This is a genomic window from Xylanimonas ulmi, assembly GCF_004216535.1.
GTDB classification, from domain to species: domain Bacteria; phylum Actinomycetota; class Actinomycetes; order Actinomycetales; family Cellulomonadaceae; genus Xylanimonas; species Xylanimonas ulmi.
The window spans coordinates 2,632,530-2,689,505 of the sequence record NZ_SGWX01000001.1; the positions used below are offsets into that span (position 1 = coordinate 2,632,530).

General features: G+C 74.4%; 54 protein-coding genes (2 of these 54 running past the window's edge). 19 read left to right on the top strand and 35 right to left on the bottom strand.

From position 1 onward, the window contains the following. From folP to dacB, 7 genes are all read right to left on the bottom strand, one after another. On the bottom strand, positions 1-434 hold the 5' portion of the coding sequence (gene folP, locus EV386_RS12185) for a dihydropteroate synthase (RefSeq protein WP_130416916.1). The gene continues 406 nt to the left of window position 1, outside the view; the window shows 434 of its 840 coding nt (coding positions 1-434); it begins with the start codon at positions 432-434; its stop codon lies off the left edge, out of view. Positions 435-541: 107 nt separating this feature from the next. Next, positions 542-1,156, bottom strand: coding sequence for a GTP cyclohydrolase I FolE (gene folE / locus EV386_RS12190; protein WP_130415342.1), 615 nt, complete (start codon positions 1,154-1,156; stop codon positions 542-544). Next, the gene (gene ftsH / locus EV386_RS12195) at positions 1,153-3,171 is read right to left on the bottom strand and encodes an ATP-dependent zinc metalloprotease FtsH (RefSeq protein WP_130416917.1); all 2,019 of its coding nucleotides are present in this window, start codon (positions 3,169-3,171) and stop codon (positions 1,153-1,155) included. The genes folE and ftsH overlap by 4 nt, the downstream gene beginning before the upstream one ends. Before the next feature lie 185 nt (positions 3,172-3,356). Beyond that, positions 3,357-3,908 (bottom strand): hypoxanthine phosphoribosyltransferase, encoded by a 552-nt coding sequence (gene hpt / locus EV386_RS12200; protein ID WP_130415344.1) that lies wholly within the window; start codon positions 3,906-3,908, stop codon positions 3,357-3,359. A 52-nt stretch (positions 3,909-3,960) separates the two neighbouring features. Next, entirely contained in the window at positions 3,961-5,070 is a 1,110-nt protein-coding gene (tilS, locus tag EV386_RS12205; RefSeq protein WP_130415346.1) for a tRNA lysidine(34) synthetase TilS, read from the bottom strand. Positions 5,071-5,149: 79 nt separating this feature from the next. After that, entirely contained in the window at positions 5,150-6,289 is a 1,140-nt protein-coding gene (locus EV386_RS12210) for a zinc-dependent metalloprotease (RefSeq protein ID WP_130415348.1), read from the bottom strand. A 100-nt stretch (positions 6,290-6,389) separates the two neighbouring features. Further along, entirely contained in the window at positions 6,390-7,796 is a 1,407-nt protein-coding gene (gene dacB, locus EV386_RS12215) for a D-alanyl-D-alanine carboxypeptidase/D-alanyl-D-alanine endopeptidase (RefSeq protein WP_130415350.1), read from the bottom strand. 176 nt (positions 7,797-7,972) lie between these two features. Here dacB and EV386_RS12220 point away from each other — a divergent pair, with 176 nt between their 5' ends. Both EV386_RS12220 and EV386_RS12225 read left to right on the top strand, forming a co-directional pair. After that, positions 7,973-8,470: an inorganic diphosphatase gene (locus tag EV386_RS12220; RefSeq protein WP_130415352.1), complete on the top strand. Its 498-nt coding sequence runs from the start codon at positions 7,973-7,975 to the stop codon at positions 8,468-8,470. Positions 8,471-8,526: 56 nt separating this feature from the next. Then, positions 8,527-9,588 carry a zinc-binding dehydrogenase gene (locus EV386_RS12225; RefSeq protein ID WP_130415354.1) on the top strand — a complete coding sequence of 354 codons (1,062 nt, stop codon included), beginning with the start codon at positions 8,527-8,529 and terminating at the stop codon, positions 9,586-9,588. A gap of 36 nt (positions 9,589-9,624) precedes the next feature. On the opposite strand, the gene EV386_RS12230 is transcribed toward EV386_RS12225, so the two are convergent. The 7 genes from EV386_RS12230 to EV386_RS12260 all read right to left on the bottom strand — a co-directional run bounded on the left by EV386_RS12230 (position 9,625) and on the right by EV386_RS12260 (position 15,860). Next, positions 9,625-10,476 carry an amidohydrolase family protein gene (locus EV386_RS12230; protein WP_130415356.1) on the bottom strand — a complete coding sequence of 284 codons (852 nt, stop codon included), beginning with the start codon at positions 10,474-10,476 and terminating at the stop codon, positions 9,625-9,627. Further along, complete coding sequence (locus EV386_RS12235) at positions 10,476-10,925, bottom strand: VOC family protein (protein WP_130415358.1); 450 nt, start codon at positions 10,923-10,925, stop codon at positions 10,476-10,478. Before EV386_RS12235 ends, EV386_RS12230 begins: the two co-directional genes overlap by 1 nt. Further along, positions 10,922-11,995 (bottom strand): Gfo/Idh/MocA family protein, encoded by a 1,074-nt coding sequence (locus tag EV386_RS12240; protein WP_130415360.1) that lies wholly within the window; start codon positions 11,993-11,995, stop codon positions 10,922-10,924. Before EV386_RS12240 ends, EV386_RS12235 begins: the two co-directional genes overlap by 4 nt. A gap of 26 nt (positions 11,996-12,021) precedes the next feature. After that, positions 12,022-12,765, bottom strand: a complete 744-nt coding sequence (locus EV386_RS12245) for an SDR family oxidoreductase (RefSeq protein WP_130415362.1) — start codon at positions 12,763-12,765, stop codon at positions 12,022-12,024. A gap of 29 nt (positions 12,766-12,794) precedes the next feature. Continuing rightward, the gene (locus tag EV386_RS12250) at positions 12,795-13,583 is read right to left on the bottom strand and encodes a carbohydrate ABC transporter permease (protein ID WP_130415364.1); all 789 of its coding nucleotides are present in this window, start codon (positions 13,581-13,583) and stop codon (positions 12,795-12,797) included. Between the two features lies 1 nt (position 13,584). Beyond that, entirely contained in the window at positions 13,585-14,412 is an 828-nt protein-coding gene (locus EV386_RS12255) for a carbohydrate ABC transporter permease (RefSeq protein ID WP_130415366.1), read from the bottom strand. A gap of 71 nt (positions 14,413-14,483) precedes the next feature. Beyond that, entirely contained in the window at positions 14,484-15,860 is a 1,377-nt protein-coding gene (locus EV386_RS12260) for an ABC transporter substrate-binding protein (RefSeq protein WP_130415368.1), read from the bottom strand. A 141-nt stretch (positions 15,861-16,001) separates the two neighbouring features. On the opposite strand from EV386_RS12260, the gene EV386_RS12265 reads away from it, so the two are divergent. The 6 genes from EV386_RS12265 (at position 16,002) to EV386_RS12290 (ending at position 24,872) form a co-directional block, all read left to right on the top strand. Next, a complete protein-coding gene (locus EV386_RS12265) occupies positions 16,002-17,039 on the top strand; it encodes a LacI family DNA-binding transcriptional regulator (protein ID WP_130415370.1) in 1,038 nt (345 codons plus the stop codon). 53 nt (positions 17,040-17,092) lie between these two features. Beyond that, positions 17,093-18,397, top strand: a complete 1,305-nt coding sequence (locus EV386_RS12270) for an endo-1,4-beta-xylanase (protein ID WP_130415372.1) — start codon at positions 17,093-17,095, stop codon at positions 18,395-18,397. After that, entirely contained in the window at positions 18,394-20,364 is a 1,971-nt protein-coding gene (locus tag EV386_RS12275) for a right-handed parallel beta-helix repeat-containing protein (RefSeq protein WP_130415374.1), read from the top strand. The genes EV386_RS12270 and EV386_RS12275 overlap by 4 nt, the downstream gene beginning before the upstream one ends. Positions 20,365-20,433: 69 nt before the next feature. Next, positions 20,434-21,312, top strand: coding sequence for a PRD domain-containing protein (locus EV386_RS12280; RefSeq protein ID WP_130415376.1), 879 nt, complete (start codon positions 20,434-20,436; stop codon positions 21,310-21,312). A 189-nt stretch (positions 21,313-21,501) separates the two neighbouring features. Further along, positions 21,502-23,451, top strand: coding sequence for a beta-glucoside-specific PTS transporter subunit IIABC (locus tag EV386_RS12285; RefSeq protein WP_130415378.1), 1,950 nt, complete (start codon positions 21,502-21,504; stop codon positions 23,449-23,451). Next, positions 23,448-24,872 carry a glycoside hydrolase family 1 protein gene (locus tag EV386_RS12290; protein ID WP_130415380.1) on the top strand — a complete coding sequence of 475 codons (1,425 nt, stop codon included), beginning with the start codon at positions 23,448-23,450 and terminating at the stop codon, positions 24,870-24,872. Before EV386_RS12285 ends, EV386_RS12290 begins: the two co-directional genes overlap by 4 nt. Before the next feature lie 67 nt (positions 24,873-24,939). On the opposite strand, the gene EV386_RS12295 is transcribed toward EV386_RS12290, so the two are convergent. After that, complete coding sequence (locus tag EV386_RS12295; protein ID WP_242607946.1) at positions 24,940-26,289, bottom strand: C40 family peptidase; 1,350 nt, start codon at positions 26,287-26,289, stop codon at positions 24,940-24,942. 438 nt (positions 26,290-26,727) lie between these two features. Between EV386_RS12295 and EV386_RS12300 the strand changes: the two genes are divergently transcribed. The 3 genes from EV386_RS12300 to EV386_RS12310 all read left to right on the top strand — a co-directional run bounded on the left by EV386_RS12300 (position 26,728) and on the right by EV386_RS12310 (position 29,959). Further along, entirely contained in the window at positions 26,728-28,113 is a 1,386-nt protein-coding gene (locus tag EV386_RS12300) for a bifunctional o-acetylhomoserine/o-acetylserine sulfhydrylase (protein ID WP_130415384.1), read from the top strand. A gap of 73 nt (positions 28,114-28,186) precedes the next feature. Then, positions 28,187-29,422 carry a homoserine O-acetyltransferase MetX gene (metX, locus tag EV386_RS12305; RefSeq protein ID WP_130415386.1) on the top strand — a complete coding sequence of 412 codons (1,236 nt, stop codon included), beginning with the start codon at positions 28,187-28,189 and terminating at the stop codon, positions 29,420-29,422. Positions 29,423-29,521: 99 nt separating this feature from the next. Continuing rightward, on the top strand, positions 29,522-29,959 hold the full coding sequence (locus EV386_RS12310) for a VOC family protein (RefSeq protein WP_130415388.1): 438 nt from the start codon (positions 29,522-29,524) through the stop codon (positions 29,957-29,959). On the opposite strand, the gene EV386_RS12315 is transcribed toward EV386_RS12310, so the two are convergent. Further along, positions 29,884-30,720, bottom strand: coding sequence for a pyridoxamine 5'-phosphate oxidase family protein (locus EV386_RS12315; protein ID WP_130415390.1), 837 nt, complete (start codon positions 30,718-30,720; stop codon positions 29,884-29,886). The two genes, EV386_RS12310 and EV386_RS12315, sit on opposite strands and share 76 nt — an antisense overlap. Positions 30,721-30,789: 69 nt before the next feature. On the opposite strand from EV386_RS12315, the gene pdxR reads away from it, so the two are divergent. Next, on the top strand, positions 30,790-32,118 hold the full coding sequence (pdxR, locus tag EV386_RS12320; RefSeq protein ID WP_130415392.1) for a MocR-like pyridoxine biosynthesis transcription factor PdxR: 1,329 nt from the start codon (positions 30,790-30,792) through the stop codon (positions 32,116-32,118). An 81-nt stretch (positions 32,119-32,199) separates the two neighbouring features. Next, a complete protein-coding gene (locus tag EV386_RS12325; protein WP_130415394.1) occupies positions 32,200-33,159 on the top strand; it encodes a zinc-binding dehydrogenase in 960 nt (319 codons plus the stop codon). Positions 33,160-33,200: 41 nt separating this feature from the next. Here EV386_RS12325 and EV386_RS12330 read toward each other — a convergent pair whose 3' ends face one another. Both EV386_RS12330 and EV386_RS12335 read right to left on the bottom strand, forming a co-directional pair. Beyond that, the gene (locus EV386_RS12330) at positions 33,201-34,793 is read right to left on the bottom strand and encodes a restriction system modified-DNA reader domain-containing protein (RefSeq protein WP_130415396.1); all 1,593 of its coding nucleotides are present in this window, start codon (positions 34,791-34,793) and stop codon (positions 33,201-33,203) included. A gap of 263 nt (positions 34,794-35,056) precedes the next feature. Beyond that, positions 35,057-35,377 (bottom strand): MTH1187 family thiamine-binding protein, encoded by a 321-nt coding sequence (locus tag EV386_RS12335; protein ID WP_130415398.1) that lies wholly within the window; start codon positions 35,375-35,377, stop codon positions 35,057-35,059. Positions 35,378-35,437: 60 nt separating this feature from the next. On the opposite strand from EV386_RS12335, the gene cofD reads away from it, so the two are divergent. Together cofD and cofC are read left to right on the top strand one after the other, a co-directional pair. Continuing rightward, positions 35,438-36,379, top strand: a complete 942-nt coding sequence (gene cofD, locus EV386_RS12340) for a 2-phospho-L-lactate transferase (RefSeq protein WP_130415400.1) — start codon at positions 35,438-35,440, stop codon at positions 36,377-36,379. Further along, on the top strand, positions 36,376-37,065 hold the full coding sequence (cofC, locus tag EV386_RS12345; protein WP_130415402.1) for a 2-phospho-L-lactate guanylyltransferase: 690 nt from the start codon (positions 36,376-36,378) through the stop codon (positions 37,063-37,065). The genes cofD and cofC overlap by 4 nt, the downstream gene beginning before the upstream one ends. Before the next feature lie 34 nt (positions 37,066-37,099). Here cofC and EV386_RS12350 read toward each other — a convergent pair whose 3' ends face one another. From EV386_RS12350 to EV386_RS12375, 6 genes are all read right to left on the bottom strand, one after another. Next, the gene (locus EV386_RS12350) at positions 37,100-37,771 is read right to left on the bottom strand and encodes a nitroreductase family protein (protein ID WP_130415404.1); all 672 of its coding nucleotides are present in this window, start codon (positions 37,769-37,771) and stop codon (positions 37,100-37,102) included. Positions 37,772-37,832: 61 nt separating this feature from the next. Further along, entirely contained in the window at positions 37,833-38,786 is a 954-nt protein-coding gene (locus tag EV386_RS12355; RefSeq protein ID WP_165399922.1) for a GNAT family N-acetyltransferase, read from the bottom strand. Positions 38,787-38,854: 68 nt separating this feature from the next. After that, complete coding sequence (locus EV386_RS12360) at positions 38,855-41,845, bottom strand: FAD-binding and (Fe-S)-binding domain-containing protein (RefSeq protein WP_165400026.1); 2,991 nt, start codon at positions 41,843-41,845, stop codon at positions 38,855-38,857. Between the two features lie 178 nt (positions 41,846-42,023). Continuing rightward, positions 42,024-42,467 (bottom strand): OsmC family peroxiredoxin, encoded by a 444-nt coding sequence (locus EV386_RS12365; RefSeq protein ID WP_130415408.1) that lies wholly within the window; start codon positions 42,465-42,467, stop codon positions 42,024-42,026. A 91-nt stretch (positions 42,468-42,558) separates the two neighbouring features. After that, the gene (locus EV386_RS12370; protein ID WP_130415410.1) at positions 42,559-44,055 is read right to left on the bottom strand and encodes a TrbL/VirB6 family protein; all 1,497 of its coding nucleotides are present in this window, start codon (positions 44,053-44,055) and stop codon (positions 42,559-42,561) included. 144 nt (positions 44,056-44,199) lie between these two features. After that, positions 44,200-44,781, bottom strand: a complete 582-nt coding sequence (locus EV386_RS12375; RefSeq protein WP_130415412.1) for an RNA polymerase sigma factor — start codon at positions 44,779-44,781, stop codon at positions 44,200-44,202. Positions 44,782-44,937: 156 nt separating this feature from the next. On the opposite strand from EV386_RS12375, the gene EV386_RS12380 reads away from it, so the two are divergent. Beyond that, positions 44,938-46,851 carry a DUF4012 domain-containing protein gene (locus EV386_RS12380; RefSeq protein WP_130415414.1) on the top strand — a complete coding sequence of 638 codons (1,914 nt, stop codon included), beginning with the start codon at positions 44,938-44,940 and terminating at the stop codon, positions 46,849-46,851. Positions 46,852-47,068: 217 nt separating this feature from the next. Next, a complete protein-coding gene (locus EV386_RS12385) occupies positions 47,069-47,734 on the top strand; it encodes an LPXTG cell wall anchor domain-containing protein (protein ID WP_242607947.1) in 666 nt (221 codons plus the stop codon). Positions 47,735-47,840: 106 nt separating this feature from the next. Here EV386_RS12385 and dtd read toward each other — a convergent pair whose 3' ends face one another. The 10 genes from dtd to EV386_RS12435 form a co-directional block, all read right to left on the bottom strand. Continuing rightward, positions 47,841-48,266 carry a D-aminoacyl-tRNA deacylase gene (gene dtd / locus EV386_RS12390; RefSeq protein ID WP_130415416.1) on the bottom strand — a complete coding sequence of 142 codons (426 nt, stop codon included), beginning with the start codon at positions 48,264-48,266 and terminating at the stop codon, positions 47,841-47,843. A 31-nt stretch (positions 48,267-48,297) separates the two neighbouring features. Next, positions 48,298-49,284 carry an asparaginase gene (locus EV386_RS12395; protein ID WP_242607948.1) on the bottom strand — a complete coding sequence of 329 codons (987 nt, stop codon included), beginning with the start codon at positions 49,282-49,284 and terminating at the stop codon, positions 48,298-48,300. 26 nt (positions 49,285-49,310) lie between these two features. Then, positions 49,311-49,637 carry a DUF2516 family protein gene (locus EV386_RS12400; protein ID WP_130415418.1) on the bottom strand — a complete coding sequence of 109 codons (327 nt, stop codon included), beginning with the start codon at positions 49,635-49,637 and terminating at the stop codon, positions 49,311-49,313. 9 nt (positions 49,638-49,646) lie between these two features. Next, complete coding sequence (locus tag EV386_RS12405) at positions 49,647-50,072, bottom strand: type II toxin-antitoxin system VapC family toxin (RefSeq protein ID WP_130415420.1); 426 nt, start codon at positions 50,070-50,072, stop codon at positions 49,647-49,649. Between the two features lie 15 nt (positions 50,073-50,087). Next, positions 50,088-50,384 (bottom strand): type II toxin-antitoxin system Phd/YefM family antitoxin, encoded by a 297-nt coding sequence (locus EV386_RS12410; RefSeq protein ID WP_130415422.1) that lies wholly within the window; start codon positions 50,382-50,384, stop codon positions 50,088-50,090. A 108-nt stretch (positions 50,385-50,492) separates the two neighbouring features. Further along, complete coding sequence (locus EV386_RS12415) at positions 50,493-51,620, bottom strand: FUSC family protein (protein ID WP_130415424.1); 1,128 nt, start codon at positions 51,618-51,620, stop codon at positions 50,493-50,495. A gap of 19 nt (positions 51,621-51,639) precedes the next feature. Continuing rightward, entirely contained in the window at positions 51,640-52,800 is a 1,161-nt protein-coding gene (ygfZ, locus tag EV386_RS12420) for a CAF17-like 4Fe-4S cluster assembly/insertion protein YgfZ (protein ID WP_130415426.1), read from the bottom strand. Further along, on the bottom strand, positions 52,793-53,347 hold the full coding sequence (locus tag EV386_RS12425; protein ID WP_130415428.1) for a heme-binding beta-barrel domain-containing protein: 555 nt from the start codon (positions 53,345-53,347) through the stop codon (positions 52,793-52,795). The genes ygfZ and EV386_RS12425 overlap by 8 nt, the downstream gene beginning before the upstream one ends. 154 nt (positions 53,348-53,501) lie before the next feature. After that, complete coding sequence (locus EV386_RS12430) at positions 53,502-53,990, bottom strand: DUF4395 domain-containing protein (protein ID WP_130415430.1); 489 nt, start codon at positions 53,988-53,990, stop codon at positions 53,502-53,504. Between the two features lie 123 nt (positions 53,991-54,113). Then, positions 54,114-54,542, bottom strand: a complete 429-nt coding sequence (locus EV386_RS12435; RefSeq protein WP_242607949.1) for a thioredoxin family protein — start codon at positions 54,540-54,542, stop codon at positions 54,114-54,116. A gap of 197 nt (positions 54,543-54,739) precedes the next feature. On the opposite strand from EV386_RS12435, the gene EV386_RS12440 reads away from it, so the two are divergent. After that, positions 54,740-55,414 (top strand): YceI family protein, encoded by a 675-nt coding sequence (locus tag EV386_RS12440; protein WP_130415432.1) that lies wholly within the window; start codon positions 54,740-54,742, stop codon positions 55,412-55,414. 30 nt (positions 55,415-55,444) lie between these two features. On the opposite strand, the gene EV386_RS12445 is transcribed toward EV386_RS12440, so the two are convergent. Continuing rightward, entirely contained in the window at positions 55,445-56,182 is a 738-nt protein-coding gene (locus EV386_RS12445; protein WP_242607950.1) for a hypothetical protein, read from the bottom strand. Between the two features lie 185 nt (positions 56,183-56,367). Here EV386_RS12445 and EV386_RS12450 point away from each other — a divergent pair, with 185 nt between their 5' ends. After that, positions 56,368-56,976, top strand: partial view of a response regulator transcription factor gene (locus tag EV386_RS12450; protein ID WP_242607951.1) — the 5' portion only. It continues 138 nt past the right edge of the window; only the first 609 of its 747 coding nucleotides appear in the window; it begins with the start codon at positions 56,368-56,370; the stop codon falls past the right edge of the window.

A 56,976-nucleotide genomic window follows, 5' to 3' on the forward strand; every position in this document is an offset into this window, starting at 1 on the left:
CGCACGTCGGCGACGACGTCGTCGTACACCTCGAGCGCGTCCATGACGTCGGCGTGCCCGCGCCAGTGCATGCACACGTAGGCGGCCCCCGTCTCGGCGACCGCGCGCCCCATCTCGGGGTCGGCCAGGCCACCCGAGACGTCGTTGACGATGCGCGCCCCCGCGGCCACGGCCCGCTCGGCGACCGCCGCGCGCGTGGTGTCGACCGAGACCACCGCGCCCGCCGCGGCCAGGCGCGTGATGACGGGGATGACGCGCGCCAACTCCTGGTCCTGCGGCACCCGCGCCGACCCGGGCCGGGTCGACTCACCGCCGATGTCGAGGATGTCGGCGCCCTCGCCCAGCAGCTCCATGCCGTGGCGCACGCCCGCGTCGGGCGAGAACCACTCGCCGCCGTCCGAGAACGAGTCGGGCGTGACGTTGACGACGCCCATGACCAGGCAGCGGCCGACGCCCGAGAGCTCGGGCAGGCCCGTGACGGCGGCGTCCCGCGCCGCCCAGGCGTCCGAGGCTGCGGGGGTGCGCGGTGACACGCCGGGGCCTACTTCCCCAGGACGAGGCTCATCGCCTCGGCCCGCGTCGCCGGGTCGCGCATCTGCCCGCGCACCGCGCTCGTGACGGTGCGTGAGCCGGGCTTGCGCACACCGCGCATCGCCATGCACAGGTGCTCGCACTCGACGACGACGAGGACGCCGCGCGGGCGCAGGATCCGCACCAGCGCGTCGGCGATCTGCGAGGTGAGGCGCTCTTGCACCTGGGGGCGGCGCGCATAGACCTCAACCAGGCGGGCCAGCTTCGACAACCCGGTGATGACGCCGTCGGCGCTCGGGATGTAGCCGACGTGGGCCACGCCGTGGAACGGCACGAGGTGGTGCTCGCAGGTCGAGTACACCTCGATGTCCTTGACCAGCACCATCTCCTCGTGGCCGAGGTCGAAGGTGGTGGTCAGGACGTCCTCGGGCTCCTGACGCAGCCCCGCGAAGATCTCCTGGTAGGAGCGTGCGACGCGCGCCGGGGTCTCGCGCAGCCCCTCGCGGTCGGGGTCCTCACCGACCGCGAGGAGCAGCTCACGCACGGCGGCCTCAGCGCGGGCGATGTCGACCGGCGGAACGTCGGCCGCGCGGCGGACCGCCGCCTCCCGGTCGGTCTGGGTCACTCGGAGACCTCACCCGAGGGCTGCTGCGGCACGTCGACGCTCGCGGCCGCCGCCTCGTCCTGCGGGACCATCGGCTGGTGGCCGTTCTGCTCGGCCGCCGTCAGCACGGGGCCGCGCGTGTGCACGGTGCGCTGCTCGCTCGACAGCCAGACGTCGCGGGCCTCGCGCTTGACGACGGGGGCGAAGACCTCGGCCAGCTCGTGCTGGTTGAGCGTCTCCTTCTCCAGCAGGCGCAGCACCAGGTCGTCGAGCACGTCGCGGTACTGGGTCAGCACCTCCCACGCCTCGTCGTGCGCGGACTCGATGAGCTTGCGCACCTCGTGGTCGACCGTGCCGGCCACGGCCTCGGAGTAGTCGCGCTGGTGGCCGTAGTCGCGGCCCAGGAACGGCTCGCCGCTGCCCGTGCCCAACTTGATGGCGCCGACCTTCTCGCTCATGCCGTACTCGACGACCATCTTCTTGGCGATGGCCGTCGCCTTCTCGATGTCGTTGCTGGCGCCCGTGGTCGGGTCGTGGAACACGATCTCCTCGGCCACGCGCCCGCCCATCGCGTAGGCGAGCTGGTCGAGCAGCTCGTTGCGCGTCGTGGAGTACTTGTCCTCGAGCGGCATGACCATGGTGTAGCCCAGCGCGCGCCCGCGCGGCAGGATCGTGACCTTGGTGACCGGGTCGGTGTAGCGCATCGCCGCCGCCACCAGGGCGTGGCCGCCCTCGTGGTAGGCGGTGATCTTCTGCTCCTTGACGTTCATGACGCGCGTGCGCTTCTGCGGGCCGGCCACGACGCGGTCGATGGCCTCGTCGAGCGCGCGGTCGTCGATGAGCTGGGCGCCCGAACGCGCCGTGAGCAGCGCGGCCTCGTTGAGCACGTTGGCCAGGTCGGCGCCCGTGAAGCCCGGGGTGCGGCGCGCCACGGCCGCCAGGTCGACCGACGGGACCATCGGCTTGCCCTTGGCGTGCACCTGCAAGATCGCCTCGCGGCCCTTGAGGTCGGGCGCCTCGACGGCGATCTGGCGGTCGAAGCGGCCCGGGCGCAGCAGCGCCGGGTCGAGGATGTCGGGGCGGTTGGTCGCGGCGATCAGGATGACGTTGGTCTTGACGTCGAACCCGTCCATCTCGACCAGGAGCTGGTTGAGCGTCTGCTCGCGCTCGTCGTGCCCGCCGCCCATGCCGGCGCCGCGGTGGCGGCCGACGGCGTCGATCTCGTCGACGAAGATGATGGCCGGCGCGTTCTGCTTGGCCTGCTCGAACAGGTCGCGCACGCGGCTGGCGCCGACGCCCACGAACATCTCGACGAAGTCGGAGCCCGAGATCGAGTAGAACGGCACGCCCGCCTCGCCCGCGACGGCGCGCGCGAGCAGCGTCTTGCCGGTGCCGGGCGGGCCGTACAGCAGCACGCCCTTGGGGATCTTGGCGCCCACGGCCTGGAACTTGGCCGGCTCGGCCAGGAAGTCCTTGATCTCGTGGAGCTCCTCGACCGCCTCGTCGGCGCCCGCGACGTCAGCGAACGTCACCTGCGGCATGTCCTTGCTGATGAGCTTCGCGCGCGACTTGCCGAAGCCCATGACCCGGTTGCCGCCGCCCTGCATGCGCGACATCAGGAACCAGAAGATGGCGATGATGATCAGCAGCGGCAGGAAGAAGCCGAGCAGCGACGACCAGATGCTCGGCTGTGGCACCTGGGAGTCGAAGCCGTCCGGCGGGTCGGACTCGGTGATCGCGTCGACGACGGCGGCGCCCTGCTGCTCGACGTAGAAGAACTCGACGCTGCGGCCGTTGTCCTTGCGGTCGTCGCCCTCCCCTGTGACGAAGTTCTCCGAGAGGGTGAGCTCGACGCGCTGGTCGCCGTCGACCATCAGGGCGTGCTCGACCGTCCCGCCACGAAGCAGCTCCAGGCCTTGGTAGGTCTGGATGCGGGAGGTGCGCGGGGTCGCCAGGGCGCCCCAGGCCAGGGCCAGGATGACCAGGCCGACCACGATCCACACGATCGGGCCACTGAGGATCTTCTTGATGTTCATCGGCGGCGGGGCGAACCCCCGCATCCCTTCGTTCGCGCAGGCTTTCCGACGAAACTACACGCTGGCTCTGCGAGCCCGCCGAGTGTTCGCCCAGGGCAGGAAGGCGGCGGCGCACGGCGCTCGCGCGCCTGGCACCGCCATCGGCCCTCCTGCGGACAACGCCGCGGTGGGCCGCCCGGTTCCCGTCAGGAGTAGACGTGCGGCGCCAGCGTCGCGACGAACGGGAGGTTGCGGTAACGCTCGGCGTAGTCCAGGCCGTATCCGACCACGAACTCGTTCGGGATCTCGAAGCCCACGTACTTGACCTCGACGTCGACCTTGGCGGCCTCGGGCTTACGCAGCGCCGCGGCGATCTCGACCGACGCCGGGCCGCGCGAGCGCAGGTTCGCCACGAGCCACGAGAGCGTCAGGCCCGAGTCGATGATGTCCTCGACGATGAGCACGTTGCGGCCCGTCAGGTCGGTGTCGAGGTCCTTGAGGATGCGGACCACACCGCTCGACTTGGTGCCCGACCCGTAGCTCGACACGGCCATCCAGTCCATCTCGGCCTTGGTGTGCAGGCGACGCGAGAGGTCGGCCATGACCATGACGGCGCCCTTGAGGACACCGACCAGCAGCAGGTCCTTGCCCTCGTAGTCCCTGTCGATCTGCGCGGCGAGCTCATCGAGCTTGGCGCCGATCTGCTCCTCAGTCAGCAGGATGTCGGCGATGTCGCCGGCGACGTCCGTCTGGTCCACAGGGCTACTCCTCCGGAGGGGTCACGGTGGGCGCGCGAGGCCGTGGTCAGGCTCAGGAGGTGTCGCGCCCAGGATGCAGGAACAGCCTGCCACACGCCCGCCGCGCGCTCGCACCAGAGGGCAGCGCGGTGGCGCGTTGGCCCCGCCACGCGACGACCAGGGCGTCGAGCGCCGCCACGTGCCGGGCGCCGGTCGCGCCTGCGGGCGCTCCGACGGCGATGGCCGCGGCCCGCAGCGCACGACGGCGGACGGCGTCGGGCGCCGCCGCAAGCACCGCGACGTCGAGCACGAGGGCCGCCGGCCCGTACTCCCCCTCGGGCGCCGGGTCCCGCGCGGCTGCGGGCGCCGGTGCGCCGCCCGCCTCGTCGTGCACGCGCGCGCGGTCCAGCAGGTCGGCCGCGAGCGCGTCGAGCGCGTCCGCGTCGGCGCGCAGCAGGTCGGCCGACCGCGCGAGCGACTGCGCCACGCCCGGCCCCAGCACGTCCTCCAACACCGGCAGCACCTCGTGCCGCACGCGCGTGCGCAGCGGCGTCGCGCCGTCGGCGCCGGAACCTGGCGCGTTGGTCGGGTCGTCCCACCACGCGAGCCCCAGCGCCTGGCACGCGGCCTGCGTCTGCGCGCGCCGCAGGCCCAGCAGCGGACGGCGCAGCACGCCGCGCACCGCACCGATCGCGCCCAGGGCGCGCGCCCCGCTGCCCCGCGCGAGGCTCAGCAGCACCTGTTCTGCCTGGTCGTCGAGCGTGTGCCCCAGCAGCACCGCGACGGCGCCGGCGTCCGCGGCGACCTCGTCGAGCGCGGCGTACCGCGCGGTGCGCGCCGCGGCCTCCAGCCCGCCCGCGCGGCCGACCGACACGCGCCGCACGACCACCGGGTCGAGCCCCAGCGCGCGGCACTGCGCCGCGGCCCGCGCGGCGACGTCGTCGGACCCCGGCTGTAGTCCGTGGTCAACGACGACGGCGCCCGCGCGCACCGTGAACCCGCGCGAGCGCACCGACCTGCCCACGCGCCCCGCCTCGTGCGCGAGGGCGGCGGCGAGCGCGAGCGAGTCCGCGCCGCCCGAGCACGCGACCAGCACCAGGTCGTCGGGGCGCGGGCCGAGCGCCGCCAGGTCGACGCGCACCGCGTGGCGCACGGCGGCGACGGCGGCGGCGACGCGAGCCACGGGCTGCTCCTTCCTGTGGGCGGGCGGCGTGGGGGCGGGCGGCGTCTTCGGGGGCGGCGCGACGGGCGCCGTCACGCGCTCAGCCGTGGACGCGGCGCACCCACGCGAGCGGGTCGGCGATCTCGCGCGCGGTCGGCAGCGCCTGGGCCGAGGTCCAGACCGCGTTGAGGCCGTCGCGTCCCACGCGCCGCTCGACGGCGCGCACGAACGCCGCGCCGTCGCGGTACTGCGCGAGTTTGGCGTCCATGCCGAGCAGGCGGCGCAGCACGACGTCCAGGCGCGGCGAACCCTCGCCGTCGCGCCGCCGCTCGAAGCGCGCACGGATCTGGCGCACCGAGGGCACCACGCGCGGCCCCACGGCGTCCATCATGACGTCGGCGTGCCCCTCGAGCAGGGCCATCACGGCCGTGACCTCGGCCATCTCGTCCTTCTGCTCGACGGTCAGCAGCCGCTCGAAGGGCGCGGGCCCGTCCGAGCGGAACGGGCCGGTCACGACGTCGGCCACACCGCGGCCCACCGCGGCGAACCGCTCCAGCAGCGGCGCCTTGGCCAGCCCGACGGCGGTGCGCGTGACGTCCTCCAGCAGGCCGCCGACGCGCCCGCGCAGGTGCTCGGCGAGCCACGGCGCCGCGGCGAACTGCGTCGCGTGGGTCTGCTCGTGCAGGCAGACCCACAGCCGGAAGTCGCGCGGGTCGACGCCCATCGAGCGTTCGGCCGCCAGCACGTTGGGCGCCACCAGCAGCAGCCGGCCCGGGATCGGCTCCTGCTCGTCGTGCCCCAGCCGCGCGTACGGGTCGAACTGCCCGAGCACCCGGGGCGAGAGCACGGCCAGCAGTCCACCGACCTCCAGGGCGCCGCCCAGCCGTGCGGCCTGCGAGGAGCTCGCCTCGTCACCGAGCGCGGCCGCGACCGGCGCCGTCATCGCCGCCATGACCTGGGTGTTCGCGAGCGCCCAGCGGGCGCGGTCGACCACGACGACGGGGCCGAGGTCGGCGGCGCCGTCACGCGCTCCGCCGCGCACCCGGCGCACCCCGCCGACGGGCGTGATGCGGGTGGTGGTCAGCACGTGCTCGACGGCGTCGCTCGCGGCCTCGCGCAGCCCACCGACCAGGTCGTGCAGCTGCCCGCGCGTCGCCCGCGGGCCCGGCGGCGCCAGCCGTCCGGCGAGCTCGGCCGCGGCCGACCAGTCGACGACGGGCTGCGGGCTGGTGCGAGTCACCGCCCCACCGTATCCACACGGCCACCCGCCGCCACCCTCGGCGCCGCGCCGAGCGTCAGGCGCGCAGGCGTCAGGCGCGCAGGCGTCAGGCGCGCAGGGGTCAGGCGCGCAGGGTCGCGAGCCGACCGACGAACGCGTCGAAGATCATGCGCGCCCCGACGGTGGCGCCCGACTCGATCTGGTCGGCCTGTAGTGCGAAGACCAGCAGCCGGTCGTCGGCCGTGACGACCATGCCGGCCAGCCCGACGACGCCCGGCAGGGACCCCGTCTTGGCGCGCACGAGCCCGCGGGCCGGGTTCTCGCCGCCGAACCGCGAGGCGAGCGTCCCGCTCAGGGCGCCGACCGCGAGGTCCACGGCGGCGTCGCGCAGGTGCGGGTGTGCGGGGTCGGTCGTCAGGCGCAGCGTGTCGGCGAGCTGGCGGGGGGTCAGCCGCGAACCGCGGCCCAGTCCCGAGCAGTCGACCAGCACCGCGCCCGCCAGGTCGACCCCCAGGCTCTCGACGACGGAGCGCACCGCCTGCGTGGCGCCCTCGTTCGAGCCGGGCCGCCCCGTCTCGATCGCGACCAGGCGGCCGAGCACCTCGGTGATGGTGTTGTCGGAGTACTGCATCGCCCAGCCCGAGATCTCCCCGATCGACGCCGAGCTCACCTGGCCGACCACGCGGCCGCGGGACGGCTCCGAGGCGCGCACGATCGAGCCGGTCACCGTGACGCCGCGCGTGGCGAGCTCTTGGGCGAAGGCCTGGGCGGCCGCCAGCGCGGGGTCGGGCGCGCGCGGACCCCAGGACCCCTCACCCAGCATCGCGACGTTGACCGCCAGCGACGCGACCGGCGCCACGAACCCCAAGGTCACCTCGTCCTCGGGGACGGCGGGCGCGACCGCGGGGCCGGTGAACAGCGTGTCCTCGACCGCCAGCCGCACCTGCGTCTTGCCGCTGACGGTGATGCGCGCGGCCGCCTGGGCCGCAAGGTCACCCAGGCCGGCGCGGCCGTTGACCGCGTCGGGGTCGCCGGCGCCCGCCGCCAGCAGCATGTCGCCGCCGCCGACCAGCACCAGACGATCGCCGTCGAGCACCGCCTTCGTGTCGAGGGTGCGGTCCGGGCCGAGCTCCTGGAGCGCGGCGACGGCGGTGAGCACCTTCTGCGTCGAGGCGGGCGTGAAGCCCGCGTTGGCGTCCGCGGCGCCGAGCGTGTCGCCCGTGGCCGCGTCGACCACGAGCGCGCCCACATGCGGGCCGAGCCGCGCGTCGCCCGCGAGGTCCGCGACGAGCGCGCCGACGTCGGACGCGGAGGGCACGGGGGCGTCGTCGGGCAGCGTGCGCAGGATCGGGGCGGGCTCGGGGCCCAGCATCGCCCCCGGCGGCGTCGGGAAGGGGGCGGGGGCCGGCGGCGCGGGGGCGAGGGTGAGCATGCCGGGGACGACGTCGTGGGCGTCGGCGACGAGGTACCCGCCCAGCAGCGCGACGACCGTCACGGCGGTGGCTCCCGCCCGCAGCCGCCACCCCATGCCGTGCCCCTCCTTCGTCGCCACGCCCTGCCGTCAGACCCAGGTTCGGGCATGCGGCGCGAGCCTGCCCGCATCATGGCACGTCGGGCGCCGTCAGGAGGCGTGTCAACGAGTGTCAGGGCGCGTGTCCCCGCATGGCAGACTTGTCCCGCGTCCGCACCGCGACAGGAGGAACAGTGGAGTTCGACGTCACCATCGAGATCCCCAAGGGCCAGCGGAACAAGTACGAGGTCGACCACGAGTCGGGTCGTATCCGTCTGGACCGCATGCTCTTCACGTCGACCCGCTACCCGGACGACTACGGCTTCATCGAGGGCACCCTCGGCGAGGACGGCGACCCGCTCGACGCCATGGTGCTCCTGGAGGAGCCGACGTTCCCGGGCTGCCTGATCAAGTGCCGCGCCCTGGGCATGTTCCGCATGCGCGACGAGGCGGGCGGCGACGACAAGGTGCTGTGCGTCCCCCTGGGCGACCAGCGCGCGGCCTGGCGTCAGGACATCGACGACGTCTCGGACTTCCACCGCCTGGAGATCCAGCACTTCTTCGAGGTCTACAAGGACCTGGAGCCCGGCAAGTCGGTCGAGGGCGCCCACTGGGTCGGCCGCGCCGAGGCCGAGGCCGAGATCGAGCGATCCTTCGAGCGCGCCCGCAACGCCGGCTACTACCACCACTGACCACACCCGTGCGCCGTGGCGCTCAGGCGGGGTCGGCGGAGGTCTAGCGTGGGGGCATGCTCGCTGCAGTCATCCACGGGGCGCGCGACGTGCGCGCGCAGGAGCGCCCCGACCCCCGTCTTCTGACCCCGCACGACGCCGTGGTGCGCGTCGTGGCCGCCTGCGTCTGCGGCTCCGACCTGTGGCCCTACCGCGGCGTCACCCCCACCGCGGCGCCGCACCCCATCGGGCATGAGCTGGTCGGCGTCGTCGAGGAGCTCGGCGACCAGGTCACCTCGGCCCGCGTCGGCGACTTCGTCATCGTGCCGTTCTCGCTGAGCTGCGGGCGCTGCCAGGCGTGCCGCGCCGGCTTCCCCGCGGTGTGCGACTTGGTCACGTTCTTCGGCTCCACGGACCGCGACGGCCACCCGGTCGACGGCGCCCAGGGTGAGCGCGTGCGCATCCCGCTCGCCCAGCACTCGCTGTTCCCCGTCGGGCTCAGCGAGGCCGAGGTCGAGCGCCGCGGCCTCGTCCCCCACCTGCTGACGCTCGCCGACGTCATGTCGACCGGCCTGCACGCCGCCACCGCCGCCCAGGTCGGCCCGGGCGACGTCGTGGCCGTCGTCGGCGACGGGGCGGTCGGCCTGTGCGGGGTGCTCGCGGCGAAGCTGCTCGGCGCCGACCGCGTCATCGCCATGAGCCGTCACGCCGACCGCGCCGCGATCGCCCGCCGCTTCGGCGCCGACGACGTGGTCCCGGAGCGCGGCGACGACGCCCCCGCCGCGATCCGCGCCCTGCTCGACGGCGGCCTCGTGGACGCCGCACTGGAGTGCGTCGGCACACAGCAGTCGATGGCGCAGGCGCTGGCGGTGGTGCGCGGCGGCGGCCGCGTCGGGTTCGTGGGCGTGCCGAACGGCGGCCCCGAGCTGCCGGTGCGCACGCTGTTCTCGCGCAACCTCACGGTGGGCGGCGGAATGGCCTCGGCCCGCCGCTACATGGAGGACCTGCTGCCTGACGTGCTGTCGGGCGAGATCACACCTGGTGACGTGTTCGACCTTGAGGCGCCTCTGAGCGACATCGCGCACGCCTACGCCGCGATGGACGCCCGCGAGGCGACCAAGGTGCTGGTCCGTCCGTAAGGCTCCGGTGGGCGGCGGGGCACCGCGGCGCGGGCGTCAGATCCGCAAGGCCCGCTCCGCGTTGCCGGCCAGCACGGCGTGTTGCTCCGGCGCGGTCAGGTCGCGCAGCGCCTCACGGTAGGCGCTCACGACGTCGCCGTAGCCGGAGTACAGCCGCTCGATCGGCCAGTTCGTCCCGAGGAACACCCGGTCAGCGCCGAAGGCCTCCACGCAGGCCAGGACCCACGGCCTGCGCGACCGCGGCGTCCACCCGGGTTCGGCCATGCCCAGGGACGAGACTTTGCACAGGGTGTTCGGCTCGGCGGCCAGCGTCCGCAGCATCCGGGACCACGCCGCGAAGGTCTCCGGGTCGCGGTCGGGCGGCATCCCCGCCTGGTCGAGCACGAAGGTCACCTCGGGGATCGCGCGCACCAAGTCGAGCGTGAGCCCGCAGTGCCGCCATCCGACGGTGTGGAAGAACAGCCCCGCGACCTGCCCGAGGGCCGCGTATCCGCGCCGGAAGGCCGGGTCGGCGAAGACCTCGGCCGGTCCCATCTCCCGCACCCCGCGGAAGACGGCGTGCGCCGCGTGCCGGCCGAGCTGCTCCTCGACGTCGTCGGCGGCCAGGTCGCAGGTGACGACCGCGGCGTTCGGCCAGCCTGTCTCGTCGGCGAGCCCCTGAAGCCAGGCCGTCTCGGCCACCGGGTCCGCCGCCCCGAACGCGGCGTTCATGTGCACGACCTTCGTCAGGCCGGCGAGCCGACCCTCAGCCCGCAGCTCGGGCACGGAGAACCGCGGCGCACGGACGGCGACGAGATCCCCGAAGGGGAACCCGTCGCCGTCCAGCCACCCGTACCCCAGGTCCCGCTCCCGCCGGTCCCACAGGTGGACGTGGGTGTCGACGAACATCAGGCGGGCTTGATGTTGAGGTTCACGCCCAGCACGTCCTCCAGGTCGACGACGGTCCACGATCCGCCCGGGTAGAACGCCTCGACCCGCAACGCGTGCCCGTGCTGCGCCAGATCTCGCACGACGGCGTCGCGCCCCTCGACGGCGAACCCGAGGTGGTGGACGCCCTCGCCGTGCTTGTCGAGGAACTCGCGGAAGGTTGACGGGTGGTGGTCGGGTTCGGTGAGCTCGATGACGACCTGCTGACCGGGCACCTCGATGACGGCGAGCCTCATGCCGTAGTGCGCGGGCTGCCCGCGGTACGTCTCGTCGTCGTTGGGCAGGCCCATCGCGCGCACCTGCGGGCGCTCGATGGCGAACAGCTCGCACCAGTGGTCGAGCGCCTTGTCGATGTCCTCGACCACGATGGCGACCTGGATCAGCCCGCGCAGCGCGACGGGGTGGCTCATGCCCACGGCTCCCCCTCGACGACGACGTCCCGATGCGTGCGCGCCGACTCCTCGATCGCGAGGCCCAGCGCGTGGTCCTGGCAGGCCTGCGCGAGCGAGTACGGGCCTGCCGCCTCGCCGCGCGCCCAGGCGCCGACGGCCATCAGGTGGTCGGCGACCGCGAGGTCGTCCTCCGAGAGGCGGGAGCCGACCCAGGCGTTGCGCCACAGCACCTTGCCCTCGAACGAGGTGTGGACGACGTCGTTGCCCTCCAGGTTCATGTCCACGCCGGTGCGGCGGTACTCGATGCGTGAGGTGATCGGGTCCACGCCGTCCCAGCGCACGACGGTGTCGTCGACCATCTCGCCCAAGGTGCCCCGCACGACGATCCGGCGCGACAGCAGGGGGTTCCACCACTGCATGTTCATGAAGCTGTACACGCCGACCCGGCCGTCGCCGAAGTCAAGCGTGGCGTAGGTGCTGGTCTGCGCCTCGGGCTCGGGGTCGGCGGCCCAGCCGTCGAAGCCCAGCGGCAGCGTCATGCGGGTCTCGAAACTGCGGCCGGACACCACGGCCCGCTCCATGTCGAGGCCGAGGTAGGCCCGCATGAGCGACGTCGCGTGGTAGAGGTGGGTGGAGGCGACCTCGACCGACTGTGGCGCGCCGAGAGCCCCGGAGCGGACCACCGCCAGGCGTGAGGCGTGGCCGGGCATGAGCACGTACTGCTCTCCCACCTGGACCAACGCCTCATCTTCGATGCTGGTCCACAGGTCGCGCAGTCCGGCCAGGTCGGGTGCCGGCGGGGTCTCACCCATGACCTTGACGCCGCGTGCCGTCAGCTCCTTGAGCAGTCCCGGCATGGCGGGCCACGACACCGCCGCGATGACGAACTCGGGCTTGAGGGCCAGCAGCTCGTCGAGCGAGGTGACGGTGGCGACACCGTAGCGGCGGCGGACGTTCTCGGCCTCGGCCTCGTTGAGCGCCATGACGGCGACGGCCTCGAGCCGCGACGGGTCCGCCGCGGCCACCCGCAGGTGGAACTGCGCGCGCCAACCGGCGCCGATGACGGCGAAGCGGGTGGGGTTGCTCATCTGAGCTGTCCTTTCGATGGAGGGGGTCAGACCTGGCTCATGCCGCCGTCGACGGTGAGCTCGACGCCGGCGACGAAGCTCGCCTCGTCGCTCGCGAGGAACGTCACGGCCGCGGCGACCTCCTCGGGGCGCCCGATCCGGCGCAGCGGGACCTGTGCCGCGACGGCGGCCTCCACGTCCGCGGATCCGCCGGTGAACTGGTCGAACCCGGCGGTGCGGGTGGGGCCGGGGCTCACCGCGTTGGCGCGGATCCCCCGGTGTCCGAGCTCGGCCGTCAACGTGCGGGCGAGCGACCGCACGGCCGCCTTGCTCGCGTTGTAGACGGCGTGGCCCGGTCCGCCGTTCGTGCCGGCGATCGATGAGGTCAGCACGATGGACGCGCCGTCCGCGAGATGCGGTGCGAGCCGTTGGACGGTGAACAGCGCGCCGCGGAACGTGAGCCCCGCGACCGCGTCGAACTTCTCCGGCGTCAGGTCGGCGACGTCGGTGGCCTCGACGTCGCGTCCGGCGTTGACGTGCAGCACGTCGATCCGGCGGCCCGTGTCGGCCACGGCCTGCGCGAGGTCGTCCAGGTCGCCCAGGTCGGCGGCGTCGCCGACGACGCCGATGGCGCGCGGCCCCAGCTCGGCGATCGCCGCGTCGACCTCGGCGGCGAACGGGGAGGTGATGATGACGCTCGCCCCCTCGGCGACGAATCGGGTCGCGACCGCCTTGCCGATGCCCGCGGTGCCCGCGGTGACGACGGCGAGCTTGCCTTCGAGTAGACCCATCTGTGTCTCCTTGTGGTCGGGTGGGCGCGTCACTTCAGCGCGCCCGCGGCCAGGCCGCGTTCGAAGTACTTCTGCAGCGCCAGGTAGGCGCTGACCATGGGCAGCGCCGCGATGACGGCGGCGGCCAGGACTCCGGTCTGGTCGTTGGTGTACTGACTGATGAAGAACGACGGCAGCAGGGTCAGCACCTGCCTGTTCGGGTCGTTGAGCATCAGCAGGGGCAGCAGGTAGGCGTTCCACGCCGCGATGAGCGTGAGCACCACGATGGCGGCGGCGATCGGCCGGGTCAGGGGCAGCACGACCCGGCGGAACGCCTGCCAGATGGTGGCGCCGTCGACGCGGGCGGCCTCCAACAGCTCATTGGGGATTCCGTCGTAGAAGTTGCGGGCCAGCAGGGTCGCGAACGGGATCTGGAGCGCGGCGATCGGCAGGATCACCGCGATGAGCTGGTTGTACATGTCGAAGGTCGACGCGGTCACGAACAGCGGCGTCAAGAGCACGGCCTCGGGCATCGTCAGGGCCAGCAGCAGCGCCCAGAACCACAGCTCCTTGCCCGCGATCCTCAACTTGGAGAACCCGAACGCGGCGAGCATGGTGCACACGTACACGATGAGGATTGCGAACACCGAGACGATCACGGAGTTGCGCAGGTAGGTGAACAGCACCCCCGTCTCGAACACCTTGACGTAGTTGCCGAACCCGCGCCCGGCGAGCGAACCACGCACCATGGCGAAAAGCGGGAACAGGAAGGGCAGCGCCATCAGCGTGACGACGGCCTGGATGACGGCTTTCTGGAGCCTGGTACGGGCCTCGAACATCTCAGCGCCTCCCCTCGCGGCGGCTGCGCGCCGACATCGCGACACCGCAGGCCAGAGCCAGGACGAGGAGTGCGACGGAGATCGTCGCGGCGTAACCGAAGTTCTTCTCCTGCATCATCGTCTGGTAGATGTACGTGCCCAGGAACTGGGTGGCGCCGCCCAGGCCCGAGGGTGAGATCAAGTAGGGCCAGTCGAACGTCTTGAGGGCGCCGATGAGACCGAGGGTCGCCAGGGCGAGGGTCGTCCCGCGGCAGGCGGGCCAGACGATCGAGAACAGGGTGCGGACATTGCCCGCGCCATCCATGCGCGCCGCCTCCATGATCTCGGGCTCGATCTGCGACATGGCCGCGTAGAAGAGGATGAACGTCAGTCCCGTCCACTGCCAGATCGTCGCGAGCATGACGACGCCGAGCGCCGTGCGGGGGTCTGACAGCCACGTGTGCGTCAGTCCGTCCAGCCCCACCGCGGACAGGATGGAGTTGATGTCCCCGTTGTTCGCGAACATCGCACGGAAGACGGGCGCCATCGTCGCCGGGGCCAGCACGGTCGGCACGAAGATGACCACCTTGTACAGCCCGCGGAGCCGGACGGTGGAGTGCATCAGCGCGGCGAACACGAAGCCGATCAGCGTCTGCGTCGTGAACGTCACGACGTAGAACACGGCCGTGTTGCCGAGCGCGCGCCAGAACATCGAGTCCCCGAGGAGGGTCTGGAAGTTGCTGGCCCCGACCCATTCCGACGGGGTGAGGATGAAGCCGTTCCACCGCTGGGTGGACACGAACCCGGTGTAGCCGATCGAGAAGTAGATCAGGCCGACGACCACGACCATGGCCGGGACGATCCACGGGTAGCCGCTTGCGACATGTCTGAGCCCGTGGCGGCGTCGGGCGGGCGCCCAGGTCACTGTGCGTCGACGATCGACTGCCAGTGCGCCTGAGCGTCCGCGCCGCTCATGCGCCCCTCGGCGACCTCACCCAGCGTGTCGCGGAAGCCCGAGTTGAGCTCGGCCGAGACCGTGGCGAAGCGGGGCTGGGTGGCCGAGGCGGCCTGCTCGGTGTAGGCCGAGAGCACGTCGGCCTGGACCTGCGCGTCGGCCAGCTCGATCTGGTCCCACGCCGGGGTGACGCCGTTGAGGGCCGGGATGTTGTTGAGCGTGTTGGCCACGGCCTGCTGGCCGGCCTGCGAGGTCGCGAGCCAGACGGCGAACGTCGTGGCGGCGGCCTGGTTCGTCGAGCGGGCCGAGACGGCCAGGCCGTAGTCGGCGTCGCCGAACATGTTGCCGACATCGCCGGTGCCGGCGAGGTCTGGGAAGTCGATCGGGAGGATCGTCATCGGCTGCGGGTTCGAGACTCCCGCGGCCTCCTGCGCGGCGATGTTCGAGTCCACGACCGCGTACTGCGTGTACCAGGAGCCCATCATCACCATGGCGTAGTTGCCCGCGAAGAACTCGTTGTTCGCGTCCGGGTACTGCTGCAGTCCGGTCGCGCCGGGTTGCATGACGCCCTCGTCGAACAGCGACTTCCAGATCGCCAGGCCCTCGGCGAACTTCGCCCCCGACTCGCCGTCGGTGTACGACGCCTCACCGAGGGAGGCCTTCTGGTACAGACCCGGCTCGACGTTCTCCATGATCGCCTCGAACGTGTCCATGTTGAACGCGTGCTGGCCCGCGCCCTGGACGAAGCAGCCCTTGCCGCCCGCCTCGAACGCGGCGCAGACCGACGTCCACTCCTCCAGCGTGGTCGGAGGCTTCTGGCCGAACTCGTCGAAAAGGTCCTGGTTGATCCACAGGTTGCCGGAGTAGACGGCGCCCGCGGAGAGGCCGACGAGCTTGTCGTCGACGGTCAGACCCTCGACGCCGATCTCGGCGAGCTGATCGCGCCAGCCGTCCCCGAGGGCCTCCTGGACCGCCGGGGTGAGGTCGATCGCGCCGGCGCCGAACGTCTCGACCCCTCCGTTGGCCGAGCCTGGGGCGACGTTGAAGATGTCGGGCCCGTCCGACGACGTCAGCGCCGGGGAGAGCACCGAGTCGTAGCTGTCGATCGGCCGCGAGACGAAGGTGACCTCGATGTCGGGGTACTCCTCGTTGAACGCCGCGATCAGCTTCGCCGCGTTGGCCGCGTCGGGGGTCCAGCCCCACCACGTGACGCTGCCCTCGGTGGCGCTGCCCTCGGCTCCACCGCCCGGACCGCCGCATGCCCCCGCAAGGAGGCCGACAGCGGCGACCGCCGCGATGATGCCCGCCCTGCGTGCCAGAACCGTCGTCGTCGACGTACGCATCGTTGCTCCTTCTGCCCGCCCCGTGGGGCCGCTTGGACGCGAAAGTTTCTTTAATGCTTTCGCTGTCAGGTAGGTTAAGGTCCGTCAGTGGCGCCGTCAACGCGAGCGCCGAAACGTGTCGCCGATTGAGAGGGCAGCGAGATGGCGCAGGGGGCGTCCCCCACGGGGGCGAAGGAGCGGCGCGGCGTGACGATCGCCGAGGTCGCGCAGGCCGCGGGAGTCTCTGTGCCCACCGTGTCCAAGGTGCTCAACGGGCGCCCCGGGGTCTCCGCTGCGACGCGCAGACAGGTCGAGCAGGCGCTCGACGAGCAGGGCTACCAGCACCGACGCCCCTATCCCGGATCAGGCACGGGCCTGGTCGACTTCGTCATCAACGCCCTCGACACGCAGTGGGCCACCACCCTGCTGCGCGGCGCCCAGGCCGAGGTCGCACGGCTCGGCCTCGACCTCGTCGTGACGACGACGGCCACGCCGTCGGGCGGACGCACCTGGGTCGAGCACCTGTCGCGCCGCAGCTCCGAGGGCGTCATCCTCGTGGCCGCCGATGTGCACGTCGCCGCCGAGGAGGAGCTGTCGCGCTTGCGCATGCCCGTCGTGCTGCTGGACCCGATCGGCGCGTCGGCGCCGTCGCTGCCCACGATCGCCGCCACCAACTGGGCGGGCGGACGCGACGCGACCGAGCACCTCATCGCGCTCGGGCACACCCGCATCGCCGTCATCACCGGCCCCATCGTCGACGAGTCGCACCACGACCGGCTCGACGGCTACCGCAGCGCGCTGCAGCGCCACGGCCTGCCGGTCGACGCGGCGCTCGTGCGGCACGGGGACTCGCTGGTCAGCGGCGGCGTCGAGCACGGCCGCGCGCTGCTGAGCCTGCCCGAGCGCCCGACCGCCATCGTCTCCGGCTCCGACGAGCAGGCCTACGGCGTCTACCTCGCCGCCGCCGAGCTCGGGCTCAGCGTGCCGAAGGACGTCTCGGTCGTGGGGTTCGACGACGTCGACCTGTGCCAGTGGGTGACCCCCGCGCTGACGACGGTGCGCCAGCCGCTGCGCGAGATGGGCAGGGAGGCCGCGCGCATCGTCGTCGAGATGTCCCGCTCGGCGCTGGCGCCCACACAGCGCACCGAGTTGGCCACCAAGCTCATCGTGCGCCGCTCGACCGCGGCGCCTCAGGGTTGATCTGCGCGCCATTCGTGTGGCGGATAGGCCCGGCGTGATGGAAAGTTTCCTTTATGAGCAACGTCGCCGCCCTGACCTCAGACACGCGCTTCGCGCACCGGCGCACGCGCGCCACCGTGACCCTGACCGACGCTGACGGCCAGCCGCTGGGTGGGCGCGAGGTCACCGTCGAGCAGACGAAGCACGCGTTCTTGTTCGGCAACATCGGCTTCGACTTCATCGGACTCGCCAACGGCGAGCCTGAGACCCCGCTCTACTCACCGTTCGGCGGGTGCTCGGTCGAGACCGCGCGGCGCCTCGAGCCGCTCTGGCTCGACCTGTTCAACCAGGCCACTCTCCCCTTCTACTGGCGGGGCTTCGAACTCGAGGCGGGCCGACCGGACACCCGGCGCCTGCGCCGCACCGCCGAGTGGTTCGCCGCGCGGGGCGTAGCCGTCAAGGGACACCCGCTCCTGTGGCACACCATGGCCCCGCGCTGGCTCCTGGGCGAGGACGACAAGGAGGTCGCCCGCGACCTGCGCGCCCGGATCGAGCGTGAGGTCACGCACCTGGGCGACGTCGTGCCGACCTGGGACGCGATCAACGAAGCGGTGATCATGCCGGTGTTCGACCGCGAGGACAACGCCGTCACGCGCCTCGCCCAGCGCCTCGGCCGCGTGCCGATGGTCCGCCTCGCGTTCGACGCGGCGCGCCGGGCCAACCCCGACGTCACGCTGCTGATCAACGACTTCAACCTCTCGCCGGCCTACGAACGCCTCATCGAGGACGTGCTCGCGGCCGGGGTTCGGCTCGACGCGATCGGCCTGCAGTCCCACATGCACCAGGGCTACCGCGGCGAGGCGTTCTTCGACGACGTGCTCGCCCGCTTCGCGCGGTTCGGCCTGCCGCTGCACCTCACCGAGAACACGCTGCTGTCAGGTGACCCGATGCCGGCGCAGGTCACCGACCTCAACGACTACGTCGTCGACCACTGGCCGTCCACACCCAAGGGCGAGGAGCGCCAGGCCGAGCAGATCGTGCGGCACTATCAACAACTCGTCGCCCACCCCGCGGTCGCGTGCGTCAACTACTGGGGCATCACCGACGAGGGCGCGTGGCTCGGCGCCCCCAGCGGGCTCGTCCGCGCGGACGGCTCACCCAAGCCCGCCTACGACGCGCTGCGCGGCCTGATCAAGGGGGCCTGGTGGCTTCGCCCGACGACGGCGCGCACCGACGCGCTCGGCCGCGTCGTCGTCGACGCCTTCGCGGGCGACTATCGCCTCACGGTCGCGGACGCCGTCGTCGACCTGACCTTGCCCACCGGCGACCCCGCGCTCACGGTCAGCGCGGGAGGCGACCTCGAAGGGACCCGATCATGACCATCTGGCACGTCGCCGTCACCGGCCACGACGCCCACCGCGGCGACGAGGGCGCCCCGCTGCGCACCATCAACGCCGCCGCGGCCAGGGCCATGCCCGGGGACACCGTGCGGGTGCGCGAAGGCGTGTACCGCGAGGGGGTGCGCCCACCGCGCGGGGGCCTGAGCGACACGCGCCGCATCACCTTCGAGGCCGCCGCCGGTGAGAGCGTGCGGATCACCGGCGCCGAGGCGGTGACCGGCTGGACGCGCGCGGAGGGCGGCGTCTGGCGCACGCAGGCGCCCCACGCACTGTTCGGCGCGTTCAACCCCTTCGCGCAGGAGCTGTGGGGAGACTGGCTCATCGAGCGCGAGGGCCAGCGCGCGACGCGCGGCGCGGTGTACCTCGACGGCCGAGCGCTTCGGCAGGTCTACTCGCTCGCCGCGGTCGTGTCCCCCGAGCGGCGCGAGACCGTCGTCGACGCCTGGACCGACACGCCCCAGGTCGTCGAGGACCCCCGGTGGTCGCAGGCGGTCTGGTACGCCGAGGTGGGCGACGACGTCACGGTGATCTGGGCCAACTTCCTCGACGTCGACCCCCGTGAGGCCCTGACCGAGGTGAACGTGCGCCCCGCGGTGTTCTACCCCGAGCGGAGCCACATCGACTACATCACGGTGCGCGGGTTCGAGCTCGCGCAGGCCGCGACCCCGTGGGCCCCGCCGACCGCCGACCAGCCCGGCCTCGTCGGGCCCCACTGGGCCAAGGGCTGGGTGATCGAGGACAACACCATCCACGACTCGAAGTGCGCGGCCGTCTCGCTCGGCAAGGAGATCTCGACGGGGCACAACTTCGCGTCCGTCCGCGGCGACAAACCCGGCTACCAGTACCAACTCGAGTCCGTGTTCGAGGCGCTGGAGCAGGGCTGGTCCCGCGACCGCGTCGGCTCACACGTGGTGCGCCGCAACCACATCTACGACTGCGGCCAGAACGGCGTCGTCGGCCATCTGGGCGCGGTCTTCTCGACCATCGAGGACAACCACATCCACCACATCGGCGACGCGCGTGAGTTCGACGGCTTCGAGATCGCCGGGATCAAACTGCACGCCGCGATCGACGTGCGCGTCGTCGGCAACCGCGTCGACCACTGCACCCTCGGCACCTGGCTCGACTGGCAGGCTCAGGGCACGCGCGTCGCCCGCAACGTCTACCACTCCAACACCCGCGACCTGTTCGTCGAGGTCTCCCACGGCCCCTACCTGGTGGACCACAACGTGTTCGCCTCCCGCGTCGCGGTCGAGAACTTCTCCCAGGGCGGCGCCTATGTCAACAACCTCGTCAGCGGCGTCGTGCGCTGCGGGCAGGTCCTCGACCGCGTCACGCCCTACCACCGGCCCCACTCGACGGCGGTGCGCGGCTTCGCGAACATCCTCGGCGGCGACGACCGCTGGATCGGCAACCTGTTCACCGGCGCCGACGTCGCCGGCGCGCTCGGACCGCGCGCGATCTGGCGCGACGCCGCGCCCGCCGCCAGCGGCGCCAGCGCCTACGACGGCTGCCCGGCGGGCTGGGACGCCTACCTGGAGGCCGTCAACGCCGAGGAGGGTGACCACGAGCGGTTCGGCGCCAAACGGCAGGGCGTCTACATCCACGACAACACGTATGCCAACGGCGCCCGGCCCTTCGCGGGAGAGGTCGGCGCGCGCGTCGTGTCGGAGCCCGTCACCGTCACCGTCCTCGAACGTGAGGACGGGCTGTGGCTCGAGACGGACATACCCGATGCTGTCGCCGCGGGCGTCGTCGGCCTCGTCACCGCGGCGGACCTGCCCCGCGTCCGCTTCCCCGACGCCGACTTCGAGGACCCTGACGGCTCTGCGGCGGCGGCGGACCGCGACCTGGTCGGCGCGCCCAAGGCCGCGGGCGCGCGCTACCCCGCCGGGCCGCTCGCGCACCTGCCCGCCGGCAGGACGCGCATCCCGATCCATAGATGAGCGCACGGCGCCTCATCTCTCACCCCATATATCCCGCGCGCGTTCTGCCCACCCCCTAGAATCACGCGCATGGCATATCAGGGGACCCGTCACGCTTCCCCGGCGTTCAAAGTTCTCAATAACAACGTTATCGTCATCGTTGACGAGCGCGGCGATGAGCGCGTTCTCATGGGGCGCGGACTCGCTTTCGGGCTCAAACCCGGTGACGCCATCGACCACACCAAAGTCGCCAAGACATTTGTGCTCGCCCGCGGCGAGCAGGGCGAGCACGACCTGCGGGTCCTGACCCGGGCGCCCTACCGGCTGGTCGCCGCGGTGACGGCGGCGATCGACGAGGCCGAGCGGGCGCTCGGGCGAGCGCTCGGACGCCACCTGCCGCTCGCCGTCGTCGACCACCTGGAGTTCGTGCTCGAGCGGCTCGGCCAGGGGCTGCGGGTGCCGGCCACGATGCCGGAGCTACGGGTGTTGTACGGCCAGGAGTTTGCCGCCGCGACGCGCATGGTCGAGTCGATCTCGGCGTCGCTGGGCGCGCCGTTGCCCGACGAGGAGGTCGTCTTCCTCACGATGCACCTGGTCAACGCGACGCGAGGCTTCCCGGACGGGACGACGGCCCTGCTGTTCCGGCGAGTCCGCCACATCGTCGCGACGGTCGAGGCGGGGCTCGGGGTCGCCCTCGACGACGAGAGCCCCGACTACGCCCGGTTCGTGATGCACGTGCAGTTCCTGCTCCAGCGCCTGACCAACGACGCGATGCTGCGCAACGCCGACCTGTCCTTCGTCGAGTTCACGCGGCACTCCTACCCGCGTTCGGCGGCGATCGCCGAACACGTCAAGACCTACGTCTTCGGCGCGACGGGCTCCTCGCTCACGGACGAGGAGGTCATGTATATGACGGTCCATGTGGAACGTCTGGCACAACAGTCAGGTGACCGATCGGCCGCTTCGTGATAATGTCGCAAAGGCGAGCGAGAGGGCTCGCGGACGTCTGAGGATTGTTACCGCGCGGCGGGCAAAACCTGGGCTCACACCATCGGAACCGATGGTGGACGAGTCCGGGTTTTTTTGTTGCCCCCTGACATTCCTGGGCGTCTCGACTTCGGCATGCCGCAATGTCGCGGCAGAAGGCGAGTGAATCCAATGGACCACTCCAAGGCAGCCGCAGACGTCCTGGCGGGCGTCGGCGGGAGGGACAACGTGCAGTCGGTGGTGCACTGCGCGACGCGCCTGCGCTTCGTCCTGCGGGACGACGACAAGGCGGACGCCGAGGCGGTGCGCGCCGCGCCCGGGGTCATCACGACGGCGCGGGCGGGCGGCCAGTTCCAGGTCGTGATCGGCAACGAGGTGCCCGAGGTCTACCGGGAGCTGGAGCCCCTGATCGGCGCGGCGCCCGCGCAGGCCGCGCCCGTGGCCGGCGGCGGGCTCGTGGCGCGGTTCATCGCGATGGTCTCGGCGATCTTCCAGCCCATCCTGTGGGTGCTGGCGGCGTCCGGTCTGATCAAGGCGTGCCTCGCGCTCGCGCTGAACTACCAGTGGATCGACCCCGCCGGGACCAACTACGCCGTCCTGAACGGCATCTCGGACACGACGTTCTACTTCCTGCCCGTGCTCCTGGCGATCACCTCGGCCCGGTTCTTCCGCGCCAACGAGTTCACCGCGGTGGTCATCGCGGGAGCGCTGGTGCACCCGGCGATCATCGCGCTCTTCCCCGCGATCGGTGAGCCCACCGCGACTGCGCGATTCGCGGGCATCCCGATGACGCTGTTGGGCGCCTACTCGGGCAGCGTGATCCCGATCATCGTCGCGGTGTGGGTCCAAGGCCACGTGGAGCGTCCGCTCTACGCGCGCATCTGGGCGCCCGTGCGGCGGTTCCTGACCCCGATGATCGTGCTGCTGCTCGTCGTCCCGCTGACCCTCATCGTCGTCGGCCCGCTGGGCACCTACGCCGGCCTGGGCCTGTCCTCGGGCATCAACGCGGTCTTCGACACCGTGCCGCTGCTCGGCGGCGCGCTCATGGGCGGCCTGTGGCAGGTGCTCGTGGTCTTCGGCCTCCACTGGGGCCTGATCCCCGTCTTCATCAGCGAGCTCGGCACCACGGGCGTGACGGTCCTCGCGGCCCCGCTGTTCCCCGCGGTCTTCGCCCAGGCGTCCGCCGTGGCGGCCGTGTGGGTGCGCTCGCGCAGCGCGGCCCGCCGCCAGCTCGCGGCGCCCGCGACCCTGTCGGGCTTCGTGGCCGGCATCACCGAGCCCGCGATCTACGGCGTCAACCTGCCGCTCAAGCGGCCGTTCGCGTTCGGCCTGCTGGGCGGCGCCGTCGGCGGCGCCATCATCGCCGTCGGCGGGACCGCGTCCAACAACCCCGCGCCGCCGTCGGGCCTGAGCTTCTGGCCCTCGCTCGCGCCGCAGGGCGGCGTGGCCTGGGCGGTCACCGGGGCGCTCGTGGCCATCGTGATCCCGTTCGTGCTGACCGTCGCGTTCCTCAAGGAGCCCGCCGAGGAGTCGGCCGCAGCGCCCGAGGGGTCGGGCGGGGCCCGGCCCGCGCCGCGGCACTCCGGCGCCCACATGCGGGTCGCCAGCCCCCTCGACGGCACGGTCATCCCGCTGGGCCAGACGCCCGACCCGGTGTTCGCCGACGGCGCGCTGGGGCGCGGCGCGGCGGTCATCCCCCGCGCGGGCGCCGTCTTCGCGCCGTTCGACGGCACAGTGGTGACCATGTTCCCCACCCATCACGCGATCGGGCTGCGCAGCGTCGAGGGCGTCGAGCTGCTCATCCACGTCGGCATCGACACGGTCAAGCTCGGCGGCGAGCACCTGAGCCCCCGCGTCGACAGCGGCCAGGAGGTGCGCGCGGGTGACCTGCTGCTCGAGTTCGACGCCGCCGCGATCTCGGCGGCGGGCTACGACCTGACCACGCCCGTCGTGGTCACCAACACCGGGGTGTTCGGCGCCGTCGACGTGCTGGCGGCCGGGCCTGTCGCACACGGCGACCCGCTGCTGACGGTCGCGGCCTCACCCGCGCCCGTCGCAGCGCACGCCGGCGACGCCTCGGGGCAGGGCGACACGGGCGCGCGCCGTCGGACCACGCCATGAGCGCGCCACCGTTCCCCCCGGGCTTCCTGTGGGGCGGCGCGACGGCCGCGAACCAGATCGAGGGTGGATACGCCGCGGGCGGCAAGGGGCTCTCGGTGCAGGACGTGCTGCCGCACGGCCTGGCCGGCCCGCGCACCGCGGCGCCCACCCCCGACAACCTCAAGCTCGAGGCGATCGACTTCTACCACCGTTATGCGCAGGACATCGCGCTGTTCGCCGAGATGGGGTTCCGGGTGTTTCGACTCTCGATCGCGTGGAGCCGGATCTTCCCCCAGGGAGACGAGGCCGAGCCCAACGAGGAGGGGCTGGCGTTCTACGACCGCGTGCTCGACGAGCTGGAGCGGCACGGCATCGAGCCGCTGGTGACGATCTCCCACTACGAGACGCCGCTGCACCTCGCCGAGGCGTACGGCGGGTGGGCCAACCGCGAGCTGATCGGGCTGTACGAGCGCTATGCGCGCGTCCTGTTCGAGCGGTACGGCTCGCGCGTGCGCTACTGGCTCACGTTCAACGAGATCAACTCGCTGTTCCACGCGCCGTTCATGAGTGGCGGCATCATCGCGCCGCCTGAGCGCCTCACCGAGGGTCTCCTCTACCAGGCGATGCACCATGAGCTGGTGGCCAGCGCGTGCGCGACGCGGCTGGCGCGTGAGCTCGCGCCCGGCGCGCAGATCGGGTGCATGGTGCTGGCGATGCCGACCTACCCGCTCACGCCCGCGCCGCCCGACGTGCTCGCGGCGAGCGCCGCCGAGCACGCCAACCTGGTCTACGGCGACGTGCAGGTGCGCGGCGCCTACCCCGGGTACTTCCTGCGCACGCTGCGCGAGAAGGGCGTCGAGCTGGAGATCACCGACGAGGACCGCGAGGCGCTGGCGCACACCGTCGACTTCGTCTCGTTCAGCTACTACATGAGCGCGTGCGAGAGCGCGTCACCGGACCGGGCGCCGGGCGCCGGCAACATCATGGGCGGCATCCCCAACCCGACGCTGCCGGCGAGCGAGTGGGGCTGGCAGATCGACCCGGTGGGCCTGCGCCTGGTGCTCAACCAGTTCTGGGAGCGCTGGGGCAAGCCGCTGTTCGTCGTCGAGAATGGCTTGGGCGCGCGCGACGAGCTCGTCGAGGTCGACGGCGTGCGCACCGTGCGCGACGACTACCGGATCGCCTACCTCAACGACCACCTGGTGCAGGTGGGCGAGGCCATCGCCGACGGCGTCGAGGTGCTGGGCTACACGTCGTGGGGGTGCGTCGACCTCGTCAGCGCCAGCACGGCGCAGCTCAGCAAGCGCTACGGGTTCGTCTACGTCGACCGGAACGACGACGGCTCGGGCACGTTCGAGCGCTACCGCAAGAAGTCGTTCGACTGGTACGCCGAGGTCATCCGGACGGGCGGCGCGAACCTGCGCCGAGGGATCTCCAGCTGAGGGACTCCCAAGCGCGCGGCCCCCGGGGATCTCCCCCGGGGGCCGCGCGCTTGACCGCTGTCAGGGCTTAGGGCCGCCCGGCGTACGGCATCATCGTCGCGGACCACCGCACCGACCCCTCGCGGACCGCGGAGCCCACCGACGGCGCCTCGATCATGCGGCCGTTGCCCGTGTACATCGCCACGTGGTTGATCGTCGCGGGGTCCGAGATGTTGCTCGCGTAGAAGATCAGGTCGCCGGGCCGCATCTGGGAGTAGCTGATCTTGGCGACGCGCGTGTACTGGCTGCGCGACGTGCGCGTGATGTTCACGCCCACCGCTGACCACGCGGACGAGGTCAGGCCCGAGCAGTCGTACCCGGGGTTCCCGGTGCCGCCCCACTGGTACATCACGCCGATCTTGGTGCGCGCCCACTCGACGGCCGCCTGGCCCTGGGCCGCCGTGCCGACGCTCACGCCCGACGTCGGGGGCTGCGGGGGTTGGGGCGTCGGGGTCGGGGTCGGCGTCGGCGTCGGGGTCGGCGCGGGGGCCGGGGCGGTGGGCTGCGGGGTCGGCTGAGCCGGCTGGGTGGGCGCCGGCGCGGGCTGCGCGGGCGGCGTCGGCTGGCTGGGCTGCTGCGGCGTCGTCGGCGTCTGCGGACGTGAGACCTCCTGCGCCCCGCCGTCGGTCGACGGGCTCTGCTCGGCGAGTCGCGCCAGCCGCGCGGCCTCGGCCGCGGCCGCCGCGGCCGCCGCCTCACGCGCCTGCTGGCGCTGCCGCTCGAGCTCGACGGTCGTGTTGCGCAGTTGGGCCAGCCGCGTCACGAGCGCGTCGCGCTCCTGCTCGGCCGAGGCCGTGCGAGCCTCGAGCGCCGCCTGGGCGCTCTGCGCGGCGGCCAGCGCCCGCTGGGCGTCCGCGGCGGCGGACTCCTGCACGGCGCGCGCGGCGTCCCACCGGGCGCCGGCGGAGCTCGAGGCGGCGCGGGCGTTCGCGTGGGCCGCGAGGCTCGAGGCGGTCTTGCGGTCGATTGCGCGGCGCACGGCGCCGTCGGCGACGACGTCGCCCACGTCCTGGGCGCCGGTGACCGCTGACAGCGCGCCGAAGCCGTCACCGCGCGCGTCGACGCGGTACGCCTCGGCGAGCTGCGCGCGCGCCTCACGCTCGGCCTGGGCGGCCGCGTCGGCGTCGGCCTTGGCGGCCTCGGCGGCCGCGGTGGCCTCGTCCAGACGCTGCTGGGCTGCGACGTAGTCCTCACCCGCAGTCGCGACGGCGTCCTGCGCGGCGGTGAGCTCGGCGCGGATCGCGTCGAGCCGCTGCTCGGCGCCGGCGACGTCGAGCGCGGCGGCGGCAGCGGCCGAGCGCGCGGCGGCGACGTCGTCGTCCGACGGCGCGGTGGGCGCGCCGACGGCGCTCTGCCCGCCGAAAACGACGCCACACACCAGAGCGATACCCGCCGTCCGTCGCCAAAGCCTGCGCACGCGATCTCCCTTCGCCGCGCGCCCGGCCCCCGCCACCATGGGGCGAAGTGGAACTTCCGGACACGTCAGCACCTCAGAGTGCCCGCAATGGTCGGTCTGCGCACGTCGAATGGCACTCTTGGCGCGTTTGGCAAGCCGACACGCTGTCTCAAATCGACGTCTCAAATAGAGAGATCAGGGTTTCGCGCCACGCGGGCGGGGGCTACCGTCACTCGCATGACTCGCCGAATGTGCCGCTGACCGAGCGCACGTTCGCCTGCCCGGGAGCCTCCCGGCACCGCGTGCGCAGACGCTCGCCGCGGACCTCCCTCCGACGCAGCAGGCCCCCGCAGGGTGCCCCGCGGCCGCACTCAGCAGACTCCACCTGCATCCCGCCACACACGAGCCCGGAGAGCCCCCATGAGCACGCAGCCCCAGTGGTCGTTCGAGACCCGCCAGATCCACGCCGGCCAGACCCCCGACCCGGTGACGGGCGCCCGCGCCCTGCCCATCTACCAGACGACGTCGTACGTGTTCCCGAGCGCCCAGGTCGCCGCCGACCGGTTCGCCCTGAAGGACCTCGGCCCGATCTACACCCGCATCGGCAACCCCACGCAGGAGGCCATCGAGAACCGCCTCGCCAACCTTGAGGGCGGCGTCGGCGCACTGCTGGTCGCCTCGGGCTCAAGCGCGATCCACCTCGCGGTGCTCAACGTCGCCCAGGCGGGCGACCACATCGTCTCCTCCTCCTCGCTGTACGGCGGCACCTACAACCTGTTCCACTACACGCTGCCCAAGCTCGGCATCACCACGACGTTCGTGGACGACCCGCACGACCCTCAGCAGTGGCGCGACGCGGTGCGCCCCAACACCAAGCTGTTCTTCGGCGAGACGATCCCCAACCCCAAGTCCGACGTGCTCGACATCGAGGCCGTCGCGGGCGTCGCGCACGAGGTCGGCGTGCCCCTCATCGTCGACAACACGGTGCCCACGCCCTACCTGCTGCGCCCCATCGAGTTCGGCGCCGACGTCGTCGTGCACTCGGCGACCAAGTACCTGGGCGGGCACGGCTCGTCGATCGGCGGCGTCATCGTCGACGGCGGCACGTTCGACTACGCGCAGCACCCCGAGCGCTTCGCCAGCTTCAACGAGCCCGACCCCAGCTACCACGGCCTGGTCTACGCCCGCGACCTGGGCGTGGGCGGCGCGTTCGGCGTCAACCTGTCCTACATCCTCAAGGCGCGCGTGCAGCTGCTGCGCGACCTCGGCCCCGCCATCAGCCCGTTCAACGTGTTCCTGCTCGCCCAGGGCCTGGAGACGCTGTCGCTGCGCATCGAGCGCCACATCGCGAACGCGCAGAAGGTCGCGCAGTGGCTCGAGGCGCGTCAGGACGTGGGCGTGGTGCACTACGCGGGCCTGGAGTCCTCGCCGTACCACGCCGCGGCGCTCAAGTACGTGCCGCAGGGCGCCGGCGCGGTGCTCGCCTTCGAGCTCAACGTGGGCGACGACGCCGAGGGCGAGCGCGGGCGCGCCGCCGGCCAGGCGTTCGTCTCCGCGCTCGAACTGCACTCCAACGTCGCGAACATCGGCGACGTGCGCTCGCTGGTCATCCACCCCGCCTCGACCACGCACAGCCAGCTCTCCCCCGCCGAGCAGGCGCAGTCGGGTGTGACGCCGAGCCTCGTGCGCCTCGCGGTCGGCATCGAGAACATCGAGGACATCCTCGCCGACCTCGAGCTCGGGTTCACCGCCGCCAAGGCGCAGCTCGAGCCCGCGACGCCGTCGGCGTCCGGCACGGGGGCGTGAGACCCTGAGCCCCGTCACGGCCGGGCAGCCGGCCTCGCCCCGGACGTCGAGGACCACTCCCATCGCCTCCTTCGTGCCCCGTGAGCCCGCGCGCTTCGGCCCCCGGCCGACGACGCCGCCGGCCACCTCGCGCGCGCGGGTCAAGCCGCTGACGCCCGCCTCGGGCGCCTGGCGCCCGGGCGACGACCCGGGTCGGCGCCAGTTCGCCGACGTGGGCGGCCTCGAGCTCGAGGGCGGTGGCCTGCTGCCCGCCGTGACGCTGGCGTACGAGACCTACGGGACGCTCGACGCCGACGGGCGCAACGCCGTCCTGGTGCTGCACGCCCTGACGGGCGACTCGCACGTGGCCGGGCCCGCCGGGCCCGGCCACGTGACGGCCGGCTGGTGGGACGACATGGTCGGGCCGGGCCGCCCGATCGACACCGACAAGTACTTCGTCGTCGTGCCCAATGTGCTCGGCGGATGTCAGGGGTCCACGGGCCCCTCGTCGCCCGCGCCCGACGGACGGGCGTGGGGGGCGCGCTTCCCGCGCGTGACCACGCGCGACCAGGTCGCGGCCGAGATCCGCCTGGCCCGCGCGCTCGGCATCACGACCTGGCAGCTCGTGGCCGGGTCGTCCATGGGCGGCCTGCGGGCGCTCGAATGGGCCGTGATGGGCCCCGAGGCGGGCGTCGAGGTGCGCGGCCTGGCCGCCATCGCGACGTCGGCGCAGACGGGCGCCGACCAGATCGCCTGGTCGCACCCGCAGCTCGCGGCGATCCGCCTCGACCCGGGCTGGCACGGCGGCGACTACTACGACCAGCCCGACGGGCACGGCCCGCACGCGGGCCTGGCGGTCGCACGGCAGATCGCGCACACCACCTACCGCTCGGCGCAGGAGCTCGACACGCGGTTCGGGCGGCTGCCGCAGGGAGGCGAGGACCCGATGGTCGACGGCCGCTACGCGGTCCAGTCCTACCTCGACCACCACGGCGACAAGCTCGCGCGCCGGTTCGACGCGAACTCCTACATCGTGCTCACCGAGTCGATGAACACCCACGACCTGGGCCGCGACCGCGGCGGCGTCGAGCAGGCGCTGACCCAGATCACGGCGCGCACGCTGGTGGTCGCGGTCGACTCCGACCGGCTGTTCCCGCCCGCGCAGGCCGCGCGCATCGCCGCGTGGGTCCCGCAGGCCGACGACCTGCGGATCATCACCAGCCCCTACGGGCACGACGGGTTCCTCATCGAGTTCGACCAGCTCGGCCCGATCGTGCGCGACTTCCTGGAGGACCTCGACGTGGCGGAGCGGGTGCGGGCACAGGCCTGACGGTCACACACTGAAGGTGCGCGGGCTCACCCGATGAGTCCTGCGGCGCGGCGCCGTCTGACGTGACGACCCGCCCCTTCGCACGTGAGGACCAGGATGATGGCCAAGCTCAACCCGTACCTCAGCTTCAAGGACAACGCCCGCCAGGCCCTGGAGTTCTACCAGGCGGCGCTCGGCGGCGAGCTCGACATCATGACGTTCGGCGACATGCCCGACATGCCGGGCGTCCCCGAGGGCGAGCGGACGCTCGTCATGCACGGCCAGTTGGAGACGCCTTCCGGCCTGACGCTCATGGCCGCCGACGCCGGGACGATGATGCCGCACGTGCCCGCGACCGCGGGCGTCACCGTGGCCCTGACCGGCGGCCTGGACGACCTCGACTACATCACCGGCGTCTACGCGGCCCTGTCCGACGGCGCGAGCGACGTGCTGCCGTTCGAGGTCGCGCCGTGGGGCGACCACTACGGGCAGCTCACCGACAAGTTCGGCGTCTCCTGGATGTTCGACGCGGGAGCGGGCGAGCTCCCGCAGGGCTGAGGCGCTCCCGCGGGAGGCATGTCGGCGGGCCTCGTCGCGCCGGCGGGCCGAGGCGTGCCGGCAGGCTCGGGCGCGCCGAGGCCCACCGCACGCGCGGCGACAGCCTCGGGCACGGCGCCGCGCGCGTCGCCGTCGGGCACGGGGGCGCCCGCCACGCGCCGCAGCGGGATATGCCCGCCCCAGGCGCCGGCCGCGATGTCGTGCGGCTCGTCCCCGGGGCCGCCCGCGCGCGCCTTCATCGACGCCTCGTGCAGCGGCACCGCCAGGACGGCGGTCGCCGCGAGCTCCTTGCGGGTGGTGGGCCGCAGCGTCCGCGACCGCGCGGGGATCATGTGGTCGACGATGAGGTCGAGCGCGCGCGCCCGCTCGTCGGGGTCGGTGACCACGCGGGCCGGGCCGATGATCACCGCGGAGCGGAAGTCCATCGAGTGGTGGAACGCCGAGCGTCCCGCGACCAGCCCGTCGAGCTCGGTCACCGTGACGCACACGCTCGCCCCGCCCGCCGCGCCCAGCCAGCGCGCCGCGACCGAGCCGTGCGCGTACAGCGTGCCGCCCTCGTCGGGGCCGTCGAGGTCGACGCCGAACGCCACGGGCAGCACCACGGGGTGGTCGCCGACGCTCACGCCGAGGTGTGCGATCAGCGCGTCGTCGAGCAGCGCGTGCAGGGCGGCGCGGTCGGTGAGCATGCGTGTGCGCCCGCGCCCGACCGTGGTGCGCGGGGTGGGCGAAAGCGGGACGGCGGAGGTGGCGTGCGTGGACATGCGGCTACCCTCAGGCTCAGGTGGCCCGCAGTCACGGGCCACTTTCCGACCAGTTGAACAGGACACTTGGTGGCCACGCTCCCCGTCACCCTCGACCGCGACGCGCCCGGCGCGCTCGGCGTCCAGCTCGCGGGCCGGGTCCGCGACCTCATCGCCTCAGGCACGCTCGCGCGCGGCGACCGCCTGCCCAGCAGCCGGGCGCTGGCCGCCGACCTCCGGGTGAGCCGCTCGGTCACCGAGCAGGCCTACGAGCAGCTCGTCGCCGAGGGGTGGCTGACGGCCCGGCGCGGGTCGGGCACCACGGTCGCCGCCGACGCCGCGGCGCCCGCCGACGCTCCCGCCCCACGCCGCCCGGCGCCCGCGCCCGGACTGGTGCGCCTCGACGCCGGGACCCCGTGGATCGACCCCCGTCACGCGGTGGGCTGGCGCCGAGCCTGGCGCGAGGTCTCGGCCGCCACCGCCCCGCGCGGCTACGACGACCCGCGCGGCCTTCCCGCGCTGCGGGCCGCGCTGGCCGACCGCCTCGCCCACACGCGCGGGCTGTCGGTCGACCCCGACGAGGTGCGGATCACGCAGGGCACGTCCGCCGGCCTGCGACACCTGCTGCTCGCCCTGCCCGCCGGGCCCGTCGCGGTCGAGGACCCGGGCTACCGCGCGGCCGTCGCCACGGTGCGCGACCTGGGCCGCGAGGTGCGCGACCTGCCCGCGCTCGCCCCGGTGACCGACCTGACCGGCGCCGTGGCCGCCTACGTCACCCCCGCCCACCAGCACCCGCTCGGGCGCGTCATGCCCGCCGCCGACCGGCTCACGCTGCTCGACGCCGCGCGCCGCGCCGGCGCCGTCGTCGCCGAGGACGACTACGACTCCGAGTTCCGCTACGACGTCGCGCCCGTGCCCGCACTCGCGGCGCTCGACCGCGGGCGTGTGGCCTACCTCGGCACCGCGGCCAAGTCGGTCGCGCCCTCGCTGCGGCTCGGGTGGCTCGTGCCGCCGCCCGACCTGCTCGACGCGCTCGACGCCCGCCGCACGGTCACGCACGACTCCGCCGCCTGGCCCGTGCAGCGCGCCATGCTCGCCCTGCTGCGCGACGGGTACGTCGACAGGGTCGTGCGCACGGCCCGCCGCGTCTACGCCGAGCGCGCGCCGCGTGTGGCCGACGCGCTGTCCCCGTATGCCGAGCTCGCCGGGCCGCTCGCGGGCATGTACTCGACCTGGCTGCTGCCGCAGGCCGACGCGCTGCGCGCGCAGGAGTCGGCGCGCCGCGCCGGGTTCGCCGTCAACCTCCTGTCCGAGTACACGCGCACCTCCCAGGCCACCGGTCTGGTCGTCGGCTTCGGCGGCGTCACGGACGCCGAACTCGACCGCGCCCTCGCGGCCCTCGTGGACGGACTGCGCTGACGCGGGCGCGAGCGTCCCGGAGCGTCTTCTTCCGAGCCAGGGAAGCCGACACTGCGGGACGCTCGGCGGTACGTTGGCCGGATGCTCGCCGCTTACGCCGCCCAGTTGGTCCCTGACGCGCCCCTGGACGGGCTGGTGGTCGGCGAACGACCCGCGCCCGAGGCGCGTGAGAACTGGTCGGTCGTCGAGGTGCGCGCCGCGTCGCTCAACCATCACGACCTGTGGGCGCTGCGCGGCGTGGGCCTGCGCGCCGAGCAGACGCCCATGATCCTCGGCACCGACGCCGCGGGTGTGGCCCCCGACGGAACCGAGGTCGTCGTGCACGGCGTCATCGGCGCCGACGGCCACGGGGTGGGCCCCCGGGAGCCGCGCTCACTGCTGTCCGAGCGCTACCCCGGCACGCTCGCCCAGTACGTCAGCGTGCCGACCGCGAACCTGCTCCCCAAGCCCGCCGCGCTCACCTTCGCCGAGGCGGCCTGCCTGCCCACGGCGTACCTGACCGCCTACCGGATGCTGTTCTCGGTCGCCCGGCTCACGCCCGGGCAGTCGGTGCTCGTGCAGGGCGCCGGTGGTGGCGTGGCCACCGCCGCGATCGTGCTCGGCGCGGCCGCCGGGCTCGAGGTCACCGTCACCTCGCGCTCGGGCGCCAAGCGTGAGCGGGCGCTCGCGCTCGGCGCGGCCCACGCCGTCGAGACGGGCGCGCGCGTGCCCGCGCGCGTCGACGCCGTCGTCGAGTCGGTGGGCCAGGCGACGTGGGCGCACTCGGTGCGGTCGGTCAAGCCCGGCGGAACCATCGCCGTGTGCGGCGCGACCTCGGGCGACGCGCCGTCGGCCGAGCTGACGCGCGTCTTCTTCCAGGAGATCTCGGTGCGTGGCGTGACGATGGGCACGCGCGCCGAGCTCGCCGCGCTGCTCGCATTCTGCGCCCGCACCGGCGTGCGCCCGGTCATCGACTCCGAGCGCCCGCTGGCCCAGACGGCACAGGCGCTCGCGCGCATGGCGGCGGGCGAGCAGACCGGCAAACTCGTCATCGTGCCCTGACGATCGCGCCCTGACGGCCCACGCCGTCGCGGGTCCGGCGCTCAGGCGAAGCGGGCCCGGAACTCCTCGGTCAGCGTGCGGCCTGTGCCCGAGCCGAGGCGCCACACCGACCATCCCTGGGCGGCGGGCGAGCCTGAGACGGCGCTCGCGGCCGCGTCAGGGTGGCGGTAGCGGCCACCGTCCGCCAACTCGATCACGCCGTCAGGGTGCAGCGTCGCCTCGAACCGCTGTCCGCGGCGCGGGCGCTCCCACACCAGGCGCGTCGGGACGCCGAGGCTCACGGCGAGCGCGGCGAGGTCCGCGTCCACCTCCTCGTCGGCCGCGCTCGGCGACGTCGCGTCGCCCGGCTGCGGCTCGGGCGCCGGGGACTGCCACCACGGCTCGGGGGCCGGGGCCGGGCGCAGGCGCGGCGGCTCGAACGGGGCCTCCCAGCGCGCGCCCGAGGGCTCGTCCTGGCCGGGCGCGCCCGGCCAGTGGGGGTCGAGCGGACTGCTGATGACGGCGAACACCTCACCGAAGGCGATCGCCGCGCGATCCGGGTCCGAGGCCACGGACGCGGCGTGCCCGGCCGGCTCGGACAGCCACGCGTGCGCCGCCTCGGGCGGTGTCGGCGCGGCAGGCGCCTCGGACGACATCGGCGCGGGCGGCGGCGGCACGGGAGATGTCGGGGCGGGCGGCGGCGGCACGGGCGTCGTCGCGACCGGAGGGGTCACGGGCGCGGTGTCCGGCCGGGGCGCCGCGGCCGGCTCAGCCGTGCTCGGCGCCGGAGCGTCCGCAGCATGCGCCACCGGCACGGCGTTCGAGAACCGGTCGGTGCGTGACCGCCGCCGCACGGGACGGACGGCGGGCGTCGCCCGTTCGGGCGCGGGCGAGGCGGCGGGCGGCGACGTCGGAACCCCCGGCAGCGGCACGGGGTCGAGGCGGTCGGTCTGCTCGGCGCCCGCCCCGCCCTGCGGCGATCGGCTCAACGCGTCGGCGACCACCGCGACGTCCTCGGCGGTGGCCTGCGTCCCGGTGGCCGCCGGTGAGGCGATCACCGCGCTCGACGGCGCCTGCACGATCTGCGGGCGGTCGGGCGCCGAGGCCGGGTGGATCACGAGTGGGGAGACGTCGACGAACCGGCGCCCGTCGTTGCCGTGCACAACCCCGATCCGCAGCACCTCGACGGGCATGGACGGCTGCCGCAGGAAGTCGACCGCGTTGAGCACGCGCTCCTCGGCCTCCTGGCAGATCACGATCAGGCGGGCGCCGCCGCGTCCCGGCTGCGAGCGCCGCACCGGCACCGAGTCGTAGAACGTGGCCACGTCGCGCTGGAACTCCTGCGGCCCCGCGGGGTAGAGCGCGGCGAGCTGACCGCGGGTCATGCGCCCGGCGGCGCCGGCGTGGTCGAGCGCGCGGGACAGGGCGTCGTCGTCGAGGCGGGCCACCAACTCGACGACGACGGGGGCGCCGGACGCGTCGAGGGCCAGCAGGTGCGGCTCGTCGGGTCCGGAGCCCGGACACACGGGGAAGACCTGCTCACCGAGCAGGCCGTCGATGTGGGAGTCGACGACGCGGTGCGCGGTCGTCCCCACACCCGAGTCCGCGCCCTTGACGAGCTGCGGGCGGTCGCGTTCGACCTCGAAGAGCGGCAAACGTCCCCCCTCCGGATGTGTGGGTCCTCCAGTGCGTCGCGCGGGCTGCTCCCCGCGCGGCCGACCGCCACGCGGACGGCGCCGCCGCACACTTTACGCGCGTCCCAGTGTCCCCAGTTGTGCGCTCGCTCGCCCGGTCGCGCGAGAGCGCTCACCTGGCGCGCGCTGACACGCGCGGCCCCCGCGGCGTTCGCGCTCGTGCGCTCGCCGCCCGCGCTTCGGGGCGGCTCGTCCTCGCGGGGCGGGGCGAGCCGACCCCCGTCCTATCTGCGGCCCTCGTCGGCGGCGTCGGCGGCCAGACGCTCCTCGACGCGCGCGACCTTGGCGTCGAGCTGGCCGGTGAACCCGGGGCGGATGTCCGCCTTGAGGACCAGCGACACGCGGCGCCCACCGGCGCCGACCGCCTCGGTCGCGGCCTTGATGACGGGCATCACCTGGTCCCACTCGCCCTCGATCTCGGTGAACATCGACGTGGTCCGGTTGGGCAGCCCGGACTCGCGCACGACGCGCACGGCCTCGGCGACCTCGTCGGCGACGGACTCGCCCGCTCCGAGCGGGGCGACGGAAAACGCGAAGACAGCCATGCCCCCATCCTGCCCCGCTCCGGGGACCGCCATGCCCCACGCGGCGCGTAGGCTCGGCGCGTGGTTGTTCCTCGCGTGACCGTGTTGGCCGGTGGAGTGGGAGGCGCCCGTCTGGCGCACGGGATCGCGCTCGCCGGGGTGAGCCCCGACGTCGTGGTCAACGTGGGCGACGACACCGAGCTGCACGGCCTGTGGATCTCCCCTGACCTGGACACCGTGCTCTACACGCTCGCGGGCCTGAACGACGAGGAGCGCGGCTGGGGTCTGCGCGGTGAGACCTACGCGACGCTCACCCAGCTCGCGGCGCTCGGCGAGGACACCTGGTTCACGCTCGGCGACAAGGACCTGGCCACCCACATCGCGCGCACCGCGCGGCTGCGCGCCGGCGCCCCGCTCAGCGAGGTCACCGCGCAGCTCGCGGCGGCGCTCGGCGTCAACGCCCGCCTGCTGCCGGTGACCGACGACCGCGTCGCCACGCTCGTCGACACCCCCTCGGGGCGCCTGGCGTTCCAGGAGTACTTCGTGCGCCGCCGCCACGCCGACGCCGTGCTCAGCGTCGAGTTCGAGGGCATCGACGCCGCGCGCCCGGCCCCCGGGGTGCTCGACGCCGTCGCGGACGCCGATGTGGTCATCATCGCGCCGTCCAACCCGTTCCTGTCGGTGTTCCCGGTGCTGGGCGTCGCCGGCGTGCGCGAGGCCGTGCGCGCGACGGCGGCGCGGCGCGTCGCGGTGAGCCCCATCGTCGGCGGCCAGGCGATCAAGGGCCCCGCCGCGCAGATCCTGGAGACGCTGGGCCATGACGTCTCGGCGCTCGGCGTCGCCCGCCTGTACACGGGACTGGTCGACGTCATGGTGGTCGACGACACCGACGTCGCGCTCGCCCCCGCGATCCGCGACCTGGGCCTGGAGGTCGTGGTGACCGACACCATCATGGGCGGCCCGGCCGGCCGCGAGCGCCTGGCCCGCCAGGTGCTCGCCGTCGCGGGGCACGCGCTGCCGTGACAGCGCCGGCGGCGCCCGTCGTCGCGGTCGTGCCCCTGCGTGACGGCGTCAGCGGCAAGTCGCGGCTCGCGACGGCGCTCGCGCCCGCGCAGCGTCGCCGCCTCATCGTCACGCTCGCCCGGCACGTCGTGGCGACGCTCACCACGGACGGGCTGGTCAGCCGCGTCGTGGTCGTGACGGCCGACCCGCCGTTCGCGGCGCAGGCGCTCGCGGGGCTCGACACGGGCCGCGTCCCGGTCGCCGTGCTCCCCCAGCCGGAGACGCAGCCCGGGCTCAACGCCGCGCTCGACCTCGCGCGTGAGCGCATCCGGCGCGAGTCCCCGGGCGCGACGCTGCTCGTGGCGCACGCCGACCTGCCCTCGCTCACGTCCGACGACGTCGCGGCCGTGCTCGCCGCCGCGCGGGACGGCGCGCGAGACGGTGTAGGGGACGGCGCCCGGGCGGGCGCGGGAGTCGCGATCGCCACCGACCGGCACGACGCGGGCACCAACCTGCTCGCGCTGCCCGCCGACGCCCCGTTCGACTTCCAGTTCGGCGTCGGCTCGCGCGCGGCCCACGAGGCGCAGGCCGCGCGCCACGGGCTGCGCGCCGTCGTCGTGCGACGACCGGGCGCCGCCGCCGACCTCGACACCATCGACGACTGGGACGGCCTGCCGGCGACCACGCGGGCGCGGCTCGCCGGCTGACGCGCGCCGCCCACGCCGGGTCGGCGCCGCGGCCTCACCCTGCGGACGGACCGCCCGTCGTCTCCGTCGCGCGGAACTGCCCTCGGTGCACGACCTGCTCCAACGGCTTGCGCTCACGCCGCGCGGGCGACCCGGCCGCCCCCGGCTCCTGCGCGCGATGCCCGACGGCGACCACCCCCGTCGGCTCCCACTCCTCCGGCACGCCGAACTCGGCGTGGAACGCGGGCCGCTCGGGTCCGCCGATGCCGAAGAAGCACGCGCCCAGGCCCAGGTCGACGGCGGTCTGCAGCATGAGCAGCGCCGCCATCCCGACGTCGACGTGCCAGTACGGCACGGGCCAGCGCGCCTCGTCGGCGGGCGTCCACGCGCCGGGCGTCGCGAGCCGGGCGCCCGCCTTGTCCCGCTCCGCGTAGCGGCGCAGGTAGGCCTGCTTCGACGCCATCGGCACCACGATCAACGGCGCCCTGCGCAGGCCCGCGCGCCAGCCGCTCAGGTCGCGCGCCGACGTCGTCGGGGTCGTCGCGGCCCAGAACCGCTCACGGTCGCCCGGCTCCTCCAGCACGAGGAACGCCCAGCCCTGCGTGAACCCCGCCGACGGGCCGCGCACGGCGTTGCCGAGCACGCGTTCGACCTGCTTGGGCGTCAGCGGCTCGTCGGTGAACGACCGCACCATGCGCCGTCGGCGCACGACGTCCTGGAACTCCATGCGCCCATCCTCGCAGCGCGCCGCAGCGCGCCGCAGCGGCTCGCAGCGCCCTGCGGCGCCGTCAGCGCGGGCCGGCGACCGGCGGGGCCGGCTCCACCGGGCGCCGCAGCGCCTCGACCACCACCGTGAACCCGAGCGAGTCGTACAGCGCGCGGGCCGCCGCGTTGCGCCCGAACACACTGAGCCCCAGCACGCGCACGCCCTCACCCCGGCACCACCGCGCCGCCGCGCCCACGGCGGCGCGACCCAGCCCGCGACCGCGCCAGTCGGGCTGCAGATACACGTCATAGGCGAACGCCGCCGACGGCGGACGCACCTCCAGCCACAGCGCGCCCACGCGGGCGCCCGCCTGCGACTCGACGACGTCGAGCAGCACGTGCCCGGCCGACGCGCGCCCCTGCGGCAGCAGGTCCTCGTAGTCCTTGCGCGAGTGGTCGAGCGCCTCGCCCCACGCCACGTGGTCGGTGCTGCGGATCTCGCGCGCGTACTCGTCCACGGCGGCGTCGAGGTAGGCGGCGAACGACGCGTCGGTCATGGGCCGCAGGGTCACCGGGGGGCCGTCCTCCGTGTCCACCGCGTCCGCGAGGTCGAGCGCCATGGTCTGGCTCACCACGGTGAACCCGCCCTGCGCGGCGAGCGCCGCCGTCGTCGGGGCCGCGACCATCCGGTCGAGGATGAGCGCGGTCGCGCTCGCGGCGCGCGCGTGGGCCTCCAGGAGCGCGAGCAGCCGGTCGGGCGGGGCGTCGGACTCGGCGTCGAGCACCAGCAGGTCGCGCTCCTGGCGCATGAGCCAGACCCAGCCGTCGTCGCCGTCGGAGTCCAGCACGCGCAGCAGCTGCGTGCCGCTGAGCCCCTCGGCGGGGGCGAGCTCGTCGACCGCCTCGCGCGCCTGCGCGGTGGCGGCGGCGTCGTCGGCCCACAACGGGGTGAACTGCCAGCGTCGACGACGCTCCACCTGCGCGGCGCGCCACGCGGCGTAGTCGGCGGCCGGGAACGGCAGCAGCTGGACAGTCACGCCCGGCAGACTACGTGCCATCGGGCGCAAGTTAGGCCTTCAACCGAATGTTGTCTGATCGCTGGCACTCAGATCCGCTCCGCGAGGACCTCGATCAGCGCCTTGCCCTCGACGCCCGCCAGGTGCACTGCCTGGGTGCGGCAGGAGAAGCCGTCGGCCAGGTACTGCGTGCCCTCCTCGGCCGCGCGCAGCGCCGGCAGCAGCGCGTTCTGCGCGACCGCGACCGAGACGTCGTAGTGCCCCTTCTGCATGCCGAAGTTGCCGGCGAGGCCGCAGCAGCCCGCCAGCACCTCGATGCTGGCGCCGCCGTCGCGCAGGAGCCGCTCGTCGGCCTGGTAGCCCATGACCGAGTGGTGGTGGCAGTGCGGCTGCACCACGGCCTTGAGGTCGCTCAGGTCGGGCATGCGCCACCCGGTCTCGGGCGCGGGCGCCGTCTCGGGCTCGGTCAGCAGCTCGGCGACCGTGCGCGTGGCGGCCGCGACCGCCGCGGCGCGCGGGTCGTCCGGGAACAGGTCGAGCAGGTCCGAGCGCAGCACGGCGGTGCACGACGGCTCCAGGCCGAGGATCGGGATGCCGTTGACCGCGTACGGCCCCAGCACCGACAGCAGGTTCGCCAGGCGGCGGCGGGCGCCGTCGAGCTGGCCCGTGGAGATCCAGGTCAGGCCGCAGCACGCCTCCTGGTCGGGCACGACGACGTCGTAGCCCGCCGCGGTCAGGACCTTCACCGCCGCCTGCGGCACCGAGGGCGCCATGGCGTCGCTGAACGAGTCGGTCCACAGCACGACCTGGGGGTGCTCCCCCGTGGCGGGCCGGCCCGGGCGCTGGCGGTGGCCCAGCCCCGGCACGCCCTGCGTGGCGTTGCCCCGCCGCCACCAGGTGTGGAACGGCACCTCGGCGAAGCGCATCATCTGACGGCGCGGGTCCATGCCGCCGAGCCACAGCATGGCCTGGGCGATCGGGCGCACGCCCAGCACCTTGTTGACCAGGGGCGCGAACGGGCCGATGAGCCGCGTCCAGCGCGGCAGCCACCCCAGCACGTAGTGGTCGACGGGGCGCAGGCGGCCCTTGTAGGTGCGGTGCAGCACCTCGGACTTGTACTGGGCCATGTCGACCCCGGCCGGGCAGTCGGCCGAGCACGCCTTGCAGCTCAGGCACAGGTCGAGCGACTGACGTACCTCGACGGCGTTGAGGCCGCCGATGAGCCGGCCGTTGACGGCGTCCTGCAGCACGCGGGCGCGCCCGCGCGTGACGTCCTTCTCGTCCTTCGTGGCCTGGTAGCTGGGGCACATGAACCCACCGGACGCGTGGTTGTCCGCGCGGCACTTGCCGACGCCGACGCAGCGGTGCACCGCCGTCGTCAGGTCGTGGTGGTCGTGCTGGAACGAGAAGCCGGCGTGGCCGGCCTTGCGCTCGACGCCGCGCAGCGACCCGCCCTCGCGCGCGCCGCCGTCGCGTGAGTCGATGGGGCGCGTCGACGGCACGGGGCGGGCCGCGGGGCGGCGCAGGTCGGCGTCGATCGCCGCGGGGCGCACCACGACACCCGGGTTGAGCACGTCCTGCGGGTCGAACAGCGCCTTGAACCGCGCGAGCAGCGCGATCGCCTCGGGGCTGTACATGAGCGGCAGCAGCTCGGAGCGGGCGCGCCCGTCGCCGTGCTCGCCCGACAGCGAGCCGCCGTAGCGGGCCACGAGCTCGGCCGCCTCGGTCATGAAGGTGCGCAGCACCGAGCCCGAGGCCTCCATCGGGATGTCGATGCGCAGGTGCACGCAGCCGTCGCCGAAGTGCCCGTAGGGCAGGCCGTCGACGCCGTAGCGCGCCATGAGCGCGTCCAGGTCGCGCAGGTAGGCGCCGAGCTTGTCGGGCGGCACCGCCGAGTCCTCCCAGCCGGGCCAGGCCTGCTCGCCCGCGGGGGTGCGCCCGGCCAGGCCCGCGCCGTCGGCCCGGATCTGCCACATCTTGGTGGCCTCGGGGCCCGCGGGGTGGATCTGGGAGGCGACCGCGGCGCTCGCCGCGACGATCGCCTCGGCGTGGCCCAGCGCCTCCTCCTGCGTGGCGCCCGAGACCTCGATCATGAGCCAGCCCGCGCCGTCGGGCAGCGGCGGGACGGCGTCGGCGCCGCGCGCCTTGCGCACGACGTCGACCAGGCGCGCGTCGAGCCCCTCGATCGCGAGCGCGGCACTGCCGTCCTCCTGCGAGCCGACCGCGAGCAGCGCGGGCACGTCGTCGGCGGCCGACGGCATGTCGGCGTAGCCGAGCACCACGAGCGTGGGCTTGCGCGGCAGCGGCACCAGCCGCAGCGTGGCGCCCAGCACCGTGACGCACGTGCCCTCGGTGCCCACGAGCGCTTTGGCGAGGTCGGAGCCGTTCTCGGGCAGCAGGTGCTCGAGCGAGTAGCCCGAGACCTGGCGGCCGAAGCGCCCGAACTGGGTGCGGATGAGCGCGAGGTTCTCGCGCACGAGCTCCTTGAGGCCCGGCACCTGTGGGAAGTCGGGGTCGCCCGCGCCCGCGGTGAAGCGGCGTCCGCGCCCGTCGACGACGTCGAGCGCCACCACGTTGTCGGCCGTGCGCCCGTAGGCGACCGCGTGCGGGCCGCACGCGTTGTTGCCGATCATGCCGCCGAGCGTGGCCCGGTTCTGCGTCGAGGGGTCGGGGCCGAAGCGCAGCCCGTGCGGCGCCGCGGCCTGTTGCAGGCTCGACATGACCGTGCCGGGCTCGACAGCGGCGGTGCGGGCCTCGGCGTCGACGCTCACGACCTGGTGGAGGTGGCGCGACAGGTCGATGACGGCGCCGGGGCCTACGGCGTTGCCGGCGACGGAGGTGCCGGCGCCGCGCGCGGTGACGGGAACCTTGAGCTCGCGCAGCACCTCCAGCGCCCCGACGAGCTCGTCGGGCGTGTGGGGGAACACGACGACGTCGGGCACCACGCGGTAGTTGGAGGCGTCGGTCGCGTACTCGGCGCGGCGCCGGGCGCCGGACTCGACGGCGCCGCGCACCACGACGGTGCGCAACGCGCCGGCGACGGCCTCACGCGCCGCGGCCGCGGCCCGCTCCGCCTCGATGAGGCGGCCCGCCCCCGGCGTGGGGGTGGCGGCTGGCTGGTTCTCGGTCACAGGGCTCGGTCCAGGCACGCGCCCGATTCTCGCACCGCGCACCGCCGTCGGGCGGCCCGCGGCACGCGGGAGCCCCACACCCGCCCCACCCGGGCCGGACGCACACCCGGGTGGGTGGGAGCGGGGGTCAGGCCTCGAAGGTGACGTCGAGGGTGATCTCGGCGACCCCGCTCAGGGCCTTGGAGACCGGGCAGTTCGCCTTGGCGCTCTGCGCCGCGGCCTCAAAGCCCGCGGCGTCGAGGCCCGAGGCGTAGCCCGTGACCGTGAGCGCGATGCGCGGGATGCGGAAGCCGCCCGCGGGGTCCGGCGCGAGCGTCACGTCGGCCGTGACCTCGACCTGCTCGGGCGTGCCGCCGGCCTGCGCGATCTCGGCCGAGAACTGCATCGCGAAGCACGACGTGTGGGCGGCCGCGATGAGCTCCTCGGGGCTCGTGACGCCCTCGGCATCGTCGGCCGCGCGGCGCGGGAACGAGACGTCGAACGTCGCCGCGCCCGAGCTGGACAGCTCGACCTGGCCGGAGCCCTGCTCGAGCGTGCCGTTCCAGGCGGTGCGTGCGGTACGGATAGGCATGGGGACCTGCTCTTTCGTGACGGAGTGGCGATGCGGCGCCGCCACACCGACGGCGCCACTGCCGAACGTATCCCCTCCGCCGCGGCGAAGGTCACCCCAGGGGCGCGGCGAAGTCGAGCGATCCGTCGACGACGGCGATCACCGACCAGGTGTAGCCCTCGGCGTTGCTGAGCTCGTAGGCGGGCAGGAACACCACCGCGCCCGAGTCGAGCCACATCTCGGTCAGGCCGAGCCGCGCGCCCGTGATCGTCACGTCGGTGACGGGCCACGGGATCGCCCCGGCCTGCGTGGGCGGCTCCGGGACCGTCGGCGCGGGCGCCGGCTCCTGAGCGGGCATGACGTCGCGCGCCAGCCCGTCGTCGACCAGCGGCATGATCGGCGACGACGCCCCGAACCGCGGGTCGCCGAGTCGGCGCACCGCCTCGGCCGGGCTCACGACGGCGTACTCGCCGAGCGCGACGACGTCCGCGAGCGCCCCGTCGAGCCACACCAGGCCGGCGTCGGAGACGGTCGCGCTCCACGTGTCATCCGTCAGCGTCCCGCCGACCACGCGCCGTGCGGTGGCCCACCGCGTGGCGTCCTCGCCCGACCGCGGCTCGACCCTGACCTCGAACTGCGCCGGGTCGAGCCCGAGCGAGCGCATCGCGTCGGCGAGCGCCGTGGCCGCGGTGGCGTCGTCGACCGACGTCGCCGGCGGCGTCGGGCACATGCCGTCCTCGGCCGCCTCGCACTGCCACGGGTCGAGCGACGGGTTCGTGTACCCGACCGTGGCGCGGCCGTCGCGCGCGACCCACACCTGGGGCCCCGAGCCGTCCTGGGACCCCACCGCCCACGACCACCCGTCGTCGCGCACCTGCCCCTCGACGCCGAACGCCTGCGCGACGCGCGCGGCGGTCTCGGCGCTGGCGGCCGCGCGGGCGTCGAACGCATAGGCCGCCGCGCTGCCGCCCTCCTGCGACAGGCCGGACTCGCGGAACGTGGTGCGACCGTAATAGCGCGCCCAGGCCTGGTCTCCGGCCGAGCTGACGGCGCTGTCGGCGGCCTGCTCGCGGCCCGCGCCGAGCCCCTGTGCGCCCGACTCGCCGGACGCGTCGGAGCGTGCGTCCGCGCCACCGGCGACCTGGGGCTGCGCCGACCCCGGCACGGCGAACCCGGCCGCCTCGGCCACGGCGCTCGCGTCCGAGGCCTCGCCCGAGCCTGTGCGCGCGCCCAGCGCGTACCCGCCGCCGCCCAGCACGACGGCGCCCGCGACGGCCGCGGCGACCAGGGTGGGGACGCGACGACGACGGCGCACGGCGAGCTCGTCGCCCGCCCCGGCCGCACCGTCGGACCCGGACGCACCGTCGGACCCGGACGCGCCGTCGGACCCGGCCGCGCCGGCGGGCGATCCATGCCCGCCGTCGGAGAGCTCAGGCCCGCTCGACGGCGCGTCGGCCCATGCCTCGACCTTCGCGCGCAGCACGCCGGGTCGCGCCGCCACGTGCGCCGCGGGGTCGGCCGCGACGAGACGGTCGAACGCGTCGCGGTCGGGCGCCTCCGGCTCCGGCAGGGCGCCGTCGGGGCTCTCGTTCACGGGGTCGTCGTTCATGGCCGTCTCCTTCGTCCTCGCGGGCGTCGGCCCGCACCCCTTCTGTGTCCTGGGGCGTCGTGGCCTTGCAGCGCGGCGCCCCACGACGCAGGACCACCGACGACGCAGGACCACCGACGCGGCAGGCCCGCCCACGCGGCGGGGCTACCGACCGCGCGCCGCCCGAGGGCCCGGCGCGTCGTCGGCGTCGGTCTCGTCCCACGCGACGCCGAGCCGCGCCCGCGCCCGCGACAGCGCGGCGTCGGCGCCGCCGCGCGAGAGGCCGAGCACGTCCGCGAGGTCGTCACCGCGCAGCCCGTCCCACGCGACCAGCAGGAGGATCTGCCGGTCGCGGGCCGACAGGCGCCCCAGGACGCGGCGCACCCGCTCGTCGTCGAGGGCGAGCTGCGACGGGTCGACGTCGTCCAGCGCCTCGGGCACGGCGGCGAGGGGGACGGCGCGCGCCTTGCGGCGGTGGTTGGCCAGCACGAACCCGGCCGTGCGGTACAGCCACGCGAGCTCGGCGCCGCGCGGCACGTCGTCGCGTCGCCGCCAGGCGGTCGCGAGCACCTCGGCGGCCAGGTCCTCGGCGGCGTCGGCGTGCGTGCCGCCGTCGGGCAGTCGCCGCACGAAGTAGCGGTGCAGGGCCGTCGCGTGCGCGGCGAAGAGCGCGTCGAACCAGGCCGCGTCGCGCCCGGCGGTGGTGGCGTCGTCGTTGCGGCCGTCGGCCTCACGGGACCGGTCCATGCCCTCACTGTGTCGTGACGGCGCCCTTCCTTGCACGCCGCCGTACGCCGGCTGGACACGGACGCACGCTGCGCGGCGCGGGATGCGCGGGTTTCATCCCTGGTTCACCCGTCACGGGCGCTGACCGCCCCCGTGCGCGCACCTAGCCTGAGCAGCGTGACGACCGAGCCGGGGCTGGCGCCGGGGCCCGTGGACGCCGCGCCCGGCGCCGCCGCCGGGCAGGCGGCGGACTCCCGGCTCCCCGCGCGCGCCCGCCGACGGCGGTGGCGACGCGCCGCGTCCATCGTGCTGGCGGCCCTCGTCCTGGCGGTCGCGGCCGCATCCCTGCTGGTGGCCCGCGACGCCCGCGACGCCCAGGCCGCGCTCGAGTCGGCCGCGGCGCGCGTGCCCGCGCTCCAGGCGGCGGTGGCCGCGAGCGGGGACCACGCGACGCTGACCGCGCAGCTCGACGGGCTCGCGCGCGACACCGCCACCGCGCGGGAGCGCACCAACGGGCCGCTGTGGTCGCTCGGCGCCCGCCTGCCCGTGCTCGGCCCCAACCTCGACGCGGTCGCCCGCGTCGCCGCGGCGCTCGACGACGTCGCCCGGGACGTCGCGCCCGTGCTCGCGGACGTGCGCACGGCCGTCGCGGCCACCGGGCACGCCGACGGCGCCGTCGACGTGGACGCCCTGCGCGAGATCGCCCCACGGGTCAGCGCGGCGCACACCACGATGGACGCGGTCACCACGAGCCTCTCCACGCTCGACACCACGCGGCTGCTCGCGCGGCTGGCCGAGCCGATCGAGACCCTGCGCACCCGCGTCCTCGACATGTCCGGCGCGGTCGCGACGGCCGACCGCGCCACCACCCTCCTGCCCGCGATGCTCGGCGCGGACGGACCGCGCACCTACCTCGTGCTCGCGCTGACCAACGCCGAGCTGCGCACGGGCGGCGGCATCGTCGGCGCCGTGGTCGAGCTGCGGGCCGAGGCGGGACGGGTCGAGGTGGTCCGCGAGATCGCCGGCAGCGACCTGCCCGTGTTCCCGACCCCCGTGGCCGAACTCGATCCGCAGACGGCCCAGATCTTCTCGGACCGACCCGCGCGGTTCGTCCAGGACCTGTCGATGACACCGGAGTTCCCCACGACGGCGGCGCTCGCGGCGCAGATGTGGGCGCAGTCCCAAGGCGAGCAGGTCGACGGCGTCCTGGCGACCGATCCGGTCGCGCTCGCCCGCATCCTGGCGGTCACGGGTCCGGTCGACGTGCCGTTGCCGCCCAGCCGCGCGGCGGCCCTCGGCGTCGCGAGCCTGTCGGTGAGCGCCGACAACGCCGTCCAGGTGCTCGAACACGAGGTGTACACCTCACTCGCGTTCGCGCCCGAGGAGGCCGACGCGTTCTTCGGCGCCCTCGTCACGCAGGCCGCAAGCCACCTCGAGTCGGACGCCAACGGCGCCGACCTGCTCGCCGCACTGGCCGCGAGCGCCTCCGAGCACCGTGTGCGGGTGTGGTCGGCGCACCCGTCCGAGCAGGCCGAGCTGTCCGGGACGGTGATCGCCGGGACGTTCCTGTCCTCACCGGCCGCGGCCGACGACGTCGGGGTGTTCTTCGACGACCCCGTGGTGGGCAAGATGAGCTGGTACCTCGACACCTCGATCACCCTGGTCACCTCACAGTGCACCGACCGGGGCCGCCTCGACACGATCGACGTCACGCTGACGTCCACCGCGCCGCCCGACGCCGCCACGCTGCCCTCGTACGTGGCGGGGCTGTGGACCAACCCGGTGCCCCCGGGCACGGTGCGGACCGTGCTGCGGGTCGCCGGCCCGCAGGGCGAGCCCACGCCGCGCTTTGAGCGCGACGGGCAGGGGTTCGGCATGGACACCCACCCGCTGGCGGGCCGGTCGATGGCGTCGGGCACCATCACGCTGGCCCCGGGGCAGTCCACGACGGTCCGCGTCACAGTGACCGCGTCGCCGGCCGCCGGTCGGGGCGAGGGGGCCCGGCCTGCGGGGAGCCTGTGGGTCTGGTCGACGCCGACGGCGCACGCGGGCGGCCTGCTGACCGCCACGGTGCCCCGGTGCGCGCCGTGACCACCGCTGTGACCGCACCGTGGACCGAGCCCGTCACCGCGGCTAACCACCGGGTGAAACTCCCGTTCACCTGTCGTTTCACCCCCGACGGGTGATTCGGCGCCGCACACCACGCGCCTAGCGTGGAGTTCGCAAAGACCCGAACCTCGATGGGGGTACAGCCGTGATTGCACGCTCGCGCGATGCCGCGCGCCGTCGCACTCGGGCGCGTGTCGGTGTGGCCGTAGCCGCGTCGTCAACGCTCGCGGCGCTGACGATCTTGATGGGGGGTGTGGCGAGCGCCGACCCCGCGGACCCGACGGACATCGTGTCCGACGCCCCCGCGGAGGTGGGCTACGAGCCCGACACACCGCCGACGCTCGACGTCACGGTGCTGACGCCCCTGTGCGACGGCGACGTGCCTTACCTCCAGTACGCGGTCGTGCCCACGGGCACGCCCAACACCACGGTGACGATCACGTGGGAGAACCCGTCCGGCGCCGACGTCGTCATGGCCGACCTGCCGTTGAGCGGCCGCGTGCTGTGGCCCGGCGCCGTCGTCGACGCCTCGGGCAAGGCCGCCGACTGGCCGGGATGGCATCAGGAGAACGGCGCCTGGGTCGAGGGCGACGAGTTCGACTGGGTCCGCCCCGCCGTCGACGTCGAGTTCAAGGTCAACCCCGAGGCGACCGTCTCTGTGGCCTACCCGCCGTCGTCGCCCCAGTGCGCCACCGACCCGCCCGGCGCGAACCCGCCCGGCACGACCCGCCTGGCCGCCCACTCAGTCGAAGCCGAGCAACTGCCTCGCACAGGCTCAGACGTGGCGCGCCTCGCGGCCATCGCCGTCGGCCTGCTCGCACTCGGCGCGACTGTCGTCGTGCTGACCCGACGTCGCCGCGCCTAAGGGACGCTGACGCGACGACGACGGCGACCCCGGTGGTGCGGTCCACCGGGGTCGCCGGCTCCGCCCGGACATCCGGTCAGGGCTGGCGGGCCCATGGCCGTTCTGCTCAGACGTCGACCAGGATAGTCACGGGCCCGTCGTTGACCAGTTCGACCGCCATGTCGTCGCCGAACGATCCCGTCGCGACCTGCACGCCGCGCCCGCGCAAACCGTCGACCACGGCGTCGACGAGCGGCTCGGCGACGGCCCGCGGCGCCGCCGCCGCCCAGGTGGGCCGGCGGCCCTTGCGGGTCTCGCCGTAGAGCGTGAACTGGCTGACCACCAGGACGGGCGCCGCCGCGTCGAGCACCGAACGCTCGTCGCGCAGGATGCGCAGCTCGGCGATCTTGCGCGCCAGGGTGTCGGCCTGGGCCGGGCCGTCGTCGTGCGTGACGCCCACGAGGGCGACAAGGCCCGGACGCTCGATGGCGCCGACGACCTGCCCGTCGACGCTCACGCTCGCGCGCGTGACGCGCTGCAGCACCGCCCTCATCCCAGCACCGCCCTCATCCCCAGCACCGGGCTCACGCCGCGCACGCGAACGTGACGCGCACCGACCCGACGGGCCTGCCGTGCCCGAGCACCGGCACGTCGCCCAGCGCGGCCAGCGCCGCCGCGTCCACGCCGGGGACGTCGAGCGCGCCCGCCGCGCGCAGCGCGGCGGCGAGGATCGCGGGCCGCGGCCGCGAGCCGCCGTCGAGCACCTTGAGGGCGAATGCGCCGCGGCCGCCGGGCAGCGCGCCCGCGTAGACGCCCTCGGCGCCGTCCTTGCACACCAGGCCGGGCACGGCGCGCATGGCGGCCGTGGCGTCGCGGCCCGTGCCCGCGACCATCTCGGGGTGGGCCGCCATGGCGCGGGCGACCCGCGCCTCGGGCGACTGGGCCGGCGCCGCGGCGATCTGGGCGAACGCGCGCGCGAGCCCGCGCAGCGAGGTCGACAGCAGCGGGGCGCCGCATCCGTCGACGGTGACGTGCGGCGCCGCGACGTCCCCGGTCAGCTCGGCGACGGCGGCGGCCACGGCCACCTGGAGCGGGTGGGTCGGGTCGAGGTAGGTCTCGGTGTCCCAGCCCTGGGCGACGCACGCCGCGAGCATCGCGGCGTGCTTGCCCGAGCAGTTCTGCGCCAGCGGCTCCGGTCCGCGCCCGGCGTCGTGCCAGGCCAGCGCGGCCGGTGGGTGCAGCGGGACGTCGGGCGTGTTGCGCAGCGCGTCGACGCCCAGGCCGACGCCCGCGAGGATCGCGCGCACACCGTCGAGGTGCGCCGGTTCGCCGTTGTGGCTCGACGCCGCCAGCGCCAGCAGCCGATCGTCACCGGGCGTGAAGCCGTGGCGCAGTGAGGCGACGGCCTGCACGGGCTTGAGCGAGGAGCGCGGGTAGATCACGGCGTCGGGGTCGCCGACCGCCAGCAGCGTGTCCCCGGCCGCGTCGAGGACGACGAGGTGGCCCAGGTGCGCCGACTCGACCAGGTCGCCGCGCACCACCTGCGCCAGCAGCCCGGCACGGGCCGTCACGTCGCCCACCGCTGGTGCGGCCGCACTCACCACGAGGGTCCCTGCGGCCCCCGCGGGCCGCGCGGCCCGCCGGCGCCGTAGGGCTTGATGGCCGGGCGCACGTCGTACCAGTACACGGCGGCCGGTCCGATCGCGATGATGTTGAGCACGATCTGGATCATGCCCAGCGCCCCGAGCACCGCGAACAGCAGCCCGGCGCCGAGGATGAGCATCCACTTGGTCTTGGTCGCCTTGCCCTCGGCCGTGTAGGCGCGTTCGGGCCGGCGGGCGCCGTCGGCGATCGCGACGACGGCGGCGACGAGCACCACGAGGGAGATGGTGAGGCCGACGAGGCCGCGGACGAGATCAAGCACGGGCCGAGCCTACGGGAACACCGTCAGGGCCTGCGCCCGCGCCGCAGCGGCGACGTGCTCGTCCCACGCCGCCACGACCGTCTCCGGGTGGGCGACGGCGAGCGCCGAGGCGACGTGCATCGCGTCCCCGGCGCGCAACGGCACGGCGGACGTCGTCAGCAGCGCGGCGGCGTCGCGCGCGACCTGCTCACCCACCTCGACCACGGCCAGCGAGGGCCACAGCCGCGCCCAGGCGTCGACGGCGCCCGCGTGCGTGGCGTCGTCGAGCAGTCCGGCGCGGTTGCCGGCCGCGAGCGCGGCGCGCACCTCGACGTCGGAGATCCGGCTGGTGACGGCGACGTCGGCGCGGTTGTACAGGGCCGAGGCGAGCGCCGAGCCGGACTCGCGCACGACGAGTTTGACCAGCGCCGACGCGTCGAAGTAGACCACTGCCATGCTCACGCCCTCCCGTCAGCGGCGGATGCGCCGCACGAGGCCCGAGACGGCGGCGCGGGCGCCGACCCCCGCACCCCCGACGGCCGCGGGCGCGGCGGCGACCGGCTCGGGCTCCTCGTGGACGGGACGTTGCGCCTGGGCGGGGGTGAGCAGGCCGTCGCGCACCAGACCCTGGACCAGGTCGGCGGCGGCGATGCCGGTCAGGCGCGCGACCGGGACGCCACGGTCGGTGATGATGACCTCGTCGCCGGCCCGCGCCTTCTCGATCCACGTCTTGAGCTCGGCGCGCAACGCGCTGACGGCGACCTCCATGGGACGCGACGCTACCGCCGTCCGATCCCGGGGACCAGGGCCTGCGGCGGTCACGTGCCCCCGATGTCCGTCATCCTGGCGCACGGGCGTCGCCCGAGGTGGGCAGGGTCACAGGTCGCCGAGCGCGGCGCGGGCCTCCTGCGGACCGGCCCCGGCGGCCTCGAGCACGTCGACCACGGGCGAGCGCAGCAGCACGACGAGCGCCCGCACACCCCAGTCGGAGGTCTCGTGCGGGTCGAGCGCTCCCGCGAGCTCGGTGAGCGTCGAGCGCGCGACGGCGGCGTCCTGACCGGTGGAGACGGCGGCGGCCAGCAGCCGCACCCCGGCCGCGAAGCGGTCGAGCAGGTCGGCCAGCACCGCGCGCTCTGGCGCGGAGGCGTGGCGCAGCTCGAAGGGCGCGCGCCGCACCAGCACGCGGACGGTGCGCATGGCCCGCTCGACGAGCACGGCCTGTGCGCCGAGGCGTTCGAGCTCGTCGCGGTGCACCCGGTTGATGCTCACGCGCGCCTGCTCGCTCGCGTGCTGCACACGCTCAAGCCACTCGGACAGCGCGGGGTCCGACGCGCGCGCCCGCACGAGCGCGGCGGCGAGCCCGTCGGCGTCGGCGGCCCGCACGGCGCCGGCGGCCAGCTCGACGACGGCGGCGAGCGCCGTCGTGGCGACGTTGCCGAGGGTGCGCAGCCCGCGGCGCGGGTCGGTCGGCGTCAGCAGGGCGACGGCGAGCGCGACGGCGCCGCCCACCATCGCGTCTCCCGCTCGCCCGAACGGCCCGCCGGTGAGCGAGGGCAGCCCGACGACGACGATGGCCTGCGTGCCGGCCTGCGCGGCGAGCACGGCGCCGCGGTCGACGAAGCGCGCGAGGACGGCCGCGACCACGAGCACGGTGCTCAGCTGCCACCAGCCCGAGCCGATGAGCTGCACCACCAGGTCGCCGACGGCCACCCCGACCGTCACGCCGAGCGCGACCTCGGCGATCTTGCGCACGTCCCGGTCGAAGGTGAAGCCCAGGCACGCCCAGGCGGCGATCGCGGCGAAGAACGGCTGCTCGTGGCCCAGCAGCCAGCCGCCGAGCAGGTAGGCGAGGCCCGCGGCGGCCGCGGCCTGGACGATGGGCCAGAACGAGGTGCGCACCCGCGAGACGCCCTGGCGGGCGCGGGCCCGCAGCACGAGGCGGCGCACCACGCGGCCCGCGAGCCGGGGTCGGCCGGGGTCGTCCACGGACGCGCTCGCGCTCATCAGCCGGGTTCGGTCGCGCTCAGAAGGTCCCGAGACCGTGGCGGTCCGGCGCGGACAGCCCCCGTGTGAGCGGCCCGGGCGACTGCGGCCGGTCGGCCGACACCCCCTCGCCGGGCACGACGGCCTCTTGCGCGGCGGCGACCTCGACGCTGGTGGACGCGACGTCGCCCACGACGACGAGCTCGGCGTCGACGGGCACGCTGCGGCGCACGACGGCGAGCCCGACGGGACCGAGCTCGTGGTGCCGGGCGATCGAGGTGAGCGCGCCGACCTCGCGACCGTCGAGCATCACCCGGGCGCCCGGCTCGGGCAGCACATGCCCCGAGCCGTCCAAGTGCAGGAACACCAGCCGGCGCGGCGGGCGGCCCAGGTTGTGCACGCGCGCCACGGTCTCCTGGCCGCGGTAGCAGCCCTTGTGCAGGTGGACGGCGGTGCGCAGCCAGTCGAGCTCGTGCGGGATGGTGCGGTGGTCGACCTCGCGCGCCAGGCGCGGGCGGTAGGCCTCGACGCGCAGCGCCTCGGTGGCCCACGTCCCGGCCAGGCGCCAGCCCGCGGCCTCCCGTTCGGCGACCTGCGCGGCGAGGTCGGCCCGTGGCACGAGGACGAGCCGCCACGGCCGGTCCGCCCCGGGGTGCTCGGACTCGGCGGGGCCGTAGCGGGTGCCGCCCGCTGCGACGCGCGGCCAGGTGTCCCACCAGGTCACGGGCTCGCCCGGGGCGCCCTCGGCGGCGACGGGCTCGCCGATCGCGGCCCAGTCGGCGGTGACGTCGGCGACCTCGACGCGGCGGGTGAAGCGCATGCGGTCGAGCCAGGCGGCGAGCGGCGCGGCGTCGTCGGCCTCGGTGAGCAGCCAGGTCGCCTCGCCGTCGTCGACCACGCCCGCGGCGTGCTCGATGTGCCCCTGGGGGCTGAGGACCAGCAGTTCGGTCGAGGCGCGCGGGGCGAGCGCCGCGAGGTCCTGCGAGGTGATGTCGTGCAGCCACTGGTGCCGGTCCTGGCCCGCGACGCGCACGACGCCCAGGTGCGACTGGTCGACGACGGCGCCGCCGCGCGCGAGCGCGCGCTGTTCGGCGACCGGGTCGCCGTAGTGCCAGGCGACCCCGGCGTCGGGGCCTGAGGCGGCGACGGCGCCGTGGCGCGCGAGCAGCGAGCTGGCGTAGGGGCGGGCGCCCTCAGTCATGCGGTCGCCCCTCTCGCGCCGGCGTCTCGACCCGGGCGAGCTGGGCGGAGGCGTAGGAGCGCAGCGGGTGGCCGAACGCCGCGAGGTCCTCGGCCCACAGCAGGGAGCCCTCGACCAATCCGTAGACGCGCTTGGCCGCGGTGACCTCGGAGGCCGTGGCGGTGCGCGCCACGAAGTCGGTGGCCAGGTCGATGCGGCCGTTGCCGACGACGCCGAGGAACAGGCTCAGGCGGCCCGAGGCGTCGGCCAGCAGCACCTCGAGCGCGTGGCTGGCCTCGTCGAGCCCCTCGGGGCGGTCGCTCGACACGCGCCAGTAGCCCGTCTCGGTCGACCAGACCGTGCCGTCGTCGGGGCCCGCCTCCAGGACGCGCACGGTCGACTCGTAGCGCAGGTAGGGGCCGCCGTCGTGGTCGAACACGACGTCGTTGACGAACGCGCGCTTGCCGACCGCGGGGTGCTCGATGACGCCTTCTCCGCGCCACCCGCCGACGAGCCACGCCAACGGATAGACCTCGGGCGCGAGGCCCTCGGGGAAAGCGAAGGGCATCAGCGCTGGCCCGCGAACAGCTTGTAGACGACGTAGCCGGCGAACCACGCGATCGCAACCGCCGTGATGACCAGCAGAGTGATGAAGAATGCCTCAAGACCGGCGTACATGGGGCGATCCTAGCCGCGTTCGCGCCGGGTGGATGCGGCGCGGCTCACGCTGACGCCGCCCCCGTGCGCAGGCGGCGGCCCAGCAGGTACAGCTCGCACCCGAGGCACAGGCCGACGACGGCGTTGAGCGCCGCGGCGATGAACGCCAGCGCGGCCGCGACGGGCACGGCCGCCCCGACGCCGACCAGGCCGAGCACGGCGCCGACGCCGGTGACGATCAGGCCGACGAGTTGCGCGAACCGCGGCGGGCGCGGGTCCTCAAGGTCGGCGGGCGGGGTGAGCCGGGGGCGCACGAGGGTGCGGAACACCCAGCCCTGCCAGGTGTGCTGCGCGCCGCGCGCGGCGCCGACGGCGAAGCTCAACGCGAGCACGATCAGCAGCACGAGCGCGGCGGTGCGCGTCGCCTCCCCGACGCCGAGGACCACGGCGACGGCGAGCAGCACGGCGGTGACGCCCGCGGCGAAGCGGGGTCCGCGCGGGTCGATTCCGGACACGGCCGCGGGGGCCAAGGGGGCGGGCTCAGGCTGGGACATCAGGGGCTCCTCGAAAGGTCTCAAGCGGGTGGGTGGGAGCGCCGGGCCGGGCGGGGCGGCGCTCGTACGGGCGCCGGCCGGCGCCGTCAGGGACACCTGGCGCCGTCAGGGACACCGGGTTTTTCAGGGACACAGGGCGAGTGCGGCGCGGGCCTGGGCGGGTGTCATGGCGCCGCTCGCGCGCGCGATCTCGACGCCGTCGGGGTCGAGCACCAGCACGGTCGGGGTGGTCAGCACGCGCAGCCGCGTGACGAGGTCGAGGTGCGCGTCGACGTCGAGCTCGTGGTGGGTGACGCCGTCCTCGGCCGCGGCCAGCGCGCGCAGCACGCGCGCCGTGGCCCGGCACGGGGCGCACACCTCGGCCGAGAGCTGGACGAACGTCACGCGCGCGCCGAGCGCGACGCCGAGCGCGGCCCACCGGTCGGCGGTGGCTGGGCCCGTGGTCGCCTCGGCGGGCGCGGTCACGCGCACGCGGCCTTGCCGGGTGCGCCACACGGCGCCGATCGCCGTGGTCACGGCCAGGAGCGCGACGAGCGCGAGGGCCTGAGGCACGTGAGCTCCTTCCGGGACGCGTTGGCCGCATCGGCGGCTGGCGCGGTATTGGAGTTGAAAGATCAATCTATAGAGTGACACCCGCTCGGCGATCAATGATCCCCCCTGCGTCCACATGCTCACCAACGCGCGTCCGCATGATGGGCGCCGGGGTCTCAGCGTCGACATCAGCCACACCACGTCATGGGGAGCCTCAGATGACCGACCTGCCGCTGCGCACCTGGAACGACCTCGTCATCCCTGCTCCGGGCCCCTATCACCTGGACGCCGAGCACATGCGCCTCGGCTTCAACGCGACCCACATGATGGTCAGCACCGTGCGCGGCGAGTTCACTCAGGGCGCAGCGCAGGTGTGGATCGCGGACGACCCGTTGGAGTCCTCGGCGAGCGCGACCCTCGAGTCGGCGTCGATCGACACCGACAACGCCGAGCGTGACGGGCACCTCAAGAGCGGCGACTTCCTCGACGCCGCCAACCACCCGACCATCACGTTCCGCTCGACGGGCATGACGTGGCAGCCGCAGGCCGACCCGATCTTCTCGTGGGCGCGCCTGAAGGGTCACGTGCCGGGACGCGCGAGCGTGCCCGCCGCGGCGACACGGCCCACCCCCCGGTTCCAGCTCCACGGCGACCTGACGATCCGCGTGACCACGCTGCCCGTGACGCTCGACGTCGAGTACGGGGGCGCGCGCCGCGACCTGTACGGCCGCGACATCTGGGGCTTCTCCGCGACCGCGCAGATCGACCGCGAGGCCTACGGGCTGCTGTGGAACGTGGCGTTGGAGGCCGGGGGCGTGCTGGTGGCCAAGACGGTGCGCCTGGAGCTGTCCGGCGAGTTCATCCGCTCGGACGGCGTCACGACCCGCGACTGACCGGGCCGCGCCTCAGCGGCCTCAGCCGCCTCAGCCCAGCAGCACGCGCCCGACGGCGAACACGAGCATTCCGCCGACGGCCACCGGCACGACGGCGGCCGCCAGGCCCGCGCGCACCCCGGTCACGCCCGGCAGCCGCGCGAACAGGATGCGCAGGGCGCCCACGCCCAGCCCGCTCACGACGCCGGCGACCAGCCCCGTCAGCGGCTCGACGTCGGGCACGACGGCGCCCACCCCCGCCCCGGCCACGGCCGCGAGCGCGACGGCCACCAGGGCGCCCCACCACCCGCGCGCGATCGGGAGCGCCGCGACCACCGCGGCGACCGCGATCGCGACGGCGGCCGTGACGACCAGCGCCGACCCGCCCACCGAGCGCTGCGCCGCGATCCACCCCGAGGCGGCGACTGCGACGAACGCGCCCGCGACCGAGCCGCTGACCGACTCCACCAGGCGCGGGCGCCCGTCGCGCCGCAGCATCTCGGCGAGGAACGCGAGCACGAGCGACATCGCGACGACGATCGGCAGGTGCCGCAGCACGGGCTCGCCCTGCGTGCGCCAGGCGACCGCGGCCGCGCCGAGGCCGGCGGCGACCACCACGATCGTCGCGCCACCTCTCGCGGGCGCCGCGGACAGCGCCGGCCACCCGACCCCGAGCAGCACGACGAGCACCACGGTCAGGGCGACCAGCGGGGCTGTTCCCAGGTACGCGGCGCTGGCGACGGCTGCGGCGAGGACGGCGGTCGTCACGGCGCGGGTGCTCAGGGTCACGGGAACGAGTATCCCGGACGGCCCCGCCGCCCGCGTCCACGGGTCGTGCATGACACACGCCGGACACACAGCCGGTGCACACTGCGCCATCAGAGGCACGCCCGATCTGTGTGGACGCACGCGCAGGGCGGTAGTTTGTCGACAGACCGACACCTGACGGAAACGATGGACCGAGAGGGACACGGATGGCAGAACTGTTGATCCTCACGCCTGTGACGGGCGGGTCGGTCGACGTGCTGCCCGCGCTCGGGCTCCTCTCGCACCACGTGCGCGTGCTCCCCATGGAGCCGTCCGCGCTGGTCGACGCCCCGGAGTCCGACGTCGTGCTGCTCGACGCGCGGCGCGACCTGGTCGCCGCGCGCACGACGTGCCGCCTGCTGCACGCGACCGGCCTCGACGTGCCGCTCGTGCTGGTGCTGACCGAGGGCGGCCTGACCGTCGTCACGCACGAGTGGGGCGCCGACGACCTGTTGCTGGAGCACGCCTCGCCCGCCGAGGTCGAGGCGCGGCTGCGCCTGGTGATGGAGCGGTCCGCGCGCGGCGCCATCGACGACGGCCCCGAGGAGATCTCGGCGGGCGACCTCGCGATCGACGCCGGCGGCTACACGGCCCGGCTGCGCGGGCGGCCCATCGACCTCACCTACAAGGAGTTCGAGCTGCTCAAGTACCTGGTCCAGCACCCCGGGCGCGTGTTCACCCGCGCCCAACTCCTGCAGGAGGTGTGGGGCTACGACTACTACGGCGGCACGCGCACCGTCGACGTCCACGTGCGCCGCCTGCGCGCCAAGCTCGGC

Bases quoted from the DNA above. Each gene is read 5' to 3' on its own strand.
- dacB (WP_130415350.1), bottom strand. From the start codon at position 7,796: ATGGGGTGGCGGCTGCGGGCGGGAGCCACCGCCGTGACGGTCGTCGCG.
- EV386_RS12275 (WP_130415374.1), top strand. From the start codon at position 18,394: ATGACCATCTGGCACGTCGCCGTCACCGGCCACGACGCCCACCGCGGC.
- EV386_RS12225 (WP_130415354.1), top strand. From the start codon at position 8,527: ATGCTCGCTGCAGTCATCCACGGGGCGCGCGACGTGCGCGCGCAGGAG.
- EV386_RS12440 (WP_130415432.1), top strand. From the start codon at position 54,740: ATGACCGACCTGCCGCTGCGCACCTGGAACGACCTCGTCATCCCTGCT.
- EV386_RS12240 (WP_130415360.1), bottom strand. From the start codon at position 11,995: ATGAGCAACCCCACCCGCTTCGCCGTCATCGGCGCCGGTTGGCGCGCG.
- EV386_RS12325 (WP_130415394.1), top strand. From the start codon at position 32,200: ATGCTCGCCGCTTACGCCGCCCAGTTGGTCCCTGACGCGCCCCTGGAC.
- EV386_RS12250 (WP_130415364.1), bottom strand. From the start codon at position 13,583: ATGTTCGAGGCCCGTACCAGGCTCCAGAAAGCCGTCATCCAGGCCGTC.
- EV386_RS12270 (WP_130415372.1), top strand. From the start codon at position 17,093: ATGAGCAACGTCGCCGCCCTGACCTCAGACACGCGCTTCGCGCACCGG.
- ygfZ (WP_130415426.1), bottom strand. From the start codon at position 52,800: ATGACTGAGGGCGCCCGCCCCTACGCCAGCTCGCTGCTCGCGCGCCAC.
- EV386_RS12290 (WP_130415380.1), top strand. From the start codon at position 23,448: ATGAGCGCGCCACCGTTCCCCCCGGGCTTCCTGTGGGGCGGCGCGACG.
- EV386_RS12300 (WP_130415384.1), top strand. From the start codon at position 26,728: ATGAGCACGCAGCCCCAGTGGTCGTTCGAGACCCGCCAGATCCACGCC.
- EV386_RS12425 (WP_130415428.1), bottom strand. From the start codon at position 53,347: ATGCCCTTCGCTTTCCCCGAGGGCCTCGCGCCCGAGGTCTATCCGTTG.
- EV386_RS12410 (WP_130415422.1), bottom strand. From the start codon at position 50,384: ATGGAGGTCGCCGTCAGCGCGTTGCGCGCCGAGCTCAAGACGTGGATC.
- EV386_RS12315 (WP_130415390.1), bottom strand. From the start codon at position 30,720: ATGTCCACGCACGCCACCTCCGCCGTCCCGCTTTCGCCCACCCCGCGC.
- EV386_RS12230 (WP_130415356.1), bottom strand. From the start codon at position 10,476: ATGTTCGTCGACACCCACGTCCACCTGTGGGACCGGCGGGAGCGGGAC.
- EV386_RS12335 (WP_130415398.1), bottom strand. From the start codon at position 35,377: ATGGCTGTCTTCGCGTTTTCCGTCGCCCCGCTCGGAGCGGGCGAGTCC.
- EV386_RS12260 (WP_130415368.1), bottom strand. From the start codon at position 15,860: ATGCGTACGTCGACGACGACGGTTCTGGCACGCAGGGCGGGCATCATC.
- EV386_RS12235 (WP_130415358.1), bottom strand. From the start codon at position 10,925: ATGAGCCACCCCGTCGCGCTGCGCGGGCTGATCCAGGTCGCCATCGTG.
- EV386_RS12245 (WP_130415362.1), bottom strand. From the start codon at position 12,765: ATGGGTCTACTCGAAGGCAAGCTCGCCGTCGTCACCGCGGGCACCGCG.
- EV386_RS12370 (WP_130415410.1), bottom strand. From the start codon at position 44,055: ATGAACGACGACCCCGTGAACGAGAGCCCCGACGGCGCCCTGCCGGAG.
- EV386_RS12415 (WP_130415424.1), bottom strand. From the start codon at position 51,620: ATGAGCGCGAGCGCGTCCGTGGACGACCCCGGCCGACCCCGGCTCGCG.
- EV386_RS12280 (WP_130415376.1), top strand. From the start codon at position 20,434: ATGGCATATCAGGGGACCCGTCACGCTTCCCCGGCGTTCAAAGTTCTC.
- EV386_RS12265 (WP_130415370.1), top strand. From the start codon at position 16,002: ATGGCGCAGGGGGCGTCCCCCACGGGGGCGAAGGAGCGGCGCGGCGTG.
- EV386_RS12430 (WP_130415430.1), bottom strand. From the start codon at position 53,990: ATGTCCCAGCCTGAGCCCGCCCCCTTGGCCCCCGCGGCCGTGTCCGGA.
- EV386_RS12350 (WP_130415404.1), bottom strand. From the start codon at position 37,771: ATGGAGTTCCAGGACGTCGTGCGCCGACGGCGCATGGTGCGGTCGTTC.
- EV386_RS12310 (WP_130415388.1), top strand. From the start codon at position 29,522: ATGGCCAAGCTCAACCCGTACCTCAGCTTCAAGGACAACGCCCGCCAG.
- dtd (WP_130415416.1), bottom strand. From the start codon at position 48,266: ATGAGGGCGGTGCTGCAGCGCGTCACGCGCGCGAGCGTGAGCGTCGAC.
- EV386_RS12405 (WP_130415420.1), bottom strand. From the start codon at position 50,072: ATGGCAGTGGTCTACTTCGACGCGTCGGCGCTGGTCAAACTCGTCGTG.
- EV386_RS12365 (WP_130415408.1), bottom strand. From the start codon at position 42,467: ATGCCTATCCGTACCGCACGCACCGCCTGGAACGGCACGCTCGAGCAG.
- ftsH (WP_130416917.1), bottom strand. From the start codon at position 3,171: ATGAACATCAAGAAGATCCTCAGTGGCCCGATCGTGTGGATCGTGGTC.
- EV386_RS12375 (WP_130415412.1), bottom strand. From the start codon at position 44,781: ATGGACCGGTCCCGTGAGGCCGACGGCCGCAACGACGACGCCACCACC.
- EV386_RS12285 (WP_130415378.1), top strand. From the start codon at position 21,502: ATGGACCACTCCAAGGCAGCCGCAGACGTCCTGGCGGGCGTCGGCGGG.
- EV386_RS12255 (WP_130415366.1), bottom strand. From the start codon at position 14,412: ATGGTCGTGGTCGTCGGCCTGATCTACTTCTCGATCGGCTACACCGGG.